Here is a 57671-nt window from a genome sequence, read left to right on the forward strand (position 1 = left end):
ACGAGGAAGTCGAACACGTCGCTCTGGTCCGCGGTGACATCGCCGGGCCGAGCGGGGAGGGCGACGACGTCTTGGTGCGGGTGCACTCCGAGTGCCTGACCGGTGACGTGTTCGGCTCACGGCGATGCGATTGCGGGCCCCAGCTCGACGCGGCGATGGCGATGGTCGCGCGGGAGGGCCGCGGTGTGGTGCTCTACATGCGCGGACACGAGGGCCGCGGCATCGGCCTGATGCACAAACTGCAGGCCTACCAGCTGCAAGACGCCGGCGACGACACCGTGGACGCCAACCTCAAACTCGGATTACCGGCCGACGCAAGGGATTACGGAATCGGCGCGCAGATCCTGTGCGACCTCGGCGTGCGGTCGATGCGGCTGCTGACCAACAATCCGGCCAAGCGGGTCGGGCTGGACGGCTACGGGCTGCACATCATCGAGCGCGTCTCGCTGCCGGTGCGGGCCAACGCCGAGAACATCCGCTACCTGATGACCAAACGGGACAGGATGGGACACGATTTGGCCGGGCTGGACGACTTCCACGAATCCGTCCATCTGCCAGGCGAATTCGGCGGTGCTTTGTGAGTGGAGGCGGCGAGCCCGAAGTCAAAGCACTCGACGCCTCCGATCTTCGTCTCGGCATCGTGGCGAGTTCGTGGCACGGACCCATCTGCGATGCGCTGCTCGCCGGCGCCCGCAAGGTGGCTGCGGACTCGGGCGTCGTCAATCCGACGGTGGTCCGGGTGCACGGGGCGGTGGAACTTCCGGTGGTGGCCCAGGAGCTGGCGCGCAACCACGATGCCGTCATCGCTCTCGGTGTAGTGATCCGCGGCGCCACACCACATTTCGAGTATGTTTGCGATGCGGTAACCCAAGGCTTGACCCGAGTCTCGCTGGATGCCGCCACGCCGGTCGGCAACGGCGTGCTCACCACCAACACCGAGGCGCAGGCCCTGGACCGGGCCGGGCTGCCATCGTCGGCGGAGGACAAGGGCGCTCAGGCGGCCGGGGCCGCGCTGACCGCCGCGCTGACGTTGCGTGACCTGCGCGCTCGACCGTGAGCCGGGTGTCGTCCCAGCAGGGATGGGATGTGGAACTACGTCCGCATTGGACGCCGCTATTTGCCTATGGCGCAGCGTTTCTGGTCGCAGCTGCGCACATTGCCGGCGGCCTGCTGCTCAAAATGGGCTCCAGCGGAGTGGTCTTCCAAACCGCCGACCAGGTCGCGATGGCGGTGCTGGGGCTGGTCATCGCCGCCCTCATCCTCTTGTTCACCCGGCCCCGGTTACGCGTCGGGCCCGCCGGGCTCTCGGTGCGAAACCTGCTGGGAGACAGGCTAGTAGCTTGGTCAGAGCTGGTCGATGTGTCGTTTCCGGCCGGCAGCCGCTGGGCGCATATCGACCTGCCCGACGACGAGTACATCCCGGTGATGGCGATCCAGTCCGTCGACAAGGACCGGGCCGTGGCCGCGATGGATTCGGTGCGGTCGCTGCTGGCCCGCTATCGGCCTGACCTGCGCGCGCACTGAACAACACGAGCGGGGACATTGCCGTAGGATCGCCCGATGGCACGTCAACTGCGGGGGGCCGTCGCGTCGTCGCTGATCGCGATCACGATGTGCGCGTGCACCACCTCGGTCAGCGGCCGCGCTGTTCGGGCTCCCCAGCAATCCGCACCCGGTGGCCCGACGTCCGCCTCCCCGTCGCCGGCGGGGATTCCGGCACGCGATTTGCTGCTACAGGACGGCGAGACCACGCCGATGGGTGTGGCGAGCGCGGTACCGGTGGGCGACACCTACTTCACCAGCGTCCAGCCGCCCGAATGCGCCGCTGCGCTGCTGTTCAAGGGTTCGCCACTGCGCCCGCCCCGCTCCACGGACCACGCCGAATCGGAATACAAGTTCAGCGGTCCGGCGCTCTACGCCGAATCCGCCGACGTCTACGACACGAAGTTGAACTCCCACGAGGTCGTGTGGAAGGGCTTCGGCGCGGTGTCGAAGTGCCACGGCGAGGCCATCGGCCATTCGTCGCTCGGCGACTTCCGTCCGATGCGGCTCGCTTCGTTCGGCACGCCGTCGAGCGGCATCCTGGCGTGGACCATGACCCGGCCGGACTGGACCTGCGATTACGGACTGGTCGTGGTGCCACGCATTGCGCTGCTGCTGTCGGCCTGCGACTCCAAACCCGGATTCCCGATGGCCGAGTGGGCGGCGAAACGACGAGCGCAGCTAGACAGCCGACCTGCCTGACAGGGCGGTCAGTAGTTCTTGCAGCTGATCATCATCTGCCGGAAGATCGGGAACGCCTGGTCGGCTCCCGGGTTGTTCTGGATCGCCTTCAGCAGATTCACCCGCTGGTCCGGCGTCGATGCCATGAACTGCTGCAGGAATTGCTGGTTCGGCGGCGACTGGTCCAGGTACTGAGCGGCCATCGGGTTCTCCGCGTGCACCGCCCGCATCGCCTGGTCATACGTGCAGGTCGTGTTCACCATCGGGCCGATGTCGGGGGTGGCCGATGCGATCCCCGCCCCGGCGCTCAACGACATTGCCAGGCACCCAACCCCTACGGCCAGCCCGGCCAACGGTCGTTTGCTCATTTGTAAGCTCCCTCCAGCTGTTGCCACCCACTGTAGCGTCACAAGCTAACCGGTTGCTTAGCCCGAACCGGTCGCTCCCAAACCGGCGGGCACGTTCGCGGCGGGCGAAAAGCGGTCGATTTCCGCCACGCGATCCCGATCCGCCGCGGCCCGTTTAGCGGCTACTAGCCTGGATACGTGCCAGATCCCGCCACTTATCGTCCCGCTCCCGGATCCATTCCGGTCGAGCCGGGCGTCTACCGATTCCGGGACACGCACGGGCGGGTGATCTACGTCGGCAAGGCCAAAAGCCTGCGCAGCCGGTTGACGTCATACTTCGCCGACATTGCCAACCTGCACCCGCGCACCCGGCAGATGGTGACCACCGCGGCCAAGGTCGAGTGGACGGTGGTCAACACCGAAGTCGAGGCGTTGCAGCTGGAATACAACTGGATCAAGGAATTTGATCCACGTTTCAACGTTCGTTACCGCGACGACAAGTCCTACCCCGTGCTGGCCGTGACCCTCAACGAGGAATTTCCCCGGCTGATGGTCTACCGCGGCCCGCGCCGCAAGGGGGTTCGGTATTTCGGCCCGTACTCGCACGCTTGGGCGATTCGGGAGACGCTGGATCTGCTGACCCGGGTGTTCCCGGCGCGAACCTGTTCCGGCGGAGTATTCAAGCGGCACAAGCAGATCGACCGTCCCTGCCTGCTCGGCTACATCGACAAATGCTCGGCTCCCTGTATCGGCAGGGTGAGCGAGGAGCAACACCGCCGGATCGTCACCGACTTCTGCGACTTCCTGTCCGGCAAGACCGACCGGTTTGCCCGTGAGCTGGAACAGCAAATGCACGCGGCATCCGAGCAACTCGACTTCGAACGCGCGGCACGGCTTCGCGACGACATCGGTGCACTGAAGCGGGCGATGGAGAAGCAGGCCGTGGTGCTTGGTGACGGCACCGACGCCGACGTGGTGGCATTCGCCGACGACGAGCTCGAGGCGGCGGTGCAGGTGTTTCACGTCCGCGGCGGCAGGGTCCGCGGTCAGCGTGGTTGGATTGTTGAAAAGGCCGCTGACCCAGGCGATTCCGGCGAAGAGCAGTTGGTCGAGCAGTTCCTGACGCAGTTCTACGGCGACCAGGCGGAGCTGGACGGTGCGGCCGACGAATCCGTCAATCCCGTTCCGCGTGAGGTGCTGGTGCCGTGCCTGCCGTCCAACGCGGGGGAGTTGGCCAGCTGGTTGTCCGGGCTGCGTGGCTCGCGGGTCGTGCTGCGGGTACCGCGTCGCGGCGACAAGCGGGCTCTGGCCGAGACCGTGCAACGCAACGCGAAAGAAGCGCTGCAGCAACACAAGCTGAAGCGAGCCGGTGACTTCAACGCCAGATCCGCGGCGCTGCAGAACATTCAGGACGCACTGGGGCTGGCCGACGCGCCGCTGCGCATCGAGTGTGTCGACATCAGCCACGTCCAGGGCACCGACGTGGTGGGTTCGCTGGTGGTTTTCGAGGACGGCCTGCCGCGCAAGTCGGACTACCGGCACTTCGGAATCCGGGAAGCCGCCGGGCAGGGGCGCTCCGACGACGTCGCGTCCATCGCCGAGGTGACCCGGCGCCGCTTCCTGCGCCACCTCAGTGACCAAAGCGACCCGAATATGCTTTCCCCGGAAGGCAAATCACGCCGGTTCGCCTATCCGCCCAACCTGTATGTCGTCGATGGCGGGGCGCCGCAAGTCAACGCGGCCAGCGCCGTGCTCGAAGAGCTCGGAATCACCGATGTCGCCGTGATCGGGTTGGCCAAACGGCTGGAAGAGGTATGGGTGCCCTCGGAGCCGGATCCGGTGATCATGCCGCGCAACAGCGAGGGACTTTATTTGCTGCAGCGGGTGCGTGACGAGGCGCACCGGTTCGCGATCACCTACCATCGCAGCAAGAGATCCAAGCGAATGACCGCCTCAGCGCTGGATTCGGTGCCAGGATTGGGAGAACATCGCCGCAAGGCGCTGGTCACTCACTTCGGATCGATAGCCCGCCTCAAGGAGGCCACCGTCGACCAGATCACCGCCGTGCCGGGTATCGGCGTGGCAACGGCCACCGCCGTCCTCGAGGCGCTACGACCGGCCGAGCAAGCCGAACCAGCCGAGCAACCCGGAGCCTCGGCATGACGAGTCACGACAGCGAGCGGCGATCGGTGCGCGCGCAGCGGGGCGACGGCCACTCGGGTGACACCGCAGGGATCGACGTCGTTCTGGTCACCGGGTTGTCGGGCGCCGGGCGGGGTACCGCGGCCAAGGTGCTCGAGGACCTCGGCTGGTATGTCGCCGACAACCTGCCGCCCCAGCTGATCACCCGGATGGTGGATTTCGGGCTGGCGGCCGGCTCGCGGATCACCCAGCTCGCCGTCGTGATGGACGTGCGGTCGCGCGGATTCACCGGCGACCTCGACGAGGTCCGCAACGAATTGGCCACCCGCAACATCAATCCGCGGGTGGTGTTCATGGAAGCCTCCGACGACATGTTGGTGCGCCGCTACGAACAGAACCGCCGCAGCCACCCGCTGCAGGGGCAGCAGACGCTGGCCGAGGGCATCGCGGCCGAGCGCCGGATGCTGGCACAGGTTCGCGCCACCGCGGATCTGATCATCGACACGTCCACCCTGTCGGTACGGGGTCTGCGGGAAAGCATCGAGCGTGCCTTCGGCGGTGACGCGAGCACGTCGACGAGCGTCACCGTGGAGTCGTTCGGCTTCAAGTACGGCCTGCCGATGGACGCCGACATGGTGATGGATGTGCGGTTTCTGCCGAACCCGCACTGGGTCGACGAATTGCGGCCACACACCGGCCAGCACCCCGCCGTGCGCGACTATGTGTTGGGCCAACCGGGGGCGGCGGAGTTTCTCGACGCTTACCATCGACTGCTATCTCTGGTTGTCGACGGCTACCGCCGGGAGGGCAAGCGCTACATGACGGTCGCGATCGGCTGCACCGGCGGCAAACATCGCAGCGTTGCGATCGCGGAAGCATTGATGCAGTTGTTGAGGGCTGACGAGCAACTGTCGGTGCGGGTGCTGCACCGGGATCTGGGCCGCGAATGAGTCCACCACAGAGCGAGGGCATCGTCGCGCTGGGCGGTGGACACGGCTTGTATGCGACGTTGTCGGCGGCGCGCCGGCTGACGCCCTACGTCACCGCCGTGGTGACGGTCGCCGACGACGGCGGCTCGTCGGGCCGGCTGCGCAGCGAATTGGACGTGGTACCGCCGGGTGACCTGCGAATGGCGTTGGCGGCGTTGGCATCTGACAGTCCGTACGGGCGACTGTGGGCGACCATCCTGCAACACCGATTCGGTGGCAGTGGCGCCCTGGCCGGCCATCCGATCGGCAACCTGCTGCTGGCCGGCCTGACGGAGGTGCTGGCCGATCCGGTCGCGGCCCTCGACGAGCTGGGGCGCATCCTCGGCGTCAAGGGCCGCGTGCTGCCGATGTGCCCGATCGCGCTGCAGATCGAGGCGGACGTGTCCGGCCTGGAGGCCGACCCGCGGATGTTCCGGGTGATCCGCGGTCAGGTCGCGATCGCGACCACCCCGGGCAAGGTGCGCCGGGTGCGGCTGCTGCCGCCGGATCCCCCGGCGACCCGGCAGGCCGTGGACGCGATCATGGCCGCCGACTTGGTGGTGCTGGGACCCGGATCCTGGTTCACCAGCGTAATCCCGCACGTGCTGGTTCCCGGGCTGGTCGCGGCGCTGCGCGCCACCTCGGCCCGCCGCGCCCTGGTGCTGAACTTGGTGGCCGAACCGGGGGAGACGGCCGGCTTCTCAGTGGAGCGCCATCTGCACGTATTGGCCCAGCACGCCCCCGGGTTCACCGTCAACGACATCATCATCGACGCCGATCGGGTGCCCAGTGAGCGCGAACGCGAGCAACTGCGCCGTACCGCGACCCTGTTGAAGGCCGAGGTCCACTTCGCCGACGTGTCCCGACCTGGTACACCTTTACATGATCCGGGCAAGCTTGCGGCGGCCCTGGACGGGGTCCGAACGGGCCGCACGGGTCCGGCAGCGCCTTCGGCGAAGGCCACCGCGGAGATTCGGGTCGACGGTGAAAGTTCGGCGACGGGCGTGAACGGACCAGCTGGCAGCGGACCAAGGGGTGACGACGCGTGGCGATGACGACCGAAGTCAAGGACGAGTTGAGCCGCTTGGTAGTGAAGTCGGTCAGCGCGCGTCGAGCCGAGGTCACGTCCTTGCTGCGCTTTGCCGGTGGGTTGCACATCGTGGGTGGCCGGGTGGTCGTCGAGGCCGAGGTCGACCTGGGCAACATCGCCCGCCGGCTGCGCAAGGACATCTTCGACCTCTACGGCTACAACGCGGTCGTGCATGTGTTGTCGGCCAGCGGGATTCGCAAGAGCACCCGGTACGTCCTGCGGGTGGCCAACGACGGCGAGGCGCTGGCCCGCCAGACCGGGCTGCTCGACATGCGCGGACGTCCGGTGCGGGGACTGCCGGCCCAGGTGGTCGGCGGCAGCATCGGGGACGCCGAAGCCGCGTGGCGCGGCGCCTTTTTGGCGCACGGATCGCTGACCGAGCCCGGACGTTCGTCCGCGCTGGAGGTCAGCTGCCCGGGCCCGGAGGCGGCGCTGGCGTTGGTGGGCGCCGCGCGGCGGCTCGGCGTCAGCGCCAAGGCCCGCGAGGTGCGTGGCGCGGATCGGGTGGTGGTGCGTGACGGCGAAGCGATCGGCGCGCTGCTGACCCGGATGGGCGCCCAGGACACCCGGCTGGTGTGGGAGGAACGCCGGATGCGCCGCGAGGTCCGGGCGACCGCCAACCGGCTGGCCAACTTCGACGATGCCAACCTGCGCCGCTCGGCACGGGCCGCGGTCGCAGCGGCGGCCCGGGTGGAGCGGGCGCTGGAGATCCTCGGCGACACCGTTCCCGACCATCTCGCCTCGGCCGGCAAGCTGCGCGTGGAGCACCGGCAGGCCTCGCTGGAGGAGCTGGGCCGACTCGCCGACCCCCCGATGACCAAAGACGCTGTGGCGGGCCGCATTCGGCGATTGCTGTCAATGGCCGACCGCAAGGCGAAGGTCGAAGGCATCCCCGACACCGAGTCGGCCGTGACGCCTGACCTGTTGGAGGATGCTTAACTAGCCGCGACTGGGGCACCTCCCAGCCGCACAGCGGCGAGGGGGCTGCGGGGGAAACTGGGGGCACAGATGGGATTGTTGTCGATTGCTCGACTTGATTTGCCGGCGAGGACTACGGTCATCGCATGAAGCGGCTTTCGAGCGTTGATGCGGCATTTTGGTCTGCGGAAACTGCGGGCTGGCATATGCATGTCGGTGCCCTGGCGCTGTGCGATCCCAGCGGTGCACCGGAGTACAGCTTTCAGCGCCTCCGGGAATTGCTGATCGAGCGGCTGACCGAACTGCCGCAGTTGCGCTGGCGGGTCACCGGAGCGCCGCTCGGGCTGGACCGGCCGTGGTTCGTCGAAGACGAGGACCTCGACGTCGACTTCCATCTCCGCCGTATCGCGGTTCCGGCTCCCGGCGGTCGCCGCGAGCTGGAGGAACTGGTCGGCCGGCTGATGTCCTACAAGCTGGACCGGGCGCGGCCGCTGTGGGAGCTGTGGGTAATCGAGGGCGTCGAGGGCGGCCGGGTCGCGACGCTGACCAAGATGCACCACGCGATCGTCGACGGCGTCTCCGGCGCCGGGCTGGGTGAAATCCTGTTGGACGTCACGCCGGAACCCCGCCCGCCGCAACACGAGACGGTGGGGTCGCTGGTCGGCGCCAAGATTCCGGGAATCGAGCGGCGGGCGGTGGGCGCGCTGATCAACGTCGGCGTCAAAACGCCGTTCCGGATCGCGCGACTGGTGGAGCAGACGGTGCGCCAGCAGGTTGCCGCGCTGGGTCTGACCAGCAGGCCGCCGCGGTTCTTCGAGGCGCCCAAGACCCGGTTCAACGCACCCGTCTCGCCGCACCGGCGGGTCACCGGCGCCCGTGTCGAGCTGGCCCGTGCCAAGGCGGTCAAGGATGCCTACGGCGTCAAGCTCAACGACGTCGTGCTGGCGCTGGTGGCCGGCGCCGCCCGCGAATATCTACAGAAACGCGGTGAGCTGCCGGGCAAACCGCTGATCGCCCAGATCCCGGTCTCCACCCGCACCGACGCGGATAAGGACGACGTCGGCAACAAGATCAGCTCGATGACGGCATCGCTTGCCACCGACATCGATGATCCCGCCGAGCGGTTGCGGGCCATCCACGAAAGCACGCAGAGCGCCAAGGAAATGGCCGAGGCGCTGTCGGCGCATCAGATCATGGGGCTCACCGAGACGACCCCGCCCGGCCTGTTGCAGCTGGCCGCGCGCGCGTACACGGCCACCGGTCTGTCGCGAAACCTGGCTCCGCTCAACCTGGTCGTGTCGAATGTTCCCGGTCCACCGATGCCGCTGTACATGGCCGGTGCGAAGCTGCAATCGCTGGTGCCGCTCGGCCCGCCGGTGATGGACATCGCGCTCAACATCACCTGCTTCTCCTACACGGACTACCTGGACTTCGGTTTCGTGACGACGCCGGAGGTGGCCAACGACATCGACGACATGGCCGATGCGATCGAACCGGCGCTGACCGAACTCGAGAAAGCGATCGACCGGGGCTAGTCGCGGGGTAGGTAGGTGGTCGCGTACACCCAGGACAGGAACCGCGCCACGGCCTCGGCCGACTTGTGCGCTCGCGGGGAACCGAAGATGTCGAAAGCGTGCTGGGCGTTGGGTAATTCGGCGTAGGCGACGGGTGACTTCGACACCGCCCGTAGCTCCTCGACGAACTCGCGTGATTCGGCCACCGGGATGAGCGAGTCGTCGGTGCCGTGCAGCACGAAAAACGGTGGTGCGTCGGCCCGTACGTACCGGATCGGTGACGCATCGAAATAGATGTGCGAGTGGGTGCTGAGTTTGCGCTTGACCACCAATCTTTCCAGCACCTCGACGAACTCGGCGCGCCCGGGCTCCTCGGTGGAGTACCAGTCGTAACGTCCATAGAACGGCACCGCGGCTGCCACCGACGTGTCGGCATCCTCGAAGCCGGGCTGGAACTTGGGATCGTTCGGAGTCAGGGCCGCCAGCGCCGACAGGTGGCCGCCGGCCGAACCGCCGCTGATGGCAACGAAATTCGGGTCGCCACCATAGGCTGCGATGTTCTCCTTGACCCATGCCAATGCGCGCTTGACGTCGACGATATGGTCGGGCCACGTGTACCGGGGAGCGACGCGGTAGTTCATCGACACGCAGATCCAGCCGCGCGAAACCAGGTGACTCATCAAGGGATACGCCTGCGGGCGGCGCCACCCGATCATCCATGCGCCGCCGGGCACCTGCAGCAGCACCGGCGCCTTGCCGTCGCGCGGCAGGTCGCGGCGGCGCCAGACGTCGGCCAGGTTGGAGCGTCCGTGCGGGCCGTAGCGCACGATGTTCTCTTTCTCCACGAAGCGTCGTCGCGCCCCGGTGGTGCGCAGGGGCGGGTTGCGCCGCCCCCGGCGGGTGGGCTCGGCGGGCAATGCTTTGAGTTCTTCGGTGTAGTCGGGACCGAGCTGGTCGGTCAGGCTGGACTCCAGCACCGGGCCCGGCGTAGTGGCACCCCGGTAGCCGATCACTGCCAGGATCGCCCAGGACGCGGCCGTCAACGCCAGCGCCGCTTTGCCTTTCGGTCCGGCGAAGTCTCCCCGGCGGGCGCGCCGCGCGGCATCCAGCATGGAGGCGCCGGCGTACAGGCCGGGCACCTCCGAGGTCGGCCAGCCGAACCAGAACACCGCGATCGAGGCGTAGGGATTGCGGCTGACCGGATGGAACCCGTTGGCGGCGTTGAGCAGCTCGACGGCCGCGCGCAGCAGCGGCCTTTTCTTGAAGACGCGCATCAGCCCCCCGTCCGTGATTGCAGTTCGGTCCGCAGGATTTTGCCGGTGCTGCCGCGGGGCAGCTCGTCGAGAATCGAAATCTCACGTGGCACTTTGTAGTTGGCGAGGTTGTCGCGAACGTGTTGTTTGAGCGTCTCGGGCGTGGCGGCCGAGCCGGGGCTCAGCACAACGAACGCCGCCAGTCGCTGGCCGTACTGCTCATCGTCCACGCCGATCACCGCGGCCTCGGCCACTTCCGGGTGCGCGGCAAGGGTTTTCTCCACCTCGATCGGGTAAATGTTCTCGCCGCCGGACACGATCATCTCGTCGTCACGGCCGACAACGAACAGCCGCCCGGCCTCGTCGAGATAGCCGACGTCGCCCGACGACATGAAGCCGGCGTGGAAAGCTTTTCCTTTGCCGGTCGAGCCCTCCGTGTAGCCGTCGAACTGGGTGTCGTTGCGCACGTAGATGGTGCCGACCTCGCCGGTGGGCAGCTCATTGAATTCCGGGTCCAGGATCCGGATCTCGGTTCCGCCGGCCGGCTTGCCCGCGGTGTCGGGCGCGGCGCGCAGGTCCGCCGGTGTGGCCGTCGCGATCATGCCCGCCTCGGTCGCGTTGTAGTTGTTGTAGATCACGTCGCCGAACTGATCCATGAACGCGGTGACCACGTCGGGCCGCATGCGCGAACCCGATGCCGCTGCGAATCGTAAGGACTTGCCGCTGTAGCGGTTTCGGACCTCCTCGGGCAGTTCCATGATGCGGTCGAACATCACCGGGACAACGGCCAGGCCGGTCGCCTGATGGCGGTCGACAAGCTCCAGGGTGGCTTCCGGGTCGAACTTGCGCCGGGTGACGATCGTGCAGGCCATCGACGCGGCGAAGATCAGCTGCGAGAAACCCCACGCGTGGAACATCGGCGCCACGATCACGATCGTTTCCTCCGCACGCCACGGCGTGCGGTCCAGGATCGCCTTGAGTGTGCCGATGCCGGCCCCGCCGCCAGATTGCTTAGCGCCCTTAGGACTTCCGGTGGTACCGGAGGTCAGCAGGATCATCTTGCCCTTGCGGCCGGTGCGCTGCGGATGCTTGCCGAGATGTTCGGTGATCAGCTTTTCCACGGTCAGCTCGGGTTCGCCCTCGGTCCAGGCCACGATGCGGGTGGCGTCGGGCCGGTCGGCCAGCGCGCGGTCCACCGTCGCCGTGAACTCCTCGTCGTAGATGGCGGCGTCGACGCCCTCGCGGTTGACCACCTCGGCCATCGCCGGGCCGGCGAACGACGTGTTGAGCAGCACAACGTCGGAGCCGATCCGGTTGGCGGCCACCAACGCCTCGATGAAGCCGCGGTGATTGCGGCACATGATCCCGATCACCTGTGGCTGGCCCGACGGCAAGGCTTGCAGCGCGGCCGCCAGTGCGTTGATCCGCTCGTCGAGCTGCCGCCAGGTCAGCGTGCCGAGTTCGTCGATCACGGCGGGGCGGTCCGGGCAGCGCTGAGCGGCGCCGGCGAAACCGACCGTCATGCCCATGCCCTCGCGACGCATCGCCGCGGCCATCTTCAGGTAGCGGTCGGGCCGCATCGGCGCGATCATCCGGGCGCGTTGCAACGTCGCCAAGACGCCCAAGACGTCGCGAGCTTGGTTCAGGGGAGATGGCATGGCTCAGCCCAGAATCGGGAAACGGCGCTTGGCGGCGAGGTCGTTGAGGGCTTCCTGCATCACCGAGCGCACGTGCTCGTCGACCGCGTCGATGTCGGGGTCCTCGCCGAACTGCGCGGCGACGTCGATGGGTTCCAGCACCTGCGTGACGATCTTGGTGGGTAACGGCACGTTCGGCGGCACCACGGCGGAAAGGCCGAACGGGAAGCCGAACGAGACCGGCAGGATGGCGCTGCGCAGCAACCGCTTGATCCCCAGCCGCTCGGCCAGCCAGGTGCCGCGGGTCAGGTAGAGCTGGGTCTCCTGGCCCCCGATGGACACCGCGGGAACGATCGGCACGCCGGCTTCGATCGCGGTACGGACGTATCCCTTGCGGCCGTTGAAGTCGATGACGTTCTCCGACACGGTCGGCCGGTAGGCGTCGTAGTCACCGCCGGGAAAGACGACCACCACACCGCCGGACCGCAACGCCTGGGCGGCGTTCTCCCGATTGGCCCGGATGTAGCCGGTGCGCCGGAACAGCCCGCCCGTCACGCCCAGGAACAGGATGTCGTGACTCAGCGTGTAGACCGGCCGGTCGTACCCGAACTTCTCGTAGAAGTCGACGCTGAAGATCGGGACATCCATCGGGAACATGCCGCCGGAGTGGTTGCCGACCACCAGCGCCCCACCCGGCGGGAAAGACTCCAGGCCGTGCACCTCGGAGCGGAAATACCTCTTCAAGACCGGGCGCATCACGCTCATCAAGCGCTTGGTCAGGCCGGGGTCGAATTTTCCGATCTCGGGGTCGTGACTGTCGCTCGCGCCCACTTCGCTCACCGATGCCCCCTTTGGCGTCGCTCGAGAGTTCCCGCGTTGAGTCCCTAGATGGTAGCTAGGGCTTTGGATTGGATGGCCAACAGGCAAACACTCTTACCTTCGGACTCACGGTCGCGCACAGTGGTGGGTGCGGCACAACGGGACGGAAGGTGGCCGGCATGGTCGATGTCATTGCGGACCCGATGTCGGTGATCGCCCGGGAGATGGACCGTATTCGCGGGGACTTCATCGCCGAGGTCTTCGAAGAGATCAAGGCCGAGAATCGGGACCTCGACTACGACGCCGCCATGCTGGATCTGTGGCGGGCCAGCCTCACCGACAGTGTGGTCGCCGGTATCGAGTTCTTGGCCAAGGGTGCGACGGCCGACTGGTTGGAGGCCCCCGCGGCGTCGGTCGCCTACGTGCGGGCCGCCGCACGCCGTGACGTTCCGTTGTCGGTGCTGGTGCGAGCCCACCGCATCGTGCACTCGCGTTTCCTGGAGGCGGCGACACGGTTCGTGGCACTGGTAGAGCCGGCACGGCAGGTGCCGACGATCGTCGACCTGGTGTCTCGCTCGGCGAGCTTCGTCGACGCCGTGGCCGATCAGTTGACGGTCTCCTATGAGCTGGAGCGCGACGAATGCGGCGGCGACGGGGGCGGCCGGCCGTCGGCCGATCAGGCGCGCGACAACATCCCGGTCGCCGCGCAGGTGGCCGACAGCGTGTTGACGTATCCGTTGGACGGTGTGCACATCGCCGCGGCGCTGTGGGTCGACGAGCTCATGCCGCCCGCGGAGGTGGTGGCGTCGTTCGATCGGGTGCGACGCGCTGTCGCCGCCGCGGTGGGCGCGGTGAACGGCACATTGCTGGTGCCGACGCATGACCGCGAGGCCCGGTTGTGGTTTGCGCTCGACGGTTCTGGCAAACCGGAGATCGACCAGTACCGGGTGCGCACGGCTTTCGAGTCCGCGGGAGTGCGGGCCGGTCTGGCATTTGGCCGGGTGGAAGACGGGCAAAGCGGATTCCGGGCATCGCTGAAACAGGCGGAGCGGGTGAAGGCGGTCGCCTTTGCCGGCCGGAGCCGATCGGATGCCGGGGTGGTTTTCTACCGGGAGGTTGCGCCAATTGCGTTGATGGCAGGCGACTTGGACGAGCTGCGCTCCTTTGTCACCGATGTGCTCGGCGAGCTGGGCCAGGACGACGAGCGCACCGGATGGTTGCGCGAAACGTTGCGCGAATTTCTATCCAGAAACCGAAGCCACGTCGCCACTGCTGAGGTAATGCAGTTGCCCCCCAACATTATTCGGGAAGCCGTGACGCGGGCCATGCACCTGTGCGGGCACAGTTTCGACGATCCCGACGCGGTGTTGCGAGTGCAGATCGCGCTGGAGGCCTGCCGGTGGATGGCGCCGGCGCTATTGCACATGGCTCACGAATGTCCTTAGGAGCCACCAGCTCTGAGCCGTCGAGGTAGTCACCGCCTCCCAGCGGCTGACCTGGCGTTTATGCCTTGCTAGCAAAAGCGACCTAGTGTTCGTCGCCGAAGGATATGGCGCTGGCCGGATTCGGGGGGTTATGGTTACCGCGCTAAACAGTGAACAGCCGGTTGAGAGAAGAAGAGATGGACTTCGCTGGTTTGTCTGACGAGCGTGATGCACGCTCGGTCGCAGCGCACAGCTCGAGTGGCGCCCGTGACCGTCGCGGGCACCACTCTCGCGGCGGCGCAGTCCGTCCCGGCCCGGGGCATGTCCGGCAATCGGGGCCGCCGGTGACCGCCGGCCGGACTGTCGGTGCTTTGGATCGCGCAACGGTTGTGGCCGACACCGCGGATCAGCGCCAGGCCGACTACTTTCTGCGTCTGCTGACCCAGAACCGCCGGCTGATCAACCAACGGATCGAGGGCTACCACAAGGCGATTGCCGTCGCCGAAGCCAGAGGCGACGCCGAAAGCGCATGTGCCTTTCGGCGCACCGCGCGCATCGAGGAGCAGGAGCGCCAGGCGCTCGACGGCCTGATCGAGAACCTGCAGCGCCGATTTGTGGTCCAGCCCACAGCCGACCTGCCGCGGGGACCGCGGCTCGTGGTCCGCTAGGCCGCAATCACCGGCCTGAGGCGGCGCGTTTCAACTCGGCTTTTGGTCGGCTTTTGGTCGGCTTTTGGGCTTCGCGGGTTCGGGACTGTTACCAGTTCAGCAACCGTTGCCACTACTGATCTAGGCTGACGCCCAGGGGTTCAACACCAGACTTACCGAGGGAGACACCAGTGACGGTCCGAGTAGGTATCAACGGCTTCGGTCGAATCGGACGCAATTTCTACCGGGCGTTGCTTGCGCAGCAGGAGCAGGGCGGCGCCGATATCGAGGTGGTGGCGGTCAACGACCTCACCGATAACGCCACGCTCGCGCATCTGCTGAAATTCGACTCGATCCTGGGCCGGCTGCCCCACGATGTGACCCTGGAAGGCGAGGACACCATCGTGGTCGGCCCGGCCAAGATCAAGGCCCTCGAGGTACGCGAGGGTCCGGCCGCCCTGCCGTGGGGTGATTTGGGCGTCGATGTCGTCGTGGAGTCCACCGGCATTTTCACCAACGCGGCCAAGGCCAAGGGCCACCTGGACGCCGGCGCCAAGAAAGTGATCATCTCGGCCCCGGCGACCGATGAGGACATCACCATCGTGCTGGGCGTCAACGACGACAAGTACGACGGCAGCCAGAACATCATCTCCAACGCCTCGTGCACGACGAACTGCCTGGGTCCGGTCGCCAAGGTCCTGCACGACGAGTTCGGCATCGTCAAGGGCCTGATGACCACGATCCACGCCTACACCCAGGACCAGAACCTGCAGGACGGCCCGCACAAGGACCTGCGCCGCGCGCGTGCGGCTGCGCTGAACATCGTGCCGACCTCCACCGGGGCGGCCAAGGCCATCGGACTGGTCTTGCCTGAGCTCAAGGGCAAGCTCGACGGGTACGCACTGCGGGTGCCGATCCCCACCGGCTCGGTCACCGACCTGACCGCCGAGCTGGCCAAGGCGGCCAGTGCCGAGCAGATCAACGCCGCGATGAAGGCCGCCGCCGAGGGCCCGCTCAAGGGCATCCTGAAGTACTACGACGCGCCGATCGTGTCCAGCGACATCGTCACCGACCCGCACAGCTCGATCTTCGACTCGGGCTTGACCAAGGTGATCGACAATCAGGCCAAGATCGTGTCGTGGTACGACAACGAGTGGGGATACTCCAACCGACTCGTTGACCTGGTCGCACTGGTCGGCAAGTCGCTGTAAACCGTGAGCGTCCCAAACCTCGAAGACCTGCTGTCCGAGGGTGTTTCGGGTCGCGCCGTGCTGGTGCGCTCCGACCTCAATGTCCCGCTCAACGATGCCGGCGACATCACCGACCAGGGCCGGATCACCGCGTCGGTCCCGACGCTGAAGGCACTGCTGGATGGCGGTGCCAAGGTGGTGGTGACCGCGCATCTGGGACGCCCGAAGGACGGGCCCGATCCGAAGCTGTCGCTGGCGCCGGTCGCGGCGGCGCTCAGTGAGCAGCTGGGCCGGCACGTGCAGCTGGCGGGTGACGTCGTCGGAACCGATGCGCTGGCGCGTGCCGAGGGCCTGACCGACGGCGACATCCTGTTGCTGGAGAACATCCGCTTCGACCCGCGCGAGACCAGCAAGGATGACGGCGAGCGGCTGGCGTTGGCGAAGAAACTCGCCGAATTGGTCTGGCCGGGAGGGGCTTTCGTTTCGGACGGCTTCGGTGTGGTGCACCGCAAGCAGGCCTCGGTGTATGACATCGCCACCCTGCTGCCGCACTACGCCGGCAAGCTGGTGGCCGACGAGATCGCGGTGCTCGAACAGCTGACGAGCTCGACGCGGCGGCCCTACGCGGTGGTGCTCGGCGGGTCGAAGGTGTCGGACAAACTCGGCGTCATCGAGTCGCTCGCGACCAAGGCCGACAGCATCGTGATCGGCGGCGGAATGTGCTTCACTTTCCTTGCCGCACAAGGCTATTCGGTAGGAAAGTCGCTACTCGAAGAGGACATGGTCGAGACCTGCCGCAACCTGCTGGACACCTACGTCGACGTGCTGCGACTGCCCGGCGACATCGTGGTGACCGAGAAGTTCAGTGCCGATTCGCCACCACAGTTCGTCGCCGCCAATGCGATTCCGGACGATCTGATCGGCCTGGACATCGGTCCGGGGTCGGTGAAACGCTTTGGGGCGCTGCTGTCCAACGCTGAGACCGTGTTCTGGAACGGCCCGATGGGCGTCTTCGAATTCCCGGCTTATGCTGCCGGCACCCGGGGGGTGGCCGAGGCGATCGTCGCGGCGACCGGCAAGGGCGCCTTCAGCGTGGTGGGCGGTGGAGATTCCGCCGCGGCCGTGCGTGCCCTCGGCATCCCCGAGGACGCCTTCTCGCACATCTCGACCGGTGGTGGCGCGTCGCTGGAATACCTGGAGGGCAAGGAGTTGCCCGGCATCGAGGTGTTGGGGCGTCCCCAGCCAAGCGGAGGAGACTCGTGAGCCGTAAGCCGCTGATCGCCGGCAACTGGAAGATGAACCTCAATCACTTCGAGGCCATCGCGCTGGTGCAGAAGATCGCATTTGCGTTGCCGGACAAGTACTTCGACAAGGTCGACGTCACGGTGCTGCCGCCGTTCACCAACCTGCGCAGCGTGCAGACCCTGGTCGACGGTGACAAGCTGCGGCTGACCTATGGCGCCCAGGACTTGTCGCAGCACGACTCCGGCGCCTACACCGGCGACATCAGCGGCACCTTCCTGGCCAAGCTGGGTTGCACCTTCGTGGTCGTCGGCCATTCGGAGCGGCGCACCTACCACAACGAGGACGACGCGCTGGTGGCCGCCAAAGCCGCCGCCGCGCTCAGGAACGGCCTGACCCCGATCGTGTGCGTCGGCGAGCATCTCGATATCCGGGAGGCCGGCGAGCACGTGAGCCACTGCGAGAAGCAGGTGCGTGAGTCGCTGGCCGGCCTGTCGGCCGAGCAGATCGGTCAGGTCGTGATCGCCTACGAGCCGGTCTGGGCGATCGGCACCGGCCGGGTGGCCAGCGCCGGAGACGCTCAGGAGGTCTGCGCGGCGATCCGCCGGCAGCTGGGCGAACTGGCGACACCCAAGATCGCCGACACCGTGCGGGTGCTCTACGGCGGCTCGGTCAACGCCAAGAACGTCGGCGAGATCGTCGCGCAGGACGACGTCGACGGCGGGCTGGTCGGGGGAGCGTCGCTGGAGGGCGAGCAATTCGCGACCTTGGCGGCCATCGCCGCCGGTGGCCCGCTGCCCTGACGTCGTTGTGGCCGAGCCGGTCCGGTAGCACTCAGCCGGCGTGGGCCAGCGCGCGATTGCGTGCGTCGATGGCTTCCTGAGTCGCGGGAACCAAGAGGTCCCCGCCCGCACCGACGGTGCCCTGGGCATGGGTGACGTGCGGGCGCTGATCACGCTCATATTGGGCCATCGCTGCATCCAGGTCGTCGGCGTTGTCGGACAATGCCTTTGCCAGTAGCCATGTTCCGGTGATGGCCAGGCTGGTTCCCCGCCCGGACATCGGGGATGCGCAGTGGGCCGCGTCGCCGACAAGCACGACCCGTCCCCGGTGCCACGATGGCATGTCGATCTGGCTCACCGAGTCGAAGTACAGTTCCGGGTCACGGCATGCCGCGTCGAGCAGTTCGGGCACCCGCCACCGGCCGTGTCCGCCGAATTCCTCGGTGAGGACGCGCTTCTGCGCATCTAGGTCGTGGTAGTCGTACTCGATCCAGGATGAGCGGAACTCCAGCACCGCCAACGCCACGTCGCGATAGGCGACAACGCCGGCCATGTGCCCCGGGAAGTTGTAGATCGGGTTGGGGGCGCCGGTCGGACGGTAATGCGGCAAATTCGCCAGCGCGACGTAGAAGCCGAGATGACGCAGATACCGGCGCTCAGGACCGAAAATGAGCCGGCGGGTCGCAGAGTGCAGACCATCGGCGCCCACTACGAGGTCGTAGCGGGCCTGCCCGCCAGAGACGAACAGTACGTCGACACCGCGACCGTCGTCGTGCAGTTCGGTGACGGACTCGCCGAACCTCAACGCGACGGAAGGCCCGAGACCATTGCGCAGGACGTGCGCCAAATCTTCTCGCGGGATTTCGGTGTCGTAAGCCGTGTCGTTGATCTCCGCGAGCGGTAGATCGGCCACCCGGTCGCCGTTGCCGTCGACGAAGCAACTGCGTGCCGTCATGTCGACCTGGCGGGCCCGGATCTCATCGAGGATGCCCATCTGTCGCGCGACCGTCAGTGACTCGCCGCGAATGTCGATCGGTGATCCGTTGACCCGAAGATGTTGTGCGCGTTCGACAATGGTGATGTCATGCCCGGCGTTGCCCAGATTGATGCCCGCGGACAGCCCGGCCATGCCCGCGCCGCAAACCAGAATGCGCATGAGTAAACCCCTCGGATATAGGAGACATAGTGTATCCAAAGAACGATAGCGATCGGAGTTAGGAAACGCAATGACTCTTACCGGCGCGGGCCTAGCCCCTCAATCCCCGGTTGCGCGCGTCGATCTCGGCCTGAGTGGCGGGGGCCAGCAGGTCGCCGCCCGGGGCGGCCGTCGCCTGGCAGCGGATCACGTGCGGCCGCTGATCGCGTTCGTATCGGTCCCACGCCCGGGCGAGGTCGCCGGGGTGCTCGCGCAAGGCTCGCGCGAGGAACCAGGCGCCGGTCAGGGCCAGGCTGGTGCCGCGCCCAGAAAGGGTTGCGGCGCAGTGTGCGGCATCGCCCACGAGAACGACGCGACCGTTGTGCCAGCCCGGCATTTTGATCTGACTCTCGGAGTCGAAGTAGAGCTGCGGGTCTCTGACGGCGGCGTCGACCAACTCAGGAACTCGCCACTCGTCGTGACCGGCGAAGGCATCGCCCAGGATCCGCTTACCTGCCGCCAGGTCGTGGTAGTCGTAGTCGATCCACGGCGAGCGAAACATGAAGAATGCGAACGCTTTTGCGTTGTAGGACATGATCCCTACGAGGTGTCCCGGGAAGTTGTACATCGGGTTTACCCGATCGCTCGGATGATAACCGGGTAGCGCCGCCATCCCGGTATAGAAGCCGAGGTGGTGCAGGAACTGCCGCTGCGGCCCGAATGTGAGCTCCCGCACGGCCGAATGCATTCCGTCCGCCCCAACGACGAGGTCGTATCGGTCAGCCGCGCCCGAGGAGAACCGGACGTCGACACCGAATCGACCGCCGTCGAGTGCGGCGATGGATTCGCGCAGCCGCAATTCCGTTGACCCCAGCCGGTCGCGCAGGAGGTCGATGAGGTCGTCACGGGCGATCTCGACGTCATCGGGGCCGTCGTTGATCTCGTCCGCCGGCAGTTCCGCTACCACCGTGCCGTCGCGGTCGACGAATTGCACCCGCTCGGTCATGTCGATGCTGCGCTCGTGGATTTGCCCGAGCAGGCCCATCTTGTCGGCTACGTCGATCGAGTCCCCACGAATGTCGATCGGCGGCGCGCTGCCCCCCAAGTGGTCCGCGCGCTCGACGATGGTGACGTCATGGCCGTCGGAACCGAGGTTGATCGCGGTGCTCAGGCCCGCGACACCGGCACCGGAGATGAGAATGCGCATCGGTAGGCCTCGCCCGGCGATAGGATCCATTGCGTATCCAATGAACGGTAGCGATCAGCCTTAGGGAACGCAATGCCTCTTACCTCTAACGCCGCTCCGCAGCGTCGCCGCGGTGTCGCCCTCGAGAACGCGTTGCTGTCCGCGGCCTGGGAAGAACTGAATGAACGCGGCTACGACGACTTCACGATCGATGGCGTCGCCGCTCGGGCCCGCACCAGTCGCGCGGTGCTGTACCGACGCTGGCCGGGAAAGCCGGAACTGGTACACGCCGCGTTGATCGCTGCAGCCAAAAAGGATCCACTCACGGTGCCGGACACCGGCAGTCTGCGCGGCGACGTGATCAACCTGCTGCGGCAGGTCAATAGCCAGCGCGGCCATCTGGCCATCACCGTGATGACCCGGCTCGGCGGTTTCTACCGCGATACCGGCACCAACATCGCCGACCTGCGCAACGTGCTTGAGGGTGAGCGCGGCGCCACGATGAACAAGCTTGTCGCGCGCGCCATCACCCGTGGGGAGATTCGGCCTGGCCAGGTCAACGGCCGAGTGGCACAGCTGCCCACCGACCTGCTTCGCCACGATGTGTTGGTCACGCTGGCACCCCTGACCGACCAAGCCATTGAGGAGATTGTGGACGCGGTGTTCCTGCCCCTCGTCCGGCTCGGCGCCGACGTCTAGATGTTGGAAGACCTGCCCATCCGGTCATCGGGTCGGCCTCGAGTGACGGGTTCCTCGCGCCCGGTAAGCTATCCGTCATGGTTTTGGCCCTACAGATCACCCTGGTGGTCACCAGCATCCTGGTAGTGCTGCTGGTGCTGCTGCACCGTGCCAAGGGTGGTGGCCTGTCCACGCTGTTCGGCGGTGGTGTGCAGTCCAGCCTGTCCGGATCCACGGTGGTGGAGAAGAACCTGGACCGGCTGACGGTGTTCGTGGTCGGTATCTGGCTGGTGTGCATCATCGGCATGGCACTGCAGATCAAGTACCGCTGACCCGACTTCACTCGGCAAGCGGGTAACGCCGCGGGCACCGATACTGGATCGCATGGTTTCTGAGCCCGTCGCCGAGGTCGTTCCCGAGGCCGCGCTGGCGCCGATTGGTGCTGTGCAGCGGACCCGCGTCGGCCGCGAGGCAACCGAGCCGATGCGCGCTGACATCAGGATGCTCGGCACCATCCTCGGCGACACCGTGCGCGAGCAGAACGGCGACGAGGTTTTCGAGTTGGTCGAACGCGCCCGGGTGGAGTCTTTTCGGGTGCGCCGCTCCGAGATCGACCGGGCCGAGATCTCGCACATGTTCGACGGCATCGACATCCACTTGGCGATCCCGATTGTCCGGGCGTTCAGCCACTTCGCGTTGCTGGCCAACGTCGCCGAAGACATCCACCGCGAGCGCCGGCGTCATATCCACGTCGACGCCGGCGAACCACCGCAAGACAGCAGCCTGGCCGCCACCTACGCGAAACTGGATTCCGCGGAATTGGATTCGGCCACGGTGGCCGAGGCGCTCAAGGGTGCGCTCGTTTCGCCCGTCATCACCGCCCACCCCACCGAGACTCGCCGGCGGACCGTCTTCGTTGCCCAGCACCGGATCACCGAGCTGATGCGACTGCACGCCGAGGGGCACCGGGAAACCAGCGATGGCCGCAGCATCGAGCGTGAGCTGCGCCGCCAGGTGCTCACGCTCTGGCAGACCGCGCTGATCCGGTTGTCCCGGCTGCAGATCACCGACGAGATCGACGTCGGCCTGCGGTATTACCAGGCCGCACTGTTCGAGGTGATCCCGCAGGTCAATTCCGGGGTTCGCGACGCGCTGCGCGCCCGCTGGCCCGGGGCCGATTTGCTATCGGCGCCCATTCTGCAGCCGGGCTCGTGGATCGGCGGTGACCGCGACGGGAACCCGAACGTCACTGCCGCCGTGGTGCGCCGGGCCACCGCCAGCGCCGCGTTCACAGCGCTGTCGCATTACCTGGCCGAGCTCACCCACCTCGAGCAGGAGCTCTCGATGTCGGCGCGATTGATCAGCGTCACAACGGAATTGACGGCTCTGGAGCAGAGCTGTCCGGAGCAGGCCAGGGCCGACGAGCCGTATCGGCGGGCGGTGCGGGTTATTCGCGGCCGGCTCAGCGCGACGGTCACCCAGATCCTGGATGACCAGCCGCAGCAACTGCTCGACCTGGGCATGCAACCGTACGCCACGCCGGACGAACTGAGGGCCGACCTCGACATCATCGATGATTCGCTGCGCACGCACGGCAGCGCCCTGCTGGCCGAGGATCGGCTGGGCCTATTGCGAGAAGGCGTGCACGTATTCGGGTTTCACCTGTGCGGGCTGGACATGCGGCAAAACTCGGACGTGCACGAGGAAGTGGTTGCCGAGCTGCTGGCCTGGGCCGGGGTACATCCGGACTACCGTTCGCTGCCCGAAGACGAGCGAGTCGAGTTGCTGGCGGATGAACTGACCACGAGGCGCCCCCTGCTGAGTGACCGCGCGGAGTTGTCTGAGCTGGCCCACCAGGAATTGAGCGTGGTCGAGGCCGCCGCGTTCGCCGTCAAGCGGTACGGGCCGGCGGCGGTGCCCAACTACGTCATCTCGATGTGTCAGTCCGTCTCGGACGTGCTGGAGGCCGCGCTGCTGCTGAAGGAAACGGGACTGCTCGATGTTTCCGGGCCCCAACCCTATTGCCCGGTGGGCATTTCGCCGCTGTTCGAGACGATCGACGATCTGCACAACGGTGCGGCGATACTGCACGCGATGCTGGAGCTGCCGATCTACCGGTCGTTGGTGGCCGCCCGCGGGGACAGCCAGGAAGTGATGCTCGGCTACTCCGACTCGAACAAGGACGGCGGCTATTTGACCGCGAACTGGGCGGTGTATCGGGCCGAGCTGGCGCTGGCCGAGGTGGCCCGCAAGACCGGAATTCGGTTGCGGCTCTTTCATGGCCGCGGCGGCACCGTCGGCCGCGGCGGTGGCCCCAGTTATCAGGCCATCCTGGCCCAGCCGCCCGGGGCGGTGAACGGTTCACTGCGGCTGACCGAGCAGGGCGAGGTGATCGCGGCCAAGTACGCCGAACCGCTGTTGGCGCAACGGAATCTGGAAAGCCTGGTGGCCGCCACGCTGGAGTCGACGCTGCTGGATGTGGAGGGTCTCGGCGACGAGGCAGAGCCGGCCTACGCGGTCCTCGAAGAGATCGCGACGCTGGCCCGCGAGGCGTACTCCGAATTAGTCCACGAGACACCGGGTTTCGTCGAGTACTTCAAGGCGTCCACGCCGGTCAGTGAGATCGGATCGTTGAACATCGGCAGCCGTCCGACGTCGCGCAAGCCCACCGAGTCGATCGCGGACCTTCGTGCCATTCCGTGGGTGCTGGCATGGAGCCAGTCGCGGGTGATGCTGCCCGGCTGGTACGGCACCGGATCGGCGTTCGCGCAGTGGATCGCCGCGGGCCCCGAAAGCGAGCGAGTCGAAGTTCTGCACGATCTGTATCAGCGGTGGCCGTTCTTCCGCAGCGTGTTGTCCAACATGGCGCAGGTGCTGGCCAAAAGCGACCTGGGACTGGCGGCGCGATACGCGGAATTGGTGGCCGATGAGTCGTTGCGGCGCAGGGTGTTCGGCAAGATCGCCGACGAGCATCAGCGGACGATCGCGATGCACAAGCTGATCACCGGTCAGGACGACCTGCTGGCCGACAACGCGGCGCTGGCTCGTTCGGTGTTCAACCGCTTCCCGTATCTGGAGCCGCTGAACCACCTGCAAGTCGAGTTGCTTCGGCGCTACCGGTCGGGTGACGACGACGAATTGGTGCAGCGCGGAATCCTGCTGACGATGAACGGGTTGGCCAGCGCGTTACGGAACAGCGGGTAACGGGCATAGGGCAGGGGAGGAGGTCCCATGTCCGCATCGATGCCATCCGATCACACGATGACCCCGGCCCGCTTCGCCCAGAACGAGCTCTTCGAGCGGCTGGCACGTGGCGGGTTCGTGGTGAGCGGACTGCTGCACCTGGTCGTCGGATACCTCGCCATCCGAATCGCGTTCGGCGAGGCCGGTACCGCCGATCAAACGGGTGCGCTGGCCACCCTGGCAAGCAAGCCGGGCGGGCCTGTCGCGCTGTGGTTCGCCGCCGGCGCTCTGCTGGTGCTGGGTCTGTGGCGCCTCGTCGAGACCGCACTCGGCCGATCCAGCGACCAGCAGGACGGCGCGTCGTCGAGCGCACTGGATCGGGCCAAAGCATTCTCGCTCGCGGTCGTCTATGTCGCGCTGGCGTATTCGGCTCTCGGTTTCGCGCGCGGCGCCGGCAAGTCTGCCGGTCAGCAGAATTCGACGATCAGCGCACGGCTGATGCAGAGCACGGCCGGCACGATCGCCCTGGTGGTCTGCGGCGTGATCGTCATCGCGGTGGGGGGTTACCACGTCTACAAGGGTGCCAGCCGCAACTTCGTCGACGATCTGAAAGGCAAGTCCGGCAACGTGGTCCGGCGTCTGGGCATCGTCGGCTACATCGCCAAGGGGGTGGTGATCGCCGGCGCGGGCGTACTGGTCATCGTCGCCGCATTCTTGTCGCAGCCGGAGAAGGCCACTGGCCTGGATGCGGCCCTCAAGACGCTGGGCGCTCAACCGTATGGACGGATTCTGCTGGTCGCCGCCGGTCTGGGCATCATCACCTACGGTTTCTACAGCTTCGCGATGGCCCGGCGGACCAAGATGTAGCGGTCGGCGAGCGCGCCGCGAAGTATCGGTTAACAGCAACTGAATCGCGTGCTCTGCCGCGCCGGGCGCGAATACGCTGACGCTGGGCCGAAGTGGGGCGGGACCACCTGCGGCCCATGCATATCAAGCGATACCTGGCGGGGAGATCTTGGGCGCATCCGGGCCACCACTGTGGCTACTCGTGATTGTTGTCTTCGCCGTCGCAATCGCCATCGCGGTGGGCTGCATATGGCTTGGAAGCCGCATGATGCCGACGCCGGTGCTCGGCCGAGATCACAACCCGGCGATGTCGCCGTTCATCGCGATTGTCAGCCTCGTTTACGGCGCGCTGCTCGGGTTCACCGTGGTGGCCACGTGGGAACAATTCTCCGCCACCCAGGTCATTGTCGCCAACGAGGCATCGGCGCTGACCACGATGTATCGCCAGACGGTCGCGATGCCACAGCCGGAGCAGGCCCAGCTTCAGCAGCTGCTGCGCCAGTACGCGAACGCCGTGGCGGGCACCGATCGCACCAAGCCCGGCGTGGACGGCGGCAGTGACAGCGCGCGGGCGGCAATCACCGACATGTATCGCATCGTCGGTAAACAGACGTCCGGTGCCGCGTCGAATCCGATCGACTTTCAGTTCCTGAGCCAACTGACCGCGCTGGCATCCGATCGCAACGAGCGCATCATCGGCACCAAGCCCCGAATCCCGGTGTTGCTATGGGCAGGGCTGATATTCGGTGCGGTGGTTCTCGTCTCGCTCACCGGGTTCCTGCGTCTCGGGCACACCGTTGGCCATGCAGTGGTTTCCAGCACGATCGCGGTTCTGCTCGGTCTGCTGCTGTGCATCGTCTTCGCCTTCGACCATTCCTTCGCCAGCGATCATCAGATCACCGCCGCGCCGTTTCACCATGCGCTGGACGTTTTCGACGCCGTCGACCGGGGGACCTGATTAGGTGTGCGAATAGTCGACCAGGCACGGCCCGGCCGCCCGCGCAACGCCGCCGATCTGGGCCGCGACCGGCTCCGGATGTGTCGTCCATCGCGGCGTCATCCGGTAGGCGCCCAGCAGGTGAGTCATGGCGGCCGTCATCGCCGACAGCGAGAACGGCTGGGCCGGGCAGGAGTGCTTGCCGTGCCCGAAGGCGGTGACCAGCATCGGCGAAGGGAGAGCGTCTTTTTCGGTCAGCTGATGGCGGGTCCACCGATCGGGATCCCATTGCCGTAGCCCCGGCGCCGCGAAGGTGTTGAGCAACGGGAGCAGGGTGGCGATGGTCCAGCCAGGCGGGACCCGGTAGGTGGTGGCTCCGGTGTTCAGCGAGACCGGCGACAGCACGCTGCGAGACATGATCGAGCGTTGCGCCATACGCGTCGACTCCAGCGCACAGCTCTGGGCAAAGGGATTGTCGCCCAACCGTACTCGCTGCAGCTGGGCCGGGTGTTCGAGCAGGTCGACCAAAGCCCAGCCCAGCGCGGCGGCCAGGTTGGACATGGACGCGATGTGGATCAGCGCGACGTCGAAGGCGATCCCGCGCAGCCGGGAAGGCTGCGGCGCCGTCGACCAGGCGTGCACGATCCGGCCGAAGAGGTCATGATCACTGATGTCCCCGTCGTCGAATCTGCGCACCGCGGCGGCGATGGCGTCGGCAATCTCATCGAGCGCGGCGCGCTCGGCGCATTTGCCGGTCGCCGCCACCGCCGCCATCCGATCGGGGTGGACGAACGCGTCGGAGCCGTCCAGGGTGTCGAAGGCGCGCACCAGACGCTCGAAGGTCTCCCCGTCGGCCGACCCCGGTCCGGCCCACGAGGCCAGCCCCATCCGGTGGCCGAGGCGACGCATCAGATCGAACACGTCGAACGAACCCGCCCATCCCAGCTCGAGTGTTGTCTGCTCGAGCGCGCGGTCCAGGTTGACCAGATAGTTGGCCACATCGCCGCGGCGAAACAGCATGTTCGGCAGGGTGCGTCGCCCGGCAAAGATGTCGTCGGGCAGCTTGCGCCGCAGCATCAGGTAGTCGGCGACCCCCTTGCTCGCGGTCTCCTCGCTCAGTGCGTAGAACGACTCGACGCCGGTGGGCGAGAAGGTGAACAGGTAGCGGTCGGGACCGCTTTTCACGGCGAAGGTGTCTCCGTGCCGGGCGCGGGCGGCGGCGATCACCGCGACGGCGTCGGTTACCGGAACGTCCCACGGCAGACCGGTGCCGTCGGCGTAGGGCGGTGCGGGCACCGGCTCGGCGCCGGTCACGGCCTACCGCGCCGGCCGGTTGCGCAGCCGGTCCACCACACCGCGCACCGCGTGCTCGGTCACCGCGAGCGGCGACATCACCGTCTCGCCGATACTCACGATGTAGTCGATGCGTCTGACGATCGCCTCCACCGGCTCCACCAGCGAGATCAGGCGTTTGGCGAGCTCGTCCAGGCTTTCCATGGTTCCTTCGAGGTGGTCCAGGCCGCCGTCCAGGCGCTCGACCGTGCCGTTCAACCGGGTCAGGGAACTGCTCAGCTCATTCATGGTTCTGCCGAGGTTGTCGAGGACGTCCTCGACCTGCTCGACCGTCTTGTCGGCGTTCAGAGCAGCCTGAGTGAGCGTCTTGATCCGGTTTCGCTCAGGCCCGTTGCGCACCGATCTGTCTGCCATGTCGGTAATTATGACCGGGACGGAACCGGGGAAAACCTCTGAACATCGAATTGGTTGTGCGAAAACAACACTGTGACGGTGGCCGTTGGGCCGGCCTGGCCCGAGGCTGCGGGTGTGAGGTGACGCGGCGGCTGGGGGAGTACGCGGCCGGCTACGCCGACGCCGAAGCCGGAGCGGGCGGGGTCCTAGGGCCGGGCGGGCAGCTTGGCGGCGGCGTCCTCGTCGAGCAGCCAGAGCGTCGTCTCGAGCCCGATGGCACCCGCGGCCGGGATATCCACCGGCTTGGCGCCGCCGATGGCGGCGGCGGCCGCATCGCCCTTGGCGGCTCCCGAGACCATCAGCCACACCTCGCGGGATCGCCGGATCGCCGGGATTGTTAACGTGATTCGCTGCGGCGGGGGTTTGGGGGAGTCGTCGACGGACACCACCATGCGGCTGGTCTCGCGCACCGCCGCGGTGTCGGGGAACAGCGAGTTGATGTGGCCCTCGGGCCCCATGCCGAGCAGATGGACGTCGAAATTCGGTACCTGCTCGCCGGGCTCGGCGTTGGCGGCCAGTAGTTGTTCATAGGCCAGCGCCGCGGCGGCGAGATCGCTGCCGAATTCCCCGTCGCTGGCGGCCATCGGATGCACGTTGCTCGCCGGGATGTCGATGTGATCGAGCAGGGCTTCTCGGGCCTGTTTCTCGTTGCGCTCGCTGTCATCCTCGGGGACATAGCGTTCGTCGCCCCAGAAGAGGTGCACCGTCGACCAGTCGATCTGATCGGCCTGAGCGCGCAAGTATTTCAGCAGCCCGATGCCGTTACCGCCGCCGGTCAGCACGATCAGGGCGCGTCCGCGCGCCGCGGCGGCGGCGTGGATGGTCTCGACGAGCCGGCGGCCCGCTGCCTCGACCAGCTGGTCGCCGTCCGGGAAGACTTCAACGGTTGTGCTCACGCGTATTGCACCTTATCGATTCCTTCGAGCGCGCTGTAGTAGACCTCGTCGGGGTCCAAGCGACGCATATCTTCGGCCAGGCATTCACGGGTTTCCCTGCGCGCCAACGGAACTAGCGCATCCGGTCGCCCGGTCCGGCTCAGGGTGGCCGTCGTTCCCTCCTGCGGCCTGCTCAGGGTGATGGTTTCGCTCTTGCGCACCAGCTCGACTTTGAGCTCGCCGACCTCGCGACGTACCGGCCCGTCGATCCGGCTGGCCAGCCAGCCCGCCAGGACGTCGAGCGAGGGCTCAGTGCGCAGACCGGATACCAGCGCGGATTCGATCTTCTCGTGCGGTTTCTGGTCGACCGCGGAGGTGAGCAACGCCCGCCAGTACGTGATCCGCGCCCAGGCCAGATCGGTGTCCCCGGCGGTATATCCGGGAAGCCGGCTCTTGATCGCCGACAACGGGTCGTCGGTGTTGGTCGCATCGGTGATGCGCCGAATCGCCAACTTCCCCAACGGGTCTTGGGCGGGAACCGCGGGGGCGATATCGGGCCACCACACCACGACCGGGATATCGGGAAGCAGGAAGGGGATTACGACGCTGGCCGAGTGACCGGACAACGGGCCGGACAGCCTCAGCACCACGACCTCGCCGGCGCCGGCGTCGCCGCCGACTCGAACCTGAGCATCCAGGCGCGCATCGTGGCCGTCGGTGTCACCGGCCGCCACGACCAGGACCCGGCTGGGGTGTTCGTGGCTGGCGGCGTTGGCGGCCACGATGGCCTCTTCGAGCAGAGTGTCGTTGTCCGACTTGATGATCAGCGTCCCGACCCGGCCCATCATGACCACGCCGGCCTCTTCGCGCAGGGCATCGAGCTTCTTGTTGACCGCGGTGGTGGTGGTGTCCAGCAGATCGACGATCATTGGCGCCACTCCTCAGCATCGCTATGCTCTGCACCGTCGTCGGCGCGGATCACGGCCGCCGCCATTCGCGGCCAGTGCGGCGCAACATCTCATCTGCCGAGGCCGGCCCCCAGGTGCCCGACTCGTATGGGTCGGGTTTACCGTTCGACTCCCAATGGTCGAGGACGGGATCGAGTATCTGCCAGGCCAATTCGACCTCCTCGTTCACCGGGAACAGCGACGGCTCACCCAGCAGCACGTCCAGGATCAGCCGCTCGTAGGCCTCGGGGGAATCTTCGGCGAACGCCGAGCCGTAAGAGAAGTCCATGTTGACGTCGCGGACTTCCATCGCGCCCGGGACCTTGGAACCGAACCGCAGCGTGATGCCCTCGTCGGGCTGCACCCGGATGACCAGCGCGTTGGCGCCGAGCTCGTCGGTCATGGTGGCGTCGAACGGCAGATGCGGGGCGCGTTTGAAGACCAGGGCGATCTCGGTCACCCTGCGGCCCAATCTTTTTCCGGTGCGCAGGTAGAACGGCACCCCGGCCCAGCGGCGGGTGTCCACCTCGAGCGTGATGGCCGCGAAGGTCTCGGTGGTGGAGTCCTTCGAGAAGCCGTCCTCGTCGAGCAGTCCCACCACCTGCTGGCCGCCCTGCCAGCCGGCCGCATATTGGCCGCGGCTGGTGGTCTCGTCGATCGGCTGCGCGAGTTGGGTGGCGGAGAGGACCTTGATCTTCTCGGCCTGCAATGCCTGCGCATTGAAGCTGACCGGCTCTTCCATCGCGGTGAGCGCCAGCAACTGCATCAGGTGGTTCTGGATGACGTCGCGGGCCGCGCCGATACCGTCGTAGTAACCGGCGCGTCCGCCCAGGCCGATGTCCTCGGCCATCGTGATCTGCACGTGGTCGACGTAGTGCGCGTTCCAGATCGGGTCCCAGAGTTGGTTGGCGAAGCGCAGCGCCAGGATGTTCTGGACCGTCTCCTTGCCGAGATAGTGGTCGATGCGGAACACCGACTCCTCGGGAAACACCGAGTTCACCACGTGATTGAGATCGCAGGCGCTCTTCAGGTCGTGGCCGAACGGCTTCTCGATGACGACCCGGCTCCAGCGATCCTCTTGCGGGCGGGCCAGCCCGGAGGAGTGCAGCTGTTCGCACACCACCGGGAAGGACTTCGGCGGGATCGCCAGGTAGAACGCGTGATTGCCGCCGATACCGCGCTCGACGTCGAGCTTGTCGAGTGTCTCCGCGAGTCGCACGAACGCCTTATCGTCGTCGAAGGCGCCCGACACGAACCGCAGTCCCTCGGCCAACCGTTCCCAAATGGCCTGCCGAAAGGGGGTGCGGCAGTACTGCTTGACGTCGTCGTGAATGACCTGGGCGAAGGCGTCATGATCCCAGTCGCGGCGGCCGAAGCCGACCAGCGAGAAGGTCGGTGGCAGCAACCCGCGGTTGGCCAGGTCGTAGACCGCGGGCACCACCTTTTTGTGCGCCAGGTCGCCGGTGACGCCGAACAGCACCATGGCGCATGGCTCGGCGATCCTGGGTAGCCGCTTATCGTCTTTGTCCCGCAATGGGTTACGCCATTGCGCGTTGTCCGCGCTCGGCGTCATTTGGTAGTGGTGCTCAGCTGCTTCTGTGTCTCGTCGAGCAACTCGGACCAGGATTCGACGAACTTCTCCACGCCTTCGTTCTCCAAGACCACGAACACATCGGTCACGTCGATGCCGACCTCGGAGAGCTTGTCGAACACGCCCTGAGCCGCGTCGGCCGTGCCCGTGATGGTGTTGCCGCTGACCACGCCGTGGTCGGCGACGGCGTCAATCGTCTTCTCCGGCATGGTGTTCACCGTGAAGGGCGCGACCAGCTCGGTGACATACAGCGTGTCGGAGTAGTCGGGGTTCTTGACGCCGGTCGACGCCCACAGCGGCCGCTGCACGCGGGCGCCGTCGGCCTTCAACGCCGCGAAGCGCTCGCCGTCGTCGAACACCTCCTGGTAGGCCGCGTAGGCCAGCCGGGCGTTGGCGACACCGGCTTGGCCGCGCAAACCGAGTGCGTCCGGAGTGCCGATCGCTTCCAGCCGCTTGTCGATCTCGGTGTCCACCCGGGAGACGAAGAACGAAGCCACCGAATGGATCTTGGACAGGTCATGTCCGGCCTCGCGGGCCTTCTCCAGGCCGGCCAGGTAGGCGTCCATCACCTCGCGGTGCCGCTCTACGGAGAAGATCAGCGTGACGTTGACCGAAATGCCTTCGGCGAGAACGGCAGTGATGGCGGGGATGCCCGCCTTGGTGGCCGGGATCTTGATCAGCAGGTTCGGCCGGTCCACGATCTTCCACAGCTCGATGGCCTGCGCGGTGGTCTTGTCGGTTTCGGCGGCCAGTCGCGGGTCCACCTCGATGGACACGCGCCCGTCCACGCCGTCGGACGCCTCCCACTGCGGCCGCAGTACGTCGCACGCGGTGCGCACGTCGTCGGTGGTGATGGTGCGGATGGTGGCATCCACGTCCGCACCCCGCTCGGCCAGCTCGGCGATCTGGGGATCGTAGGTGTCGCCGTCGGCAAACGCCTTCTGGAAGATGGACGGGTTGGTGGTCACGCCGACGACGCTCTTGGTGTCGATCAGCTCCTGCAGGTTGCCGGACTGCAGCCGGTCCCGCGACAAGTCGTCAAGCCACACGGATACGCCCGCGGCGGCCAGCGCCGCGAGGTTGGGGTTCTGGGTCATCTGAATCAGCCTTTCTCAGTTGTCGACTACTTCTTCCGCGGCGGCAGCGACGGCCTCCGCGGTGAAGCCGAACTCACGGAACAATGTCTTGGCGTCGGCGGATTCGCCGTAGTGCTCGATCGAAACGATCTTCCCGGTGTCGCCGACGAGCTTGTGCCACGGTTGCGCGATGCCTGCCTCGACGGCCACCCGCGCCGAGACCGAGGGCGGCAGCACGCTGTCGCGGTACTCGGCCGGCTGGGACTCGAACCATTCGACACAGGGCATCGACACCACCCGAGCGAGGATGTCCTTGTCCGCCAACAGCTTTGCGGCGTCGACCGCAAGCTGGACCTCGGAGCCGGTAGCGATCAGAACGACGTCGGGTTCTTCGTCGCCCTCGTTACTCAGCACATAGCCACCGCGGGCGACGCCCTCGATGTTGGTGCCCTCGAGGACCGGCACGCCCTGGCGGGTCAGGATCAGGCCGACAGGTCCGCTTCCGTTGCCGCGTGCCAGGATCGTGCGCCACGCGTAGGCCGTTTCGTTGGCATCGGCCGGACGCACCACCGACAGCTTCGGGATGGCCCGCAGCGCTGCCAGGTGCTCGATGGGTTGGTGCGTCGGACCGTCCTCGCCCAAACCGATCGAGTCGTGCGTCCACACGTAGATGGTGTCGATGTCCATCAGCGACGCCAGCCGCACGGCCGGGCGCATGTAGTCCGAGAACTGCAGGAAGGTGCCGCCGTAGGCGCGGGTCGGGCCGTGCAGCACGATGCCGGACAGGATCGACCCCATCGCGTGTTCGCGAATGCCGAAGTGCAGGGTGCGGCCGTACCAGTCGGCCGTGTAGTCCTTCGTCGTGATCGACGGTGGGCCAAAGGATTTCACACCATCCATGGTGGTGTTGTTGCTGCCCGCCAGGTCGGCCGATCCGCCCCACAGTTCGGGTAGCTTCGGTCCCAGGGCGGAGAGCACCTTGCCGGACGCCGCGCGGGTGGCCAGCGCCTTGGATCCGGGCTCCCAGTACGGGATGTCGGCGTCCCAGCCGTCGGGCAGCTGCTGCGCGGTCAGCCGGTCCAGCAGCGCCTTGCGCTCGGGTTCCCGCTGCGCCCAGGCGTCGAACTCCGCTTGCCATTTCTCGTGCGCCTCTTTGCCGCGGTCCACCAGCTTGCGGGTGTGGGCGATGACGTCGTCGCGCACCTCGAAGGTCTTGTCGGGGTCGAACCCGAGAATCTTCTTGACCTCCGCGATCTCTTCGTCGCCCAGCGCCGCGCCGTGCGCCTTGCCGGTGTTCATCAGGTTCGGCGCCGGGTAGCCGATGATGGTGCGCAGTGAGATGAACGACGGCTTGTCGATGACGGCCTTGGCGTTGGCGATGGCCTCCTCGATACCGACGACGTTCTCTCCGCCCTCGACTTCCTGCACGTGCCAGCCGTAAGCGCGGTAGCGCGCCGCGGTGTCCTCACACAACGCGATGTCGGTGTCGTCCTCGATCGAGATCTGATTGCGGTCGTAGAACACGATCAGATTGCCGAGCTGCTGCACGGCCGCCAGCGAGGACGCCTCAGAGGTGACGCCCTCCTCGATGTCGCCGTCGGACGCGATCACGTAGATGTAGTGGTCGAACGGGCTTTCGCCGGGCGCGGCGTCCGGGTCGAACAGACCGCGCTCGTAGCGCGCCGCCATCGCCATGCCGACCGAGGACGCCAGGCCCTGCCCGAGCGGACCGGTGGTGATCTCAACACCCTTGGTGTGCCGAAACTCCGGGTGGCCCGGGGTCTTCGAGCCCCAGGTGCGCAGCGACTCGATGTCGGACAGTTCGAGGCCGAACCCGCCGAGGTAGAGCTGCAGGTACAACGTCAGGCTGCTGTGCCCGGCCGACAGGATGAATCTGTCCCGCCCCAACCAATGCGGATCGCTGGGATCGTGGGTCATGGCGCGCTGGAACAGCGTGTAGGCCAGCGGGGCCAGGCTCATCGCGGTCCCGGGGTGGCCATTGCCGACCTTCTGGACCGCGTCGGCGGCCAGCACCCGCACGGTGTCGACGGCGGCCGAGTCGATCTCGGCCCAGTCGTCTGGGTGCTGCGGTCGGGTCAGCGTGGAGATCTCTTCAAGAGTGGTCACAGGCGTCAGTCCTTGGGGTGGCCGTAAACAGAGCGCGGATCAATCCTCACCCTAGTGCGGGAGTGGCAGCGTTTGCAGTGCGGGTTTGTGGGTAATCCTCGGTGCCGCGCTGGACATGACGTGCAGGCGTCGGCGAACTTGCGATCAGTGCCGTCCGCGGGAAATTCTGTGTGAATAGACCCTCGAGGCGGGCCGCGGTGACAGTGCGGTCTACCATCGTGCGTAGTAGATCCTGCGCCCCGCTGCGACCCCAAGGAGTTATTGCGTGAGCGTTCGCGGGCGCCTAGGGCCAACCCGAGCGCCGAGCCGAATACGCGGCACGGTGCTGGCTTATGTGGCGCTGACGAAGCCCCGCGTCATCGAGCTGCTCCTGGTCACCGCGATACCCGCGATGCTGCTGGCTCACCGTGGCCACGTGGACCCGGTGCTGATCTTCAACACGCTGATCGGTGGGATGCTGGCGGCCGGCGGAGCCAACACGCTCAACTGCGTGGCCGACGCCGACATCGACAAGTTGATGAAGCGGACCGCGCGGCGGCCGCTGGCCCGCGCCGCGGTGGCGACGCGAAATGCCCTGGCCCTGGGGCTGGTGCTGACGGTGAGCTCGTTCTGCTGGCTCTGGTGGACGACGAACCTGCTCTCGGGGTTGCTGGCGCTCGCCACCATCGCGTTCTACGTGTTCGTCTACACGCTGCTGCTCAAGCGCCGCACGTCGCAAAACGTCGTGTGGGGCGGCGCGGCCGGCTGCATGCCGGTGATGATCGGCTGGTCGGCTGTCACCGGCACCATCGGCTGGCCGGCCCTGGCGATGTTCGCGATCATCTTCTTCTGGACGCCCCCGCACACCTGGGCGCTCGCGATGCGGTACAAGGACGACTACAAAGCGGCCGGCGTTCCGATGCTGCCCGCTGTGGCCACCGAGCGTCAGGTCACCAAGCAGATCCTGATCTACACCTGGCTGACCGTGCTGGCGACGATGGTGCTGGCACTGGCCACCGGCTGGCTGTACACGGCGGTCGCCGTGGTGGCCGGAGTGTGGTTCCTGGCGATGGCCCACCAGCTCTATGCCGGGGTCCGCGCCGGCGAGCCGGTCAAGCCGCTGCGGCTGTTCCTGCAGTCGAACAACTACCTCGCGGTGGTGTTCTGCGCGCTGGCGGTCGACTCGGTGATCGCCTTGCCGACACTGCTCTGAGCCGGTCGGCCTAGATCCCGTTCGTCACGTCGGCACCGCCTTTGTTGGGATCGGTAGCCGATCGTCGCGCATGTACTGGGTGCGCGACCGATTTGCCTAGCCAAAACCGATGCAGCACAAAGGCCGCAGTTCGATACTGACTCTCAGCAGCAAAGCCTGCGGAAAAGGGACATGGGGCCATGGAACACATGCGCATCGTCAAGAAGGTGATCGCCGCGGCGCTGCTGTCGGGCGGTCTGGTGCTCACCGATTTCGGCCTGACCGCGGCTATCGCCGGCGCTCAACCCGGGCCGGTGCCGTTGGATGCCTGGCCCGGGTGTCCGAACGACCACCCGTCCGGGCCATGCCACTGGTGCCCGGGGCAACCGTTGCCACCCACCGGCAATCACGTCACCAACCCGGTTGTTTGGGACAACAACATTTGCCACACCTACTACTACGTCTACTTCGGGCAAGGCAATGTGGCCCAGAACATCTGGGACGGCGAGAATCCGCCGCCGCCACCTCCACCGGCGCCGCCGGGCCTGATCAACAAGGACAACTGCCAGCAGATCCTCGGAATCTTCTGCCCTAAGGCCTGAATTCGCTTACGGCAGCAGCACAATCGAGCCGGCGGTCTTGCGGCCCTGCAGGTCCTGGTGAGCGCGGGTCGCTTCGGCCAACGGATAACGGCCTCCGACTTCGATGTTGATGGATCCGCCGGCCACCGCCTCGAACAATTCCTCGGCGCGCCAGTTGAACTCCTGTCCGGTGCGCATGAAGTGCACCAGCGCCGGGCGGGTCAGGAACACCGACCCCGCGGCGTTGAGCCGCTGCGGATCCACCGGCGGCACCGGCCCGCTGGAAGCGCCGAACAACGCCAGGGTTCCGCGCACGGCCAGGCTGGCCAGGCTGGCGTCGAACGTGGTCGCACCGACGCCGTCGTACACCGCGGCGACGCCGAGACCTCCGGTCAGTTCACGAATCCGCTGGCCGAACGCGGCGGCGTCGTCGGGGTAGGACAGCACCTCGTCGGCGCCGGCCTTCTTGGACTTCTCGGCCTTCTGGGGCGTGGAGACGGTGGTGATGACCCTGGCGCCGAGTAGGTGTGCCCATTGAGTCAGGATCAGCCCGACGCCGCCGGCGCCGGCGTGCACCAGCACCGCGTCACCAGCCTGCACCGGATACACCGACTTCAGCAGGTAGTGGGCGGTCAGTCCCTTCAGCAGCACCGAGGCCGCGATCTCGGAGCTAACGCCGTCCGGCACCTTGGCAGTCAAATGTGCTGGCGCAGTTGAGAATTCAGCGTATGCGCCGGATGCGGCCGCGGACACCACCCGGTCGCCGACCCGGAAGCCTTCGGTTCCCTCGCCGAGGGCCGCGACGGTGCCGCACACCTCGGAGCCCAGGACGAACGGCACCTCGCGCGGGTATTGCCCGGATCGGAAATAGGTGTCAATGAAGTTGACGCCGATGGCCTCGGCCTGGATCAGCAGCTCGCCGGGGCGCGGCGAGGGTTGTGATGTGTCGACGTAACGAAGGACCTCGGGGCCGCCAGTTTCACTGACTTCGATTGCGTGCATGTGGATATCATGCCCGGGCATGAAGCTTGCCCGCCCGGACGTCTTCCACCCCCGCATTGTGCTGGCCGGATGCCGGCGGCGCACGGACGACGCCGGCCTGGTATCCGCGCTACGGACCCGGGGCCTGCACGCTCGCTGGCTGCACTGGGACGATCCCGAGACCGTCGGCGCCGACCTCGTGATCCTGCGCGACATCGCGGACGCCGGCCGGCGCGACGAGTTCCTCGCCTGGACCCGCCGCGTCAAGAACCTGCTGAATCCACCCGCGGTGGTCGCGTGGAATCTCGGTGCGCGGTACCTGGACGACATCGAGAAAGCCGGTGTGCCGACCCTGCCGGGGGCGACGGCACGGTCGGTGTTGATCTTCTTCGGAGGGCAGCAGTCCCACGCTTGGCCGGCCGAGCCGGACTTCGAGTCATGGGACCTCGGCTACGCGGCGATCGCAGCGGCTGCCAAACACGCCGGTATCGGCGTCGGCGAGCTGCTCTACGCGCGTGTCGACGTCTGCGACGCACGGGTGGCCGGACTCGATGTGGTGGCGCCGTCGCTGGGTTGGCGACAGCTAGACGCCGCCGCACGCGAACTGGCCCAGCGCAATTTTGCCCTGGCCGTGGAATCAGCCTGCGAGCGGCTCGGGCTCGGCCCGTTCTCGCATCGAGGCCCATAGCGCCGCGGTCGCGGCGGTGCACGCCGCGGCACCCGCGACGTGGATGGCGACCAGGGCGGCGGGTACACCGGTGAAGTACTGCGTGGTGCCGACGGCCGCCTGCAGGCACACGAGCCCGAGCAACACGCCCAGCCGCAGCAGGATCGGCCGCGCCGCGCCGACCGCCAGCAGCCCGAAGCCCAGGCCGACCAGCAGTGCGAGGTAGGCGACCAGCAGCGACGAATGCATGTGTACCAGCGTGGTGATCTCGACTTTCAGCCGCGGCACCGTCCGGCTGGGGCTGCGGTCTCCCGCGTGCGGGCCGGCCGCGGTCACCAGCGTGCCGGTGACCAAGACCACCGCCAGGTTCACCCCGGTCAGCGCCGTGAGCAGGCGCAGCGGCCGGGCCACCCGCTCGCGCACGACGCCGTCATCCGGCTCGCCGATCTTGACGTAGAGCAGCACCGACAGCCACACCATCGTCATCGACACCAGCAGATGGATGGCCACCGTCCACCACAGCAGCCCGGTGCGCACGGTGATGCCGCCGATCACGGCCTGCACCACCGTGGACACCGGCATCAGCCACGCGTAGGCCAGCACCTCGGTGCGCCGTCGGGCCCGGTACACCGCCAGCACCGCCAGCGCGGCGGTGACCACGACCGCGAGGCTGAACAGCCGGTTGCCGAACTCGACGGACTGATGCACCCACGGCACCTCGGCGACCGCGACCGGGACGAAACTGCCCGGAAAACACTGCGGCCAGGTGGGGCAACCCAGTCCCGACGCGGTGACCCGCACGATCGAACCGGTGACCGCGATACCGCCCTGAGACAGGATCACCGCGGCGGCGACGATCCGCTGGACGCGCAGACTGGGATCGGGGAGCAGGTCCACCGCCCGCATCAGCACTCGTCCGACAGCCACCGCCCGATCGTAGGCCAACGAAAACTACGGACCGTAGTACGGCCCGAGGGTTTCGCCGAGACTGTAGTTTTGCAGGCCCATATCGGCGTGTTGTCTGCGTGATTACAGTGTCGCGAGATCCTCAGGTGAAGCGGAACCAGCGCAGCGCGCCCAGTGCGGCCACCGCGCCCCACACCGCCAGGACGACGACGCCGAACCAGTCGACCGACAGCGTCATCGCCTGCGACAGCGCCTCGGTCAGCGCACCGGACGGGGTGAGCCGGGCCGCCCATTTGACCGCGGCCGGGATCATGTTCGTCTCGAGGGTCAACGCGCCCAGTCCGGCGAAGACGAACCACATCAAGTTGGCGACCGCGAGGACGATCTCGGCGCGCAGCGTGCCGCCGAGCAGCAGCCCGAGTGCCGTGAAGGCGGCAGTGCCCAGGGCGATGACCGCCGCGCCCAGCACCAGAGCCAGCGGTGCGGGTCGCCAGCCCAAGGCAAAACCGATGGCGCCCAAGATGATTGCCTGTAAGAACACGACGGTGATCACGGCCAGGGACTTGCCGGCGATGATGCCCCAGACCGGAAGGGGCGTGGCCCCAAGCCGTTTCAAGGCCCCATATCTGCGGTCGAATGCGATCGCGATGGCCTGCCCGGTGAATGCCGTCGAAATCAAGGCCAGGGCCATGATGGCCGGCACGAACGTCGCGGCACGGTTGTGGCCGAATGAGCCGAACGGCAGCAGCGTCAGCCCGATCAACAGCGTGATCGGGATGAACATGGTCAGCAGTAGCTGTTCACCGTTGCGCAGCAACAGCTTCAGCTCCAGCCCGAACTGGGCGGCCAGCATTTTCGGCACGGCGCTGGGACGCGGATCGGGGGTGAAGGTGCCGGGGGGAAACACCGGGGTGTTGGTGTCGGTCACGATCGCAACTTCCTGCCGGTGAGCTCCAGGAACACATCTTCGAGGCTGCGTTGCTCGACACGCAAATCGGTTGCCAGCACATCGATTTGGGCGCACCACGCCGTCACGGTCGCCAGCACCTGCGGGTCGACGGGGCCCTCGACCAGGTACTCGCCCGGGGTCACCTCGGTGGCCTTGTAATCCTCCGGCAGTGCGGAAGCCAAGAGCGACAAGTCAAGTCGTGGCGGTGCGGTGAACCGCACCTGGTCTTTCGCGCCGGAACGCATCAGTTCCGCGGGCGTGCCTTCCGCGACGGTCGACCCCCGGTCGATGATGACGATCCGGTCGGCGAGCTCCTCGGCCTCTTTGAGCTGGTGTGTGGTCAGCACCACCGTCACGCCGTCGCGGCGCAACGCGTCGATCAATTCCCACACCAGCAGCCGGGCATGCGCGTCCATCCCGGCGGTGGGCTCGTCGAGGAACACCAGTTCCGGACGCCCCACCAGCGCGCAGGCCAGCGCGAGCCGTTGCTGCTGCCCGCCCGAGAGCCGCCGGTAAGTGGTGCGGGCGGCATCGGTGAGGCCCAGGGTGGCCAGCAGCCACTGCGGGTCCAGCGGGTCGGCGGCGTAAGAGGCCACCAGGTCGAGCATTTCGCCGGCGCGGGCCGCCGGGTAGCCGCCGCCGCCCTGCAGCATCACCCCGATACGCGCGCGCAGCCTGGCGTTGTCGGCGACCGGGTCCAACCCCAGCACCTCGATCGTGCCGGCGTCCGGCCGTACGAAGCCCTCGCACATCTCGACGGTCGTCGTCTTGCCGGCGCCGTTGGGCCCCAGCAGGGCCAGCACCTCCGCGGCGCGCACTTCGAGATCGAGATCAGCGACAGCGGTCGTCGAGCCGTAGTGCTTACTCACCCCACGCAGCCGCACCACTGTCTCGGGGGCTTGGGGGTCTAGGCGGCCCGAACTCACGTCGAGTCAGCGTAGGCGTCGGGCGCCGACTCGGATCGAGGGGTGGCCCGCGGGGTCTGGACGGTCACGGTGGGCTCGGCGCTGGGCGGTCCGTCGCCGTTGTCGGTGGACGGGGACTGTAGCGGCCGCCACGGCAGCCGGGTGTAGGTCAGCGCGACCAGCACGGCCATCACTGCGGCGCTGGCCAGGGTGGCATCCAGGATCTGGAACAGCGCGAAGCGATCGCCGTTGGCGGTCGGTCCGAAGATCCCGACGACGAGCGTGATCACGATGACCGTCTCGCGGAAGCCCGTGCGCGTCGCCCAGCAGGCCAGCGGAATGATCGCCCACAGCAGGTACCAGGGCTGCACGACGGGAAACAGCAGCACGCAGATGCCCAGCGCGACGCCCAGGCCGCCGATCGGGTGCAGCCGGCCGCGGAACACCGCGAACAGCAACCAGCTGACCAGCACCATGATGATCAGCACGCCGATAAAACGCGTCAGGGCCAGCACGGCGGTGGTGTGATCGCCCAGGCCCAGCAGAATCCCGACCTGCCCGGTGGCCAGAGCCAGCAGCGTGGGCGGCGACATCCAGCTGCGCACCACGTTGGCGGTCCCCAGCGTGAACATCCAGCCGAATCCGAGCCCGCTGGCCCAGCCCACCAGGCCCATCACCGCCAGCGACAGCGACCCGATCCCGCCGCCGGCCAGCAGCAGCGCCCGCAGGTTGCCGCCCCAGCGGTGGGCCAGCGCCATCGTGACGAATCCCAGCCCCAACAGCGAGGGCAGCTTCACCTGCGAGGACAGCGTGATCAGGATGGAGCCGGCCAGCAGCATGCCCAGCGGCTCCCAGTCGGGGCCCAACCGGCGCCACGAGAGGGGCCGCAGCCGGGGCGCATCGATACCGCGCAGCGCGTATTCGGCGCCGATCAGCATCAACCCGAGCATCAGCGCCTCGTTGTGGATGCCGGCGACCAGATGCATCAGCAACAGCGGATTGGCCACACCCAGCCACAGCGCGCTGACCTCGGCGACGCCGCAGCGCCGGGCCAGCCGCGGCACGGCCCACACGATCATCGCCACGCCGGCCAGCACCACCAACCGATGACAGAGCACCGCGGCGACGATGTTCTCGCCGGTCAGCGCGGAGATGCCGCGCCCGATCCACAGGAACAACGGTCCGTAGGGCGCCGGCGTCTCACGCCACACGCTGGGCACCGACAGGGTGAACACATGGCCGAGACCCAGCCCGGACGCGGGACCGACCTTGTACGGGTCGAGGCCTTCCAGCGAGATCTGGCTCTGGGCCAGGTAGGAGTAGACGTCCTTGCTGTACATCGGCGGCGCGATCAGCAGCGGCAGCATCCACAGCACCAGGGTGCGATCCAGTTCGCCGCGTGACATCTGCCGCTTGCCCAGCGCGAATCGGCCCAGCATCAGCCAGGCCAGCGCCATCATGACCGCCCCGACCGTGGTCATCGTCAACGACACCGTTTGGATCCGGGACGGCAGGTTCAGCAGCCGCACCCCGAACGTGGGGTCCTGGACGACGGGACGCGCGCCGGCGCCCAGTGCGCCGATCCCCATCAGGACCGTTCCGGTGGCGCCGAACAGCCGGGTGCGCCGAAGTGCGGTGAGTTCGGTCTCATTGAGCGGTGAGCCCACGGGCTTCTCGTCGCCGTGCAACGCGGCGATCGACGAGCTCAGCGAGTGGTGGCGCTCTGCCATCAGTGCAGCGTAGCGGCATGCCGCGAGGCCGCCGCCCGATGCTTGCCGCGCGATCGCCACGACCCGCCACTGAGGGCAGCCTTGCTGGACCGTTTTCCGGAATTGCGTCACACTGGTGTTGTGAAAATCCGGACTGCCGAGGAAGCCCAGGACGCCGGCGTCATGCCCGCAACCGGTGCCGCGGCTCCTACCGTCGTTCCGGATGGTCACACCCGCCGCGCCATCGTGCGGCTGCTGCTGGAATCCGGGTCGATCACCGTCAGCGAGATCTGTGACCGGCTGGGTCTGGCGGCCGCCGGCGTGCGGCGTCACCTGGACGCGCTGATCGACGCGGGCGATGCGGAATCGGCGGCCGCCGCGGCATGGCAGCAGGCCGGACGCGGGCGCCCCGCGAAGCGTTTCCGGTTGACGGCGGCGGGCCGGGCCAAGCTCGACCACTCCTACGACGACCTGGCGGTCGCGGCGATGCGCCAACTGCGCGAGATCGGCGGACAGGGTGCGCTGCAGACCTTCGCCCGGCGCCGTATCGACACGATCCTGGCCGGCGTCGAACCCGCGGACAGTGCCGACGACACTGACGTCGAGGCCGCCGCCCAACGGGTGGCCGGCGCGCTGACCAAGGCCGGCTACGTCGCCACCACGGCCCGGGTGGGCCCGCCGCTGCACGGCGTGCAGATCTGCCAGCATCACTGCCCGGTATCGCATGTCGCCGAGGAATTCCCGGAACTGTGCGAGGCCGAGCGCGAAGCCATGGCCGAAGTTCTCGGCACTCACGTGCAGCGGTTGGCGACGATCGTCAACGGCGATTGCGCCTGTACCACCCATGTGCCGCTCGCACCGGTTGCGAGCAAGGCAGCAAGCAAGACCTAGCATCAAGCGGCGCCCAGCCCGCGCGCCGGCACCAACACCAAAGGAGCGTCCGCATGACACTCACGCCAGAGGCAACCACGCCGGTCACCGGAGCGCCTTCAGGGCCCCTGACCCAGGAGCAGACGATCGCATCGCTGGGTAAGTACGGCTACGGCTGGTCGGACTCCGACGTCGCGGGCGCCAGCGCGCAGCGTGGGTTGTCCGAGGCGGTTGTCCGGGACATCTCGGCGAAGAAGAACGAGCCCGACTGGATGCTGCAGATCCGGCTGAAGGCGTTGCGCACGTTCGACAAGAAGCCGATGCCCAACTGGGGCTCGAACCTCGAGGGCATCCACTTCGACAACATCAAGTACTTCGTGCGCTCCACCGAAAAGCAAGCCGCCACGTGGGACGACCTGCCCGCCGACATCAAGAACACCTACGACAAGCTCGGGATCCCCGAGGCGGAGAAGCAGCGCCTGGTGTCGGGCGTCGCGGCTCAGTACGAGTCCGAGGTGGTCTACCACCAGATTCGTGAGGATCTGGAAGCCCAGGGCGTCATCTTCCTGGACACCGACAGCGGTCTGCGCGAACACCCGGAGATCTTCAAGCAGTACTTCGGCAGCGTGATCCCGGCCGGTGACAACAAGTTCTCCGCGCTGAACACCGCTGTGTGGTCGGGTGGTTCGTTCATCTACGTGCCGCCCGGCGTGCACGTCGACATCCCGTTGCAGGCCTACTTCCGGATCAACACCGAGAACATGGGCCAGTTCGAGCGGACGCTGATCATCGTCGACGAGGGTGCCTACGTGCACTACGTCGAGGGCTGTACCGCGCCGATCTACAAGAGCGACTCGCTGCACTCCGCGGTGGTCGAGATCATCGTGAAGCCCGGTGGCCGTTGCCGTTACACGACGATCCAGAACTGGTCGAACAACGTGTACAACCTGGTCACCAAGCGCGCCCGCGCCGAAGCCGGCGCCACGATGGAGTGGGTCGACGGCAACATCGGGTCGAAGGTGACGATGAAGTACCCGGCGGTCTGGATGACCGGCGAATACGCCAAGGGCGAGGTGCTCTCGGTGGCGTTCGCCGGCGAGGGGCAGCACCAGGACACCGGTGCCAAGATGCTGCACCTGGCACCCAACACGTCGAGCAACATCGTCTCCAAGTCGGTGGCTCGCGGCGGTGGCCGCGCGTCCTACCGCGGCCTGGTGCAGGTGAACAAGGGCGCCCACGGATCCCGCTCCAGCGTGAAATGCGATGCACTGCTTGTTGATACGGTCAGCCGCAGCGACACCTACCCGTACGTCGACATCCGTGAGGACGACGTGACGATGGGTCACGAGGCCACCGTGTCCAAGGTCAGCGAGGACCAGCTCTTCTACCTGATGAGCCGCGGCATGACCGAGGACGAGGCGATGGCGATGGTGGTGCGCGGCTTCGTCGAGCCGATTGCCAAGGAACTGCCGATGGAGTACGCGCTGGAGCTCAACCGGCTGATCGAGCTGCAGATGGAAGGCGCGGTCGGTTAGTGACGAACGTTTCTGAGGCGGTCGAGGGTTCGGCCCTGACTGCCGCCAACAAGGGGGAGCTGTTCGCGTCGTTCGACGTGGACGCCTTCGAGGTGCCCAGCGGCCGCGACGAGATCTGGCGGTTCACCCCGCTGCGTCGGTTGCGCGGCCTGCACGACGGCTCGGCCGTCGCCAGCGGCGCGGCGCAGATCAGTGTTGGCGAACAGCCCGGCGTACAGACCGAGACCGTGCGCCGCGGCGACGAGCGTCTCGGTCAGGGTGGCGTTCCCGCTGATCGTGTTGCGGCCCAAGCGTTCTCGTCGTTCAACTCCGCGACGGTGGTGACCGTCCCGCGTGACACCGAGGTTGCCAAGCCGATCGAAATCGCGATAACCGGGCCCGGCGAGGGCGCGGTCGCCTACGGGCATCTGCAGATCCGCGTCGAGGAACTCGCCCGCGCGATCTTCGTCATCGACCTGCGCGGCAGCGGGACCTACGCCGACAACGTCGAGATCGTCGTCGGCGACGCGGCGGCCGTCGGGGTGATCTGGATCGCCGACTGGGCCGACGACATGGTGCACGTCAGCGCGCATCACGCACGGCTGGGCAAGGATTCGGTGCTCGGCCATGTCAACGTGACGCTCGGGGGTGATCTGGTGCGTACGTCGACGACGGTGCGGTTCACCGCATCCGGCGGCGACGCCCAGCTGCTCGGCACCTACTTCGCCGACGACGGCCAGCACTTCGAATCGCGGTTGCTCGTCGACCACGCGTACCCCAACTGCCGCTCGGATGTGTTGTATAAGGGCGCGCTGCAAGCGGATCCGGAATCCAGCCGTCCCGATGCACACACCGTCTGGGTGGGCGACGTGCTGATCCGCGCGGAGGCCACCGGTACGGACACCTTCGAGACCAACCGCAACCTGCTGCTCACCGACGGCGCCCGCGCCGATTCGGTGCCCAACCTCGAAATCGAGACGGGCGAGATCGTCGGCGCCGGACACGCAAGTGCCACCGGAAGATTCGACGACGAGCAGGTGTTCTATTTACAAGCTCGCGGCATCCCGGAGGATCAGGCCCGCCGGCTGATCGTGCGTGGCTTCTTCGGCGAGATCATCCAGAAGATCGCCGTGCCCGCCGTGCGCGAACGGCTCACCGAGGCCATCGAACACGAACTTGAGTTAACCGAAGGAATCAAGAACTGATGACCACGCTCGAAATCAAGGATCTGCACGTCAGTGTCGCGCGCACCAACGAGTCCGACGCTATTCCGATCCTCAAAGGTGTTGACCTCACCGTGAAATCGGGGGAGACGCACGCGCTGATGGGCCCGAACGGGTCCGGCAAGTCCACCCTGTCCTACGCGATCGCCGGGCACCCGAAGTACGAGGTGACGTCCGGTTCGATCACGCTCGACGGTCAGGACGTGCTGGCGATGAGCGTCGACGAGCGGGCGCGGGCCGGCCTGTTCCTGGCCATGCAATACCCGATCGAGGTGCCGGGGGTGTCGATGTCGAACTTCCTGCGCACCGCCGCCGCCGCCGTGCGCGGCGAAGCTCCGAAGCTGCGGCACTGGGTCAAGGAAGTCAAGGGCGCGATGGACGATCTGGGGATCGATCCGGCGTTCTCCGAACGCAGTGTCAACGAAGGCTTTTCCGGCGGTGAGAAGAAGCGCCACGAGATCCTGCAGCTGTCGCTGCTCAAGCCGAAGATCGCGATCCTGGACGAGACCGACTCCGGCCTGGATGTCGACGCGCTACGGGTGGTCAGCGAGGGTGTCAACCGCTACGCCGAAGCCGAGCACGGCGGTGTCCTGCTGATCACTCACTACACCCGGATCCTGCGCTACATCCAGCCGCAGTTCGTGCACGTGTTCGTCGGCGGCCGCATCGTCGAGTCGGGCGGTCCCGAACTGGCCGACGAGCTCGAAGAGCACGGCTACGAGCGTTTCACCAGCCAAGCGGCATCCGCGGGGGCGTAACCATGGCGGCCTCCGTGAATCCACTGGACGTCGCGGCGATCCGTGCTGATTTTCCGATCCTCAAGCGCATCATGCGCGGGGGAAAGCAGCTGGCGTATCTGGATTCCGGTGCGACGTCGCAACGCCCGCTGCAGGTGCTCGACGCCGAGCGGGAATTTCTGTTGACCTCCAACGGCGCCGTGCACCGCGGCGCGCATCAGCTGATGGAAGAGGCCACCGACGCTTACGAGGAGGGCCGGGCCGACATCGCGGCGTTCGTCGGCGCCGGCACCCAAGAGCTGGTCTTCACCAAGAACGCCACCGAATCGCTGAACCTACTGTCATATGTGCTGGGCGACAAGCGATTCGAGTGGGCCGTCGGTGCAGGCGACGTCATCGTCACCACCGAGCTCGAACATCACGCCAACCTGGTCCCGTGGCAGGAGCTGGCCCGGCGCACCGGGGCGACGCTGCGGTGGTACGGCGTGACCGACGACGGGCGTATCGACCTGGACTCGCTGGAACTCGACGAGCGCGTGAAAGTCGTTGCGTTCAGCCATCACTCGAACGTGACCGGTGCGGTGGCGCCGGTGGACGAGCTGGTCGCCCGGGCCAAGGGGGTGGGTGCGCTGACCGTACTGGACGCTTGCCAGTCGGTGCCGCATCAGCCCGTCGACTTCCGCGCACTCGATGTCGACTTCGGGGCATTCTCCGGTCATAAGATGCTGGGCCCCAACGGGATCGGTGTGCTGTACGGCCGCCGTGAGTTGCTCGAGGCGGCGCCGCCTTTTATCACCGGTGGTTCGATGATCGAGACGGTCACGATGCAAGGCACGACTTATGCCGCGCCGCCGCAGCGGTTCGAGGCGGGCACTCCGATGACTTCCCAGGTGGTGGGGCTGGGCGCGGCGGCGCGTTACCTGAGTCAACTCGGCATGGACGCCGTGCAAGCTCACGAGAACGAGCTGGTCGCCGCGGCCCTCGACGGCCTGTCCGCTATCAGCGCGGTGCGCATCGTCGGACCCACCGCGATGGAAAACCGGGGATCGCCAATCGCATTCGTCGTCGACGGCGTGCACGCTCACGACGTTGGGCAGGTGCTCGACGACGAGGGCGTCGCGGTGCGGGTCGGGCACCACTGCGCGTTGCCGCTGCACCGCCGATTCGGTGTCGCCGCGACGGCGCGGGCGTCGTTCGCGGTGTACAACACCGCCGACGAGGTCGAGCGGCTGGTGGCCGGCGTGCGCCGGGCCATAGAGTTCTTCGGCGGGGTGTGAACCGTGCGCATGGAGCAGATGTATCAGGACGTGATCCTGGATCACTACAAGCATCCGCAGCATCGCGGACTGCGCGAGCCGTTCGGCGCGCAGGTCTATCACGTGAACCCGATCTGCGGCGACGAGGTCACGCTGCGGGTGACGTTGTCCGACGACGGCCAGACCGTCGCCGATGTTTCCTACGACGGACAAGGCTGTTCGATCAGCCAGGCGGCCACCTCGGTGCTCACCCAGCAGGTGATCGGCCAGAGCGTGGGGGAGGCACTGAAGACCATCACCGCGTTCACCGAGATGGTCTCGTCGCGGGGAACCGTCGAGGGCGACGAGGATGTCCTCGGCGACGGCATCGCCTTCGCCGGAGTTGCCAAGTACCCGGCCCGGGTGAAATGTGCTCTGCTGGGGTGGATGGCTTGCAAAGACGCACTGGCCCAGGCCAGCCATTCTTTCGAGGAGGACCAACGATGAGCGAAACCACCGCACCCGACCAGGAATTCATCGCCGACCTCGAGGAGGCGATGCGCGATGTCGTCGACCCCGAGCTCGGCATCAACGTCGTCGATCTGGGGCTGGTCTACGGCCTCAACGTCGAGGACGGCGACGAGGGAAAGGTCGCGACCATCGACATGACGCTGACGTCGGCGGCCTGCCCGCTGACCGATGTGATCGAGGACCAGTCGCGTAGCGCGCTGGTCGGCAGCGGTCTGGTCAACGACCTGCGGATCAACTGGGTGTGGAACCCGCCGTGGGGTCCGGACAAGATCACCGAGGACGGACGCGAGCAGCTGCGTGCCCTCGGCTTCACCGTTTAGCCGCCGCTCAACCGCGGTGGCCTGCGGGCTTTCTGCCCGGGCATTTGCCGTCGTGGGCGGGGCGCAGGTCGATGGTCGTCGCTTGTAGCGTGCCACTGCCGTCTTGATTGCCTTGCGCGGTCATGCATTTGCCTTGCGCGATGGCCTGAGTGTCGGCACCGGCCTGCTTGGTGTACCGCGTTTGGTCCGTGACCGTTACCGGGGTCTGCGAACCGGCACCGGTGACGGTGATCGTGTTACCCGCGACGGACGCCACGGTACCCCGCACCGCCGGGTGCTTGTCCCCAGCGCCCGGCGGGGGAGTTGTCGAGCCGCCGGGGGCGTTGCCCGACGGGCATTTCCCGTCGACGGCGGAGCTCACCCGCACGGACGCCGCGGTGAGCGGTTGATCGGGCTGGGAGTCCCGTTGCGCGGGACGCACGACCACGCAGCTTCCGGCCGTGACGTCACGCAGCGCCGCCGCGGTGACCTCGGTGACCTTGGTCGACGTCGTGAAAGCCACTGCGGCATTGCCCTTTTCCCCGGTGACCTGAGCGGTGTTTCCCGACACCGATGCGATCAGGCCACGCACTCGGGCCTGGCCGGCGGCCGGCGGCGGGGCAGACGTCGTCGCCGGTGAGGAAGCGCTACTCGTGGTGCCCGGCGACGAGGACGGGCCGGCCGGGTGCGACGAACCACACGCCACGGCGGATGCCGCGGTGACTCCGGTGACCGCGAGCAACGCGAACCGGGCGAGCCGAGACTGATGAGAGCTGGCAGGCATCAACGTTTCTCCAATCGTGGTGTTGGTCCCAACGTTTACCGGATCCAGCTGTGCCGGACCTGTGTGTGAAAATCCCACCGCCCGGCTGTGACTTCAATCTCAGTGCCAAATACCTTCTCGTATCGGTTTTTTGGCGGCGTGTTAGGGGAAGGCGTACTGGATCGTTTCCCCAATCTCAGGAGCACACTTTTTGATGTCGAAAGCGATTCCGCTTGCAGCCCTGACCCACGTCGCCCTCAACGTCGCCTGGGTGGTCGGCGCCGTGGCCATCGCCTACGCGGTCGGGATGGCGTTGTCCTGGGTGTTGCAGCGATTCAAGGGCCGCAGCGCGATCATCGACGACATCGACGTGCTGACTCGACGGCCGCTGCGCGCGATCCTGATGGTGATCGCCGCGACCACCGCGGTGCACCACACCTCGGCCTCGTCGGCGCTGTGGCGCGGCTACCTGGACCACGTCCTGATGATCGCGCTGACGGCCACCAATACCTGGCTGATCGCCAGCCTGGTCTTCGTCGCCGAGCGCCGCGCGATCGCGCGCTTCGCGGGAGGAGACATGGACATCGCGGAGGCCGACCGGCATCGGCGCAAGATACGCACCCAGATCACGCTGCTGCGCCGGTTGGTCGTTGCGCTGGTCGTGGTGCTCGGCATGGCCGCGGTGCTGATGACCTTCCCGTCGTTCAGCAACGTCGGCAAGACGCTGTTCGCCTCGGCCGGGGTTTTGTCGGTGGTGGCGGGGCTGGCCGCCCAGACCTCGCTGGGGGCGATGTTCGCCGGAATTCAGATCGCGTTCTCCGACGCCATTCGGGTGGGCGACGTGGTGGTGCTGGAGAGCGAGTGGGGCCGTATCGAGGAGATCACGCTCACCTACGTCGTCGTGCACCTGTGGGATGAGCGGCGGCTGGTGTTGCCGACCACTTACTTCACCAAGACGCCGTATCAAAACTGGACGCGCAACGCCACCGCGCTGCTCGGCACGGTCGAACTCGACGTCGATTTCGCCGTGTCGTTGGACGCCATGCGCGCCGAACTGGATCGGCTGTTGCGCTCGAATGAACTGTGGGACAACCGGGTTGGCGTGCTCCAGGTGACCGACGCGGTGAATGGCTATGTGCGGGTGCGGATGCTGGTGAGCGCCCCGAACGCCGGAGCACTGTTCGACCTGCGGTGTGACGTACGCGAGGGCATCGTCCGGTGGCTGCAGGACGCCCAGCCGGGCGCGTTGCCGCGGCGCCGGATCGAGCCCGCTCCCACGCTCGGCGCCGACGACGTCGTGCCGCAGACGGCGGCGGTGTCCCGGGCGGATTCCGCACTGTTCAGTGGTAGTCCCGGCGCCGAACAGCGCAGCCACGTCTTCGAGGGTCCGGACGACGACGACCGCGTCGACGGACGGGATTTCGCCGGCGCGCGATCGCGCGGCGACTGACGTCGCTGGGGGTGGTTGACCGGCGCCGGATTGGGGTATGCCCGGCTCATCTCATGTCGAGTTGGGTTTGTGGGGGGATGAGTGATCGGCGATGCTCGGCTGGCTGGATGATTTGCAGCGACGGAACCGCGGCGTGAGTGTGACCGTCGCGGTCATCTACAAATATCTCGATGACCAAGGCGGCTATCTGGCCGCGCTGATCACCTACTACGGCTTCGTGTCGCTGTTTCCGATGCTGTTGTTGTTGACGACCGGGTTGGGTGTGGTGCTCGCCGGTCGCCCCGACCTGCAGGAGCAGGTGCTGCACAGCACCCTGAGCCAGTTCCCCGTGATCGGCAGCCAGCTGCATCAGCCCGAAGGGCTCAGCGGGGGGACGGTCGCCGTGGTGGTCGGGATCCTGGGTGCGCTCTACGGTGGGCTGGGCGTCGGCCAAGCCGTGCAAAACGCCATGGACTCGGTGTGGGCCGTGCCGAAGAACAAGCGTCCCAACCCGATTCGGGCCCGCGTGCGCAGCTTCGGCTTGTTGTTCGTGCTCGGTTCGGCCGTGATCGCGGCGACCGTGCTGTCCGGGATCGCCCAGACGACTCAGGAATTGGGCGTCTTCGGAAAGATCGGCATCACGCTCACAGCCGTGGCGGTCAACACAATGATCTGCCTGGTGGCCTTCAGGGTGACCACGTCAAGGGAACTCACCTATCGGCAGGTGCTGCCGGGAGCTGTTGCGGCAGCGTTCATTTGGCAGATATTGCAGTGGTTCGGCGCCGGCTATATCCAGCACACGGTCAAGACGGCCAGCGCCACCAACAGTGTCTTCGCATTGGTGCTGGGGTTGCTGGCGTTCCTGTATCTGGTGTCGACGACGCTGGTGCTGTGCGCCGAGATGAACGTCGTGCTGGTCGAGCGGCTGTACCCGCGCGCGTTGCTCAGCGCATTCAGTGACGACGCCGAACTCACGCCGGCCGATCGCCGGATCTACACCAAGCGGGCGAAAGCCGAACGCGTCAAACGGCTCGAGCGGGTGATCGTCAGGTTCAACGACGTCAACCGACCCGTGACGCCGTAGCGGCGGATATCAGAACGCGTCTTCGGAAATACGCATGACGTCGTCGTCGATGGATTCGATGACGCGGCGCAGCGAGGTCAGCTTCGGCAGCATGTTCTTGCCGAAGAACGCCGACGTCGCGATCTTGCCCTGATAAAACGCCACGTCCTTCTCGGCGGGGTTGTCGCCCAGCGCCGCGTGCGCGACGCCGGCCTGCACCAGCAGCCGCCAGCCGATCAGCAGGTCGCCCATCGCGAGCAGATAGCGCACCGAACCGAGGCCCACCTTGTAAATCTCGGTGGGGTGCTGCGTCGCGGACATCAGGTAACCGGTCAACGCGCCCGTCATCGCCGTGACCTCGTCGAGGGCGGTTTGCACTGCCTGCGCTTGCGCTTTCAACGCCTCGTCGCAGGTGTCGATGGTGTTGCTGATCTGCGCGGTGACAAACTGCAGCGCCGCGCCGTGGTCGCGGACGATCTTGCGGAAGAAGAAGTCCAGGGCCTGGATCGCGGTGGTGCCCTCGTAGAGCGAGTCGATCTTGGAGTCGCGGATGTACTGCTCCAGCGGGTAGTCCTGCAGGAAGCCCGAGCCGCCCAGCGTCTGCAACGACTCGGTCAGGACCTCGTACGCCCGCTCCGAGCTCACGCCCTTGACGATGGGCAGCAGCAGATCGTCGACGCGGTGTGCCATTTCGTGGTCGGCGCCCGAAACTTGTTGTGCCAGCGCATCATCTTGATGCGCCGCGGCATACATGTATAGCGCCCGCAGTCCTTCGGCATAAGCCTTCTGGGTCATCAGGCTGCGGCGCACATCGGGGTGGTGCATGATCGTGACCCGCGGCGCGGTCTTATCGGTCATCTGAGTCAGATCGGCGCCCTGCACCCGTTCCTTGGCGTAGGCCAGCGCGTTGAGGTAGCCCGTGGAGAGCGTGCCGGCGGCCTTGACGCCGATGGTCATGCGCGCGTGCTCGATCACGGTGAACATCTGCGCGATCCCGTTGTGCACGCCGCCGACCAGATAACCCACGGCGGGCACATCCGTGGCGCCGAACGTCACCTCGCAGGTCGGCGACGACTTGATGCCCATTTTGTGTTCGAGTCCCGTCACGAAAACCCCGTTGCGCGCTCCGAGTTCGAACGTGTCGGGGTCGAACAGGTAGTTGGGCACGTAGAACAGGCTCAGCCCCTTGGTGCCGGGGCCGGCACCTTCCGGGCGGGCCAGCACGAGATGAAAAACGTTGTCGGCGGTGTCTCCGACGTCACCCCCGGAGATGAACCGCTTGACGCCCTCGATGTGCCAGGTGCCGTCCGGTTGCTCGATCGCCTTGCTGCGTCCCGCACCGACATCGGAGCCCGCATCGGGTTCGGTGAGCACCATCGTGGCGGCCCAGCCGCGCTCGACACCCTCTGCCGCCCAACGCTTCTGCTCCTCGTCGCCCTCGGCCCAAAGTGCTTGTGCCATAAAGGGACCCAGGCAGAAGAAGCTTGCCGACGGGTTGGCGCAGAAGATCATCTCGTTGACCGCCCAGGCCAGCGGCGGCGGCGCGGGCATGCCACCGATGTCTTCGGCCAGGCCCAGCCGCCACCATTCGGCGTCCTTGATCGCCTGCACGGTCTTGGCCAACTCGGGTGCCACGCTGATGGTGTGCGCGTTGGGGTCGAACACCGGCGGGTTACGGTCGGCGAACGCGAAAGTCTCGGCGACCGGCCCCTCGGCCAGGCGAGCGGCTTCGGACAAGATGGTGCGCACCGTGTCGGCGTCCAGTTCGCTGTACTGCCCGGCACCGAGAATCGCGTCTACCTCGAGCACTTCGAAGATGTTGAACTCGAGATCACGGACGTTAGCGATGTAGTGGCCCAAGACATCTCCTCAACTGGTCCATCCGGGGTCGGATCATCAGCCCTAAGTCTGTCCGAGCGGGGAAAACCTCCGCAACCGTAACCTCGCAGCACTCACCGTCGTCGCCCGCAAACGAAAACCCAACTGTTCATTGGGAAGATCGACCCGCGTCACTGTTCCGGCGCTGCGGTAGGTGCCGTCGCGCTGGCCAATCGCCGCTGGCCGGAGCAGGATGGGGGTGCGCCAATGGTCGACATTCGCGCGGGAACATCCGAGCAGTACCCGGCGTTAGGCGAAATGTGACAACACAGGATCTCACTGCGGAGCAGTTCAACGCGACCATCGAAAACAACGACATCGTGCTGGTCGACTTCTGGGCTTCCTGGTGCGGGCCCTGCCGCCAGTTCGGACCCACCTTCCAGGCGTCGTCGGAGAAGCACCCCGACATCGTCCACGCCAAGGTGGACACCGAAGCCGAACAACAGCTCGCCGCCGCCGCTCAGATTCGGTCGATTCCGACGCTGATGGCCTTCAAGAAGGGCAAACTGCTGTTCAACCAGCCGGGTGCCCTGCCGCCGGCGGCGCTGGAAGACTTGGTGCAGCAAATCAGGGACTTCGACGTCGAGGCGGCTCAGGCCGATCAAGCTTGATCCAACCTTGATCCAAGCCGCCGAATAGGTCTCTAGCAACGTCCGCGATACCGTTCACCGGTGAGTTTGGTACTCGTTGAACACCCGCGGCCCGGCGTGGCCTTGATCACTCTCAACCGGCCCGAGCGGATGAATTCGATGGCGTTCGACGTCATGGTCCCGCTGAAGGGCACGCTGGAAGAGGTCACGTACGACAACTCCGTGCGAGTCGTGGTGCTGACCGGGGCGGGCAGGGGATTCTCCTCGGGTGCCGATCACAAGTCCGCGGGCGCGGTGCCGAACGTGGACGGGCTGACCCGCCCGACGTATGCGCTGCGCTCCATGGAGCTGCTCGACGACGTCATTCTGGCGCTGCGGCGGATGCACCAGCCGGTCATCGCGGCGGTCAACGGCGCGGCCATCGGCGGTGGTTTGTGCCTGTCGCTGGCCGCCGACATCCGGGTGGCCTCCACCAACGCCTATTTCCGGGCCGCGGGCATCAACAACGGTCTGACCGCGAGCGAACTGGGTTTGTCCTACCTGTTGCCCAGGGCCATCGGCGCGTCGCGGGCTTTCGAGATCATGCTCACCGGCCGCGACGTGACCGCCGAGGAGGCCGAGCGTATCGGGCTGGTGTCCTGTCAGGTGCCCGAGGGCCAGTTGCTGGACACGTGCTATGCGATCGCCGCGCGGATCGCCGCATTCTCCCGGCCCGGAGTCGAGTTGACCAAGCGCACACTGTGGAGTGGACTGGACGCCGGTAGCCTGGAAGGGCACATGCAAGCCGAAGGCTTGGGACAGCTTTTCGTCCGCCTGCTCACCGCGAACTTCGAAGAAGCGGTTACTGCGCGCGCAGAGCGGCGGCCCCCGGTATTCACCGACGAGAAATAACGTGCCCAGAGGAGAGCGATCGTGATCACCGCTACGGACCTTGAGGTCCGCGCTGGTGCGCGCATCTTGCTCTCACCCGACGGCCCCGACCTTCGGATCCAGCCCGGCGACCGCATCGGGCTGGTCGGGCGCAATGGCGCGGGCAAGACCACGACCCTGCGCATCCTGGCCGGGGAAAGCGAACCGTACGCCGGGTCCGTCGTCCGCACCGGCGAAATCGGTTACCTGCCACAGGATCCCAAAGAGGGCGATCTCGACGTGTTGGCTCGCGACCGGGTGCTGTCGGCGCGCGGGCTGGACGTGCTGCTCACCGATCTGGAGAAGCAACAGGCGTTGATGGCCGAGGTCGCCGACGACGAGGCGCGCGACCGTGCGATTCGCCGGTACGGCCAGCTGGAGGAGCGGTTCGTCGCGCTGGGCGGTTACGGCGCCGAGAGCGAAGCAGGCCGGATCTGCGCGAGTCTTGGTCTGCCGGAACGGGTCATGACGCAGCAGCTGCGCACCCTGTCCGGCGGTCAGCGCCGCCGGGTGGAGCTGGCGCGCATCCTGTTCGCCGCCTCCGATGCGGGATCGGGATCCTCGACCACGTTGCTGCTCGACGAGCCGACCAACCACCTCGACGCGGATTCGATTGGCTGGCTGCGGGATTTCCTGCGGTCCCACACCGGCGGCCTGGTGGTCATCAGCCACAACGTCGAATTGCTCGCCGACGTCGTCAACCGGGTGTGGTTTCTCGATGCCGTGCGCGGTGAGGCCGACGTCTACAACATGACCTGGCAGAAGTACCTCGACGCCCGGGCCACCGACGAGCAACGTCGCCGCCGGGAACGCGCCAACGCCGAACGCAAAGCCACCGCGCTGCGTTCGCAGGCCGCCAAGCTGGGTGCGAAGGCCACCAAAGCCGTTGCGGCACAAAACATGTTGCGTCGTGCCGATCGGATGATGGCCGCCCTCGACGACGAACGCGTCGCCGACAAGGTCGCCCGGATCAAGTTCCCGACGCCGGCTCCCTGCGGGCGCACCCCGCTGGTGGCCAAGGGGTTGAGCAAGTCCTACGGATCGCTCGAGGTCTTCACCGGCGTCGACCTGGCCATCGACCGCGGTTCGCGCGTGGTGGTACTGGGACTCAACGGTGCGGGCAAGACGACGCTGCTACGCCTGCTGGCCGGCACCGAGAAGCCCGACACCGGAGGGCTCGAGCCTGGGCACGGTTTGCGGATGGGCTATTTCGCGCAGGAGCACGACACCATCGACAACGACGCGACGGTGTGGGAGAACATCCGCCACGCCGCGCCCGAGTCCGGCGAACAGGACCTGCGCGGCCTGCTCGGCGCGTTCATGTTCAGCGGCCCGCAGCTCGAGCAGCCGGCCGGCACCCTGTCCGGTGGTGAGAAGACGCGACTTGCGTTGGCCGGTCTGGTGGCATCCACGGCAAACGTCTTGCTGCTCGACGAACCGACCAACAACCTGGATCCCGCGTCGCGGGAACAGGTGCTCGACGCGCTGCGCAGCTATCAAGGCGCGGTGGTGCTGGTGACACACGATCCCGGAGCGGCCGAAGCGCTGGACCCGCAACGCGTTGTCCTGCTGCCCGACGGCACCGAGGACTATTGGTCTGAGGAATACCGGGACCTGATCGAGCTCGCCTGAGCTAGTCATCGCACGCCAATTCGTCGAAATCGACACGCATACGACAACTGGTTCTTACTCTTGGTGCTTGGGTCTGAGTTTCAAGCGTGGAGGGGTCAGTGTCAAAGTCCAAAGAGATGCGCACCGAGTTGTTGGACGAGTTGCGCACCGCCTACGAGGGTGGCGCGAGCATTCGGACGCTCGTCGCCAATACCGGCAGGTCGTACGGGTCGATTCACAGCATGCTGCGCGAGTCGGGTACCACGATGCGCAGCCGCGGCGGGCCCAACCACACGGCTCGGCACCGCTAGAACCAGTAGGGCATCGCCCCGACCAACGGCACTGCGTGCGAGGAGCGCAGTGCCGTTCGCTTAGGCCTGCTGAGGCCCAGAATCGTTGCGGCGCACCGAGTTCTCGACGAGATCGAGAACGGCGGCCAGTCGCTGCGGATCTTCGCCGGAGGCCAGCCGGGCCACCAGCCCGTCCAGGACCAGTTCCAGGTAGCACTGCAACACGTCACCGGGTACGTCATCGCGCACCCGGTGTGCTTCCTTCTGCCGTTGCAATCGATCGTGGGTGGCGGCCGCTAGTTCCGCGGAGCGCTCCGACCAACCGCGGCTGAACGCG

The 57671-nt window shown here is 66.8% G+C and carries 55 protein-coding genes and 1 pseudogene (2 of these 56 running past the window's edge); 35 read left to right on the plus strand and 21 right to left on the minus strand.

What is annotated here, in order from left to right; translation table 11 throughout:
- The 4 genes in view from AC5Y5O_RS17070 to AC5Y5O_RS17085 are tightly spaced (at most 36 nt apart) and all read left to right on the plus strand, a layout consistent with a single transcriptional unit that may run on beyond the window.
- Positions 1-581, plus strand: the final stretch of a protein-coding gene (locus AC5Y5O_RS17070; protein ID WP_096286774.1) for a bifunctional 3,4-dihydroxy-2-butanone-4-phosphate synthase/GTP cyclohydrolase II. The gene continues 697 nt to the left of window position 1, outside the view; only the last 581 of its 1278 coding nucleotides appear in the window; the start codon falls outside the window, past its left edge; its stop codon occupies positions 579-581.
- Complete coding sequence (ribH, locus tag AC5Y5O_RS17075) at positions 578-1057, plus strand: 6,7-dimethyl-8-ribityllumazine synthase (protein ID WP_096286776.1); 480 nt, start codon at positions 578-580, stop codon at positions 1055-1057. Before AC5Y5O_RS17070 ends, ribH begins: the two co-directional genes overlap by 4 nt.
- A 5-nt stretch (positions 1058-1062) precedes the next feature.
- A complete protein-coding gene (locus tag AC5Y5O_RS17080) occupies positions 1063-1524 on the plus strand; it encodes a PH domain-containing protein (RefSeq protein WP_096291049.1) in 462 nt (153 codons plus the stop codon).
- A 36-nt stretch (positions 1525-1560) separates the two neighbouring features.
- Positions 1561-2244, plus strand: coding sequence for a hypothetical protein (locus AC5Y5O_RS17085; protein WP_096286778.1), 684 nt, complete (start codon positions 1561-1563; stop codon positions 2242-2244).
- Between the two features lie 8 nt (positions 2245-2252).
- Here the strand turns inward: AC5Y5O_RS17085 and AC5Y5O_RS17090 are convergent, their stop codons facing one another.
- On the minus strand, positions 2253-2591 hold the full coding sequence (locus tag AC5Y5O_RS17090; RefSeq protein ID WP_096286780.1) for a hemophore-related protein: 339 nt from the start codon (positions 2589-2591) through the stop codon (positions 2253-2255).
- A 177-nt stretch (positions 2592-2768) separates the two neighbouring features.
- Between AC5Y5O_RS17090 and uvrC the strand changes: the two genes are divergently transcribed.
- From uvrC to AC5Y5O_RS17115, 5 genes are all read left to right on the plus strand, one after another.
- Entirely contained in the window at positions 2769-4733 is a 1965-nt protein-coding gene (gene uvrC / locus AC5Y5O_RS17095; protein ID WP_096286782.1) for an excinuclease ABC subunit UvrC, read from the plus strand.
- Positions 4730-5662 (plus strand): RNase adapter RapZ, encoded by a 933-nt coding sequence (rapZ, locus tag AC5Y5O_RS17100; protein ID WP_500025979.1) that lies wholly within the window; start codon positions 4730-4732, stop codon positions 5660-5662. Before uvrC ends, rapZ begins: the two co-directional genes overlap by 4 nt.
- Positions 5659-6735 (plus strand): YvcK family protein, encoded by a 1077-nt coding sequence (locus tag AC5Y5O_RS17105; RefSeq protein WP_096286784.1) that lies wholly within the window; start codon positions 5659-5661, stop codon positions 6733-6735. Before rapZ ends, AC5Y5O_RS17105 begins: the two co-directional genes overlap by 4 nt.
- Complete coding sequence (whiA, locus tag AC5Y5O_RS17110; RefSeq protein WP_036472355.1) at positions 6732-7709, plus strand: DNA-binding protein WhiA; 978 nt, start codon at positions 6732-6734, stop codon at positions 7707-7709. The genes AC5Y5O_RS17105 and whiA overlap by 4 nt, the downstream gene beginning before the upstream one ends.
- Positions 7710-7834: 125 nt before the next feature.
- On the plus strand, positions 7835-9223 hold the full coding sequence (locus AC5Y5O_RS17115) for a WS/DGAT/MGAT family O-acyltransferase (protein WP_096286786.1): 1389 nt from the start codon (positions 7835-7837) through the stop codon (positions 9221-9223).
- On the opposite strand, the gene AC5Y5O_RS17120 is transcribed toward AC5Y5O_RS17115, so the two are convergent.
- The 3 genes from AC5Y5O_RS17120 to AC5Y5O_RS17130 are packed head-to-tail and all read right to left on the minus strand — an operon-like array spanning position 9220 to position 12857.
- On the minus strand, positions 9220-10476 hold the full coding sequence (locus tag AC5Y5O_RS17120; RefSeq protein ID WP_096286788.1) for an alpha/beta hydrolase: 1257 nt from the start codon (positions 10474-10476) through the stop codon (positions 9220-9222). The genes AC5Y5O_RS17115 and AC5Y5O_RS17120 overlap by 4 nt on opposite strands.
- On the minus strand, positions 10476-12113 hold the full coding sequence (gene fadD12, locus AC5Y5O_RS17125) for an acyl-CoA ligase FadD12 (RefSeq protein WP_500025991.1): 1638 nt from the start codon (positions 12111-12113) through the stop codon (positions 10476-10478). The genes AC5Y5O_RS17120 and fadD12 overlap by 1 nt, the downstream gene beginning before the upstream one ends.
- Before the next feature lie 3 nt (positions 12114-12116).
- A complete protein-coding gene (locus AC5Y5O_RS17130) occupies positions 12117-12857 on the minus strand; it encodes a lysophospholipid acyltransferase family protein (protein WP_500026153.1) in 741 nt (246 codons plus the stop codon).
- 233 nt (positions 12858-13090) lie between these two features.
- Between AC5Y5O_RS17130 and AC5Y5O_RS17135 the strand changes: the two genes are divergently transcribed.
- From AC5Y5O_RS17135 to tpiA, 5 genes are all read left to right on the plus strand, one after another.
- On the plus strand, positions 13091-14356 hold the full coding sequence (locus tag AC5Y5O_RS17135; RefSeq protein ID WP_500025995.1) for an RsbRD N-terminal domain-containing protein: 1266 nt from the start codon (positions 13091-13093) through the stop codon (positions 14354-14356).
- Between the two features lie 368 nt (positions 14357-14724).
- The gene (locus tag AC5Y5O_RS17140; protein ID WP_243393862.1) at positions 14725-15003 is read left to right on the plus strand and encodes a hypothetical protein; all 279 of its coding nucleotides are present in this window, start codon (positions 14725-14727) and stop codon (positions 15001-15003) included.
- A gap of 170 nt (positions 15004-15173) precedes the next feature.
- The gene (gene gap, locus AC5Y5O_RS17145; protein ID WP_096286793.1) at positions 15174-16193 is read left to right on the plus strand and encodes a type I glyceraldehyde-3-phosphate dehydrogenase; all 1020 of its coding nucleotides are present in this window, start codon (positions 15174-15176) and stop codon (positions 16191-16193) included.
- Positions 16194-16196: 3 nt separating this feature from the next.
- Positions 16197-17435: a phosphoglycerate kinase gene (locus AC5Y5O_RS17150; protein WP_096286795.1), complete on the plus strand. Its 1239-nt coding sequence runs from the start codon at positions 16197-16199 to the stop codon at positions 17433-17435.
- Entirely contained in the window at positions 17432-18217 is a 786-nt protein-coding gene (gene tpiA, locus AC5Y5O_RS17155) for a triose-phosphate isomerase (protein WP_096286797.1), read from the plus strand. Before AC5Y5O_RS17150 ends, tpiA begins: the two co-directional genes overlap by 4 nt.
- 31 nt (positions 18218-18248) lie before the next feature.
- On the opposite strand, the gene AC5Y5O_RS17160 is transcribed toward tpiA, so the two are convergent.
- Together AC5Y5O_RS17160 and AC5Y5O_RS17165 are read right to left on the minus strand one after the other, a co-directional pair.
- The gene (locus AC5Y5O_RS17160) at positions 18249-19352 is read right to left on the minus strand and encodes an FAD-dependent monooxygenase (protein ID WP_096286799.1); all 1104 of its coding nucleotides are present in this window, start codon (positions 19350-19352) and stop codon (positions 18249-18251) included.
- Between the two features lie 91 nt (positions 19353-19443).
- Positions 19444-20538, minus strand: a complete 1095-nt coding sequence (locus AC5Y5O_RS17165; RefSeq protein ID WP_500026001.1) for an FAD-dependent monooxygenase — start codon at positions 20536-20538, stop codon at positions 19444-19446.
- Between the two features lie 72 nt (positions 20539-20610).
- Between AC5Y5O_RS17165 and AC5Y5O_RS17170 the strand changes: the two genes are divergently transcribed.
- From AC5Y5O_RS17170 to AC5Y5O_RS17190, 5 genes are all read left to right on the plus strand, one after another.
- On the plus strand, positions 20611-21216 hold the full coding sequence (locus AC5Y5O_RS17170) for a TetR/AcrR family transcriptional regulator (RefSeq protein WP_096286803.1): 606 nt from the start codon (positions 20611-20613) through the stop codon (positions 21214-21216).
- A 77-nt stretch (positions 21217-21293) separates the two neighbouring features.
- Positions 21294-21527 carry a preprotein translocase subunit SecG gene (secG, locus tag AC5Y5O_RS17175; protein WP_036468630.1) on the plus strand — a complete coding sequence of 78 codons (234 nt, stop codon included), beginning with the start codon at positions 21294-21296 and terminating at the stop codon, positions 21525-21527.
- Positions 21528-21579: 52 nt separating this feature from the next.
- On the plus strand, positions 21580-24399 hold the full coding sequence (ppc, locus tag AC5Y5O_RS17180) for a phosphoenolpyruvate carboxylase (RefSeq protein WP_500026004.1): 2820 nt from the start codon (positions 21580-21582) through the stop codon (positions 24397-24399).
- Positions 24400-24426: 27 nt separating this feature from the next.
- Positions 24427-25245: a DUF1206 domain-containing protein gene (locus AC5Y5O_RS17185; protein WP_243393864.1), complete on the plus strand. Its 819-nt coding sequence runs from the start codon at positions 24427-24429 to the stop codon at positions 25243-25245.
- A gap of 148 nt (positions 25246-25393) precedes the next feature.
- Positions 25394-26182, plus strand: coding sequence for a bestrophin-like domain (locus tag AC5Y5O_RS17190; RefSeq protein ID WP_096286808.1), 789 nt, complete (start codon positions 25394-25396; stop codon positions 26180-26182).
- On the opposite strand, the gene AC5Y5O_RS17195 is transcribed toward AC5Y5O_RS17190, so the two are convergent.
- The 7 genes from AC5Y5O_RS17195 to tkt all read right to left on the minus strand — a co-directional run bounded on the left by AC5Y5O_RS17195 (position 26183) and on the right by tkt (position 34523).
- The gene (locus AC5Y5O_RS17195) at positions 26183-27475 is read right to left on the minus strand and encodes a cytochrome P450 (RefSeq protein ID WP_500026013.1); all 1293 of its coding nucleotides are present in this window, start codon (positions 27473-27475) and stop codon (positions 26183-26185) included. It abuts the gene before it with no gap.
- A 3-nt stretch (positions 27476-27478) separates the two neighbouring features.
- Complete coding sequence (locus AC5Y5O_RS17200; protein ID WP_096291053.1) at positions 27479-27877, minus strand: ATPase; 399 nt, start codon at positions 27875-27877, stop codon at positions 27479-27481.
- 176 nt (positions 27878-28053) lie between these two features.
- The gene (gene pgl, locus AC5Y5O_RS17205; protein ID WP_096286812.1) at positions 28054-28803 is read right to left on the minus strand and encodes a 6-phosphogluconolactonase; all 750 of its coding nucleotides are present in this window, start codon (positions 28801-28803) and stop codon (positions 28054-28056) included.
- Positions 28800-29711: a glucose-6-phosphate dehydrogenase assembly protein OpcA gene (gene opcA / locus AC5Y5O_RS17210; RefSeq protein ID WP_096286813.1), complete on the minus strand. Its 912-nt coding sequence runs from the start codon at positions 29709-29711 to the stop codon at positions 28800-28802. The genes pgl and opcA overlap by 4 nt, the downstream gene beginning before the upstream one ends.
- A 49-nt stretch (positions 29712-29760) precedes the next feature.
- Positions 29761-31302, minus strand: coding sequence for a glucose-6-phosphate dehydrogenase (gene zwf, locus AC5Y5O_RS17215; RefSeq protein ID WP_096286815.1), 1542 nt, complete (start codon positions 31300-31302; stop codon positions 29761-29763).
- Complete coding sequence (gene tal, locus AC5Y5O_RS17220; RefSeq protein ID WP_096286817.1) at positions 31299-32417, minus strand: transaldolase; 1119 nt, start codon at positions 32415-32417, stop codon at positions 31299-31301. The genes zwf and tal overlap by 4 nt, the downstream gene beginning before the upstream one ends.
- A 15-nt stretch (positions 32418-32432) precedes the next feature.
- The gene (gene tkt, locus AC5Y5O_RS17225; RefSeq protein ID WP_096286819.1) at positions 32433-34523 is read right to left on the minus strand and encodes a transketolase; all 2091 of its coding nucleotides are present in this window, start codon (positions 34521-34523) and stop codon (positions 32433-32435) included.
- 265 nt (positions 34524-34788) lie between these two features.
- Here tkt and AC5Y5O_RS17230 point away from each other — a divergent pair, with 265 nt between their 5' ends.
- Both AC5Y5O_RS17230 and AC5Y5O_RS17235 read left to right on the plus strand, forming a co-directional pair.
- Entirely contained in the window at positions 34789-35715 is a 927-nt protein-coding gene (locus AC5Y5O_RS17230) for a heme o synthase (protein WP_096286821.1), read from the plus strand.
- 179 nt (positions 35716-35894) lie between these two features.
- On the plus strand, positions 35895-36296 hold the full coding sequence (locus AC5Y5O_RS17235) for a hypothetical protein (RefSeq protein ID WP_243393866.1): 402 nt from the start codon (positions 35895-35897) through the stop codon (positions 36294-36296).
- A gap of 6 nt (positions 36297-36302) precedes the next feature.
- Here the strand turns inward: AC5Y5O_RS17235 and AC5Y5O_RS17240 are convergent, their stop codons facing one another.
- Entirely contained in the window at positions 36303-37277 is a 975-nt protein-coding gene (locus AC5Y5O_RS17240; protein ID WP_500026019.1) for a quinone oxidoreductase family protein, read from the minus strand.
- 19 nt (positions 37278-37296) lie between these two features.
- Here AC5Y5O_RS17240 and AC5Y5O_RS17245 point away from each other — a divergent pair, with 19 nt between their 5' ends.
- Positions 37297-37944, plus strand: a complete 648-nt coding sequence (locus tag AC5Y5O_RS17245) for a DcsG N-terminal domain-containing protein (RefSeq protein ID WP_500026021.1) — start codon at positions 37297-37299, stop codon at positions 37942-37944.
- Here AC5Y5O_RS17245 and AC5Y5O_RS17250 read toward each other — a convergent pair.
- The 4 genes from AC5Y5O_RS17250 to mptB form a co-directional block, all read right to left on the minus strand.
- Complete coding sequence (locus AC5Y5O_RS17250; protein WP_500026024.1) at positions 37894-38868, minus strand: COX15/CtaA family protein; 975 nt, start codon at positions 38866-38868, stop codon at positions 37894-37896. The genes AC5Y5O_RS17245 and AC5Y5O_RS17250 overlap by 51 nt on opposite strands.
- A gap of 103 nt (positions 38869-38971) precedes the next feature.
- Positions 38972-39757, minus strand: coding sequence for an ABC transporter permease (locus tag AC5Y5O_RS17255; protein ID WP_500026027.1), 786 nt, complete (start codon positions 39755-39757; stop codon positions 38972-38974).
- Positions 39754-40704 (minus strand): ABC transporter ATP-binding protein, encoded by a 951-nt coding sequence (locus AC5Y5O_RS17260; RefSeq protein WP_500026028.1) that lies wholly within the window; start codon positions 40702-40704, stop codon positions 39754-39756. Before AC5Y5O_RS17260 ends, AC5Y5O_RS17255 begins: the two co-directional genes overlap by 4 nt.
- A complete protein-coding gene (gene mptB / locus AC5Y5O_RS17265) occupies positions 40701-42413 on the minus strand; it encodes a polyprenol phosphomannose-dependent alpha 1,6 mannosyltransferase MptB (RefSeq protein WP_096286831.1) in 1713 nt (570 codons plus the stop codon). Before mptB ends, AC5Y5O_RS17260 begins: the two co-directional genes overlap by 4 nt.
- Positions 42414-42533: 120 nt before the next feature.
- On the opposite strand from mptB, the gene AC5Y5O_RS17270 reads away from it, so the two are divergent.
- The 7 genes and pseudogenes from AC5Y5O_RS17270 to AC5Y5O_RS17300 all read left to right on the plus strand — a co-directional run bounded on the left by AC5Y5O_RS17270 (position 42534) and on the right by AC5Y5O_RS17300 (position 48822).
- Positions 42534-43283 (plus strand): helix-turn-helix transcriptional regulator, encoded by a 750-nt coding sequence (locus AC5Y5O_RS17270; RefSeq protein ID WP_423790873.1) that lies wholly within the window; start codon positions 42534-42536, stop codon positions 43281-43283.
- Positions 43284-43336: 53 nt separating this feature from the next.
- Entirely contained in the window at positions 43337-44797 is a 1461-nt protein-coding gene (gene sufB / locus AC5Y5O_RS17275) for a Fe-S cluster assembly protein SufB (protein ID WP_096286835.1), read from the plus strand.
- The gene (gene sufD / locus AC5Y5O_RS17280) at positions 44797-45981 is read left to right on the plus strand and encodes a Fe-S cluster assembly protein SufD (RefSeq protein WP_096286837.1); all 1185 of its coding nucleotides are present in this window, start codon (positions 44797-44799) and stop codon (positions 45979-45981) included. Before sufB ends, sufD begins: the two co-directional genes overlap by 1 nt.
- On the plus strand, positions 45981-46757 hold the full coding sequence (sufC, locus tag AC5Y5O_RS17285; RefSeq protein ID WP_500026033.1) for a Fe-S cluster assembly ATPase SufC: 777 nt from the start codon (positions 45981-45983) through the stop codon (positions 46755-46757). The genes sufD and sufC overlap by 1 nt, the downstream gene beginning before the upstream one ends.
- 2 nt (positions 46758-46759) lie before the next feature.
- Complete coding sequence (locus tag AC5Y5O_RS17290; RefSeq protein ID WP_096286841.1) at positions 46760-48013, plus strand: cysteine desulfurase; 1254 nt, start codon at positions 46760-46762, stop codon at positions 48011-48013.
- A gap of 9 nt (positions 48014-48022) precedes the next feature.
- A pseudogene (sufU, locus tag AC5Y5O_RS17295) lies at positions 48023-48494 on the plus strand (Fe-S cluster assembly sulfur transfer protein SufU); the annotation flags it as partial.
- Positions 48475-48822 carry a metal-sulfur cluster assembly factor gene (locus AC5Y5O_RS17300; RefSeq protein ID WP_096286845.1) on the plus strand — a complete coding sequence of 116 codons (348 nt, stop codon included), beginning with the start codon at positions 48475-48477 and terminating at the stop codon, positions 48820-48822. The pseudogene sufU and the gene AC5Y5O_RS17300, both read left to right, overlap by 20 nt.
- Positions 48823-48829: 7 nt before the next feature.
- Here the strand turns inward: AC5Y5O_RS17300 and AC5Y5O_RS17305 are convergent, their stop codons facing one another.
- On the minus strand, positions 48830-49585 hold the full coding sequence (locus AC5Y5O_RS17305) for a DUF5666 domain-containing protein (RefSeq protein ID WP_500026035.1): 756 nt from the start codon (positions 49583-49585) through the stop codon (positions 48830-48832).
- Positions 49586-49778: 193 nt separating this feature from the next.
- Between AC5Y5O_RS17305 and AC5Y5O_RS17310 the strand changes: the two genes are divergently transcribed.
- Together AC5Y5O_RS17310 and AC5Y5O_RS17315 are read left to right on the plus strand one after the other, a co-directional pair.
- Positions 49779-51014, plus strand: a complete 1236-nt coding sequence (locus AC5Y5O_RS17310) for a mechanosensitive ion channel family protein (protein WP_500026037.1) — start codon at positions 49779-49781, stop codon at positions 51012-51014.
- A gap of 91 nt (positions 51015-51105) precedes the next feature.
- Positions 51106-52077, plus strand: a complete 972-nt coding sequence (locus AC5Y5O_RS17315; RefSeq protein ID WP_096286849.1) for a YihY/virulence factor BrkB family protein — start codon at positions 51106-51108, stop codon at positions 52075-52077.
- A gap of 9 nt (positions 52078-52086) precedes the next feature.
- On the opposite strand, the gene AC5Y5O_RS17320 is transcribed toward AC5Y5O_RS17315, so the two are convergent.
- Positions 52087-53916 carry an acyl-CoA dehydrogenase gene (locus AC5Y5O_RS17320; protein WP_500026039.1) on the minus strand — a complete coding sequence of 610 codons (1830 nt, stop codon included), beginning with the start codon at positions 53914-53916 and terminating at the stop codon, positions 52087-52089.
- A 278-nt stretch (positions 53917-54194) separates the two neighbouring features.
- On the opposite strand from AC5Y5O_RS17320, the gene trxA reads away from it, so the two are divergent.
- The 4 genes from trxA (at position 54195) to AC5Y5O_RS17340 (ending at position 57355) form a co-directional block, all read left to right on the plus strand.
- Positions 54195-54545, plus strand: coding sequence for a thioredoxin (gene trxA, locus AC5Y5O_RS17325; protein WP_085221813.1), 351 nt, complete (start codon positions 54195-54197; stop codon positions 54543-54545).
- A 60-nt stretch (positions 54546-54605) separates the two neighbouring features.
- Positions 54606-55415 carry an enoyl-CoA hydratase gene (locus tag AC5Y5O_RS17330; RefSeq protein WP_500026043.1) on the plus strand — a complete coding sequence of 270 codons (810 nt, stop codon included), beginning with the start codon at positions 54606-54608 and terminating at the stop codon, positions 55413-55415.
- A 21-nt stretch (positions 55416-55436) separates the two neighbouring features.
- Entirely contained in the window at positions 55437-57065 is a 1629-nt protein-coding gene (locus AC5Y5O_RS17335; RefSeq protein ID WP_096286855.1) for an ABC-F family ATP-binding cassette domain-containing protein, read from the plus strand.
- A 98-nt stretch (positions 57066-57163) separates the two neighbouring features.
- Positions 57164-57355 (plus strand): helix-turn-helix domain-containing protein, encoded by a 192-nt coding sequence (locus AC5Y5O_RS17340; protein WP_096286857.1) that lies wholly within the window; start codon positions 57164-57166, stop codon positions 57353-57355.
- Positions 57356-57415: 60 nt separating this feature from the next.
- On the opposite strand, the gene AC5Y5O_RS17345 is transcribed toward AC5Y5O_RS17340, so the two are convergent.
- Positions 57416-57671, minus strand: the 3' end of a protein-coding gene (locus AC5Y5O_RS17345; protein WP_096286859.1) for a TetR/AcrR family transcriptional regulator. The gene runs 329 nt beyond the window's last position; only the last 256 of its 585 coding nucleotides appear in the window; its start codon lies off the right edge, out of view — the gene reads right to left on this strand; it ends in the stop codon at positions 57416-57418.

The organism is Mycobacterium sp. NGS40 (genome assembly GCF_059812735.1).

Bases quoted from the DNA above. Each gene is read 5' to 3' on its own strand.
- AC5Y5O_RS17085 (WP_096286778.1), top strand. From the start codon at position 1,561: ATGGCACGTCAACTGCGGGGGGCCGTCGCGTCGTCGCTGATCGCGATC.
- AC5Y5O_RS17090 (WP_096286780.1), bottom strand. From the start codon at position 2,591: ATGAGCAAACGACCGTTGGCCGGGCTGGCCGTAGGGGTTGGGTGCCTG.
- rapZ (WP_500025979.1), top strand. From the start codon at position 4,730: ATGACGAGTCACGACAGCGAGCGGCGATCGGTGCGCGCGCAGCGGGGC.
- AC5Y5O_RS17105 (WP_096286784.1), top strand. From the start codon at position 5,659: ATGAGTCCACCACAGAGCGAGGGCATCGTCGCGCTGGGCGGTGGACAC.
- whiA (WP_036472355.1), top strand. From the start codon at position 6,732: ATGACGACCGAAGTCAAGGACGAGTTGAGCCGCTTGGTAGTGAAGTCG.
- AC5Y5O_RS17115 (WP_096286786.1), top strand. From the start codon at position 7,835: ATGAAGCGGCTTTCGAGCGTTGATGCGGCATTTTGGTCTGCGGAAACT.
- AC5Y5O_RS17120 (WP_096286788.1), bottom strand. From the start codon at position 10,476: ATGCGCGTCTTCAAGAAAAGGCCGCTGCTGCGCGCGGCCGTCGAGCTG.
- fadD12 (WP_500025991.1), bottom strand. From the start codon at position 12,113: ATGCCATCTCCCCTGAACCAAGCTCGCGACGTCTTGGGCGTCTTGGCG.
- AC5Y5O_RS17130 (WP_500026153.1), bottom strand. From the start codon at position 12,857: ATGAGCGTGATGCGCCCGGTCTTGAAGAGGTATTTCCGCTCCGAGGTG.
- AC5Y5O_RS17135 (WP_500025995.1), top strand. From the start codon at position 13,091: ATGGTCGATGTCATTGCGGACCCGATGTCGGTGATCGCCCGGGAGATG.
- AC5Y5O_RS17160 (WP_096286799.1), bottom strand. From the start codon at position 19,352: ATGCGCATTCTGGTTTGCGGCGCGGGCATGGCCGGGCTGTCCGCGGGC.
- AC5Y5O_RS17165 (WP_500026001.1), bottom strand. From the start codon at position 20,538: ATGCGCATTCTCATCTCCGGTGCCGGTGTCGCGGGCCTGAGCACCGCG.
- AC5Y5O_RS17170 (WP_096286803.1), top strand. From the start codon at position 20,611: ATGCCTCTTACCTCTAACGCCGCTCCGCAGCGTCGCCGCGGTGTCGCC.
- secG (WP_036468630.1), top strand. From the start codon at position 21,294: ATGGTTTTGGCCCTACAGATCACCCTGGTGGTCACCAGCATCCTGGTA.
- ppc (WP_500026004.1), top strand. From the start codon at position 21,580: ATGGTTTCTGAGCCCGTCGCCGAGGTCGTTCCCGAGGCCGCGCTGGCG.
- AC5Y5O_RS17185 (WP_243393864.1), top strand. From the start codon at position 24,427: ATGTCCGCATCGATGCCATCCGATCACACGATGACCCCGGCCCGCTTC.
- opcA (WP_096286813.1), bottom strand. From the start codon at position 29,711: ATGATCGTCGATCTGCTGGACACCACCACCACCGCGGTCAACAAGAAG.
- zwf (WP_096286815.1), bottom strand. From the start codon at position 31,302: ATGACGCCGAGCGCGGACAACGCGCAATGGCGTAACCCATTGCGGGAC.
- tal (WP_096286817.1), bottom strand. From the start codon at position 32,417: ATGACCCAGAACCCCAACCTCGCGGCGCTGGCCGCCGCGGGCGTATCC.
- AC5Y5O_RS17235 (WP_243393866.1), top strand. From the start codon at position 35,895: ATGGAACACATGCGCATCGTCAAGAAGGTGATCGCCGCGGCGCTGCTG.
- AC5Y5O_RS17240 (WP_500026019.1), bottom strand. From the start codon at position 37,277: ATGCACGCAATCGAAGTCAGTGAAACTGGCGGCCCCGAGGTCCTTCGT.
- AC5Y5O_RS17245 (WP_500026021.1), top strand. From the start codon at position 37,297: ATGAAGCTTGCCCGCCCGGACGTCTTCCACCCCCGCATTGTGCTGGCC.
- mptB (WP_096286831.1), bottom strand. From the start codon at position 42,413: ATGGCAGAGCGCCACCACTCGCTGAGCTCGTCGATCGCCGCGTTGCAC.
- sufB (WP_096286835.1), top strand. From the start codon at position 43,337: ATGACACTCACGCCAGAGGCAACCACGCCGGTCACCGGAGCGCCTTCA.
- sufC (WP_500026033.1), top strand. From the start codon at position 45,981: ATGACCACGCTCGAAATCAAGGATCTGCACGTCAGTGTCGCGCGCACC.
- AC5Y5O_RS17290 (WP_096286841.1), top strand. From the start codon at position 46,760: ATGGCGGCCTCCGTGAATCCACTGGACGTCGCGGCGATCCGTGCTGAT.
- AC5Y5O_RS17300 (WP_096286845.1), top strand. From the start codon at position 48,475: ATGAGCGAAACCACCGCACCCGACCAGGAATTCATCGCCGACCTCGAG.
- AC5Y5O_RS17305 (WP_500026035.1), bottom strand. From the start codon at position 49,585: ATGCCTGCCAGCTCTCATCAGTCTCGGCTCGCCCGGTTCGCGTTGCTC.
- AC5Y5O_RS17310 (WP_500026037.1), top strand. From the start codon at position 49,779: ATGTCGAAAGCGATTCCGCTTGCAGCCCTGACCCACGTCGCCCTCAAC.
- AC5Y5O_RS17315 (WP_096286849.1), top strand. From the start codon at position 51,106: ATGCTCGGCTGGCTGGATGATTTGCAGCGACGGAACCGCGGCGTGAGT.